The organism is Bacillus sp. BF2-3 (assembly GCF_008368795.1).
In the GTDB taxonomy this organism is placed as follows: domain Bacteria; phylum Bacillota; class Bacilli; order Bacillales; family Bacillaceae_G; genus Bacillus_A; species Bacillus_A cereus.
This window is the reverse complement of the sequence record NZ_QOSA01000027.1, coordinates 57,085-114,755: the sequence shown is the minus strand read 5'-3', so window position 1 is coordinate 114,755 and position 57,671 is coordinate 57,085. Positions and strand designations below refer to the sequence as shown.

Here is a 57,671-nt window from a genome sequence, read left to right as displayed (position 1 = left end):
CGCCTCTTTTTTTGTATGAAAACAAAATAAAATTTTAATCGGTAGAGATTTTTGTCTATCTTAATTAGCTATTAATCCATATCCGTTGAGATACATGATATTACTCATTAAGTACAATATTCGTACTGCCAAAGGATTCGGAATCGTATGTGACGATTATTTTGCCTTTACTAATAGGTTCGTAAGGCAATTCTTCTTCGTAATTACCATTATTTTCATTGTGGATAGAAAGTGTAATTTCATCGATTTTTTTATTTGTATACTGATCTTTAATCGTTTCAGCAATTTGGAGTAACGCCTCGGAACTAGAAGCTTTCGTAATAAGCATTCCTTTTATAACTTTTTTTTCATTATTTGTTGCATTGGAATAAGGGATGTTGCTTTGTTTTGTATACAAAAGTTTGTATGGAACAGTTTTTCTCTCTGCTTTTGATATAGTGGAATATTTTAGAGTTAAAAAAAATCCTACACAGAAAATAATGCATACCATAAGAGCAAACCAAATGCGTATTAGTGACATAACTCTCATTTTCATCCCTCTTTCATATCTTTGACTTCATTATTTATCATACAAAATGAGGATTAAGATAGAGTAAATTTGAGGTAAAGAAACGTAAAGAAGGAGCACTTATCCTCCCAAACAAGTGCACCTTTTTATTAAAAGAGAGATTTAATAGTCAATCAAAATCACATCTATTACTTATAAATGTGCTTAGTCCTCCCAAAATATTTTCGGAAATTGTGGTTAGTAAATTCGGAAGACAGATAGTGTCGCAGTTGTATCGCCCGCAGGTCCTTGTTGAGGCCCTTGAGCACCAGTAGTCCCCGTAGTTCCTCCGCCTAGGCAACCAGATCCATATTGAACTAGAATAGCTTGGCCAAGAGCTTGAAGAAGTCTAACGAATTCTGTAAGTTCGGACTTAGAGATGTTAATGTGACTGCAAGTTCTGACTTCACAACAATCATTACCATAAAATACTTTTCCTTTATTTTTATTGTTCATCTTTTCATTCTTTTCTTTCATAGAATCAATAGTCATTACTATATATTAAAATGAAATTTCTACTAAATCCGTGCTGGACAAACTACCATTTCTAAAAAAATAAGAAATCGGCCCAGCTAGCAAAAAATAAGTAAAATATAGAGAAGGTTTTATATAATGTAAAGAAGAAAAGTTCAACATAAAAACTGCATGTCAATTGTTGAAGGATGTAACAATTGACATGCAGTTCGTGGATTGGATTTTATTTGTATTGATTTAATCTTTCAAGGGCTGTTTTAGGTAAGATTGGAATTGAAATAGTAAAAGTAGTACCATCTTCATTACTAGTCATTTTTAATGTACCGTTATGATTTTGAATAATTTTTTTCGTTACTGACAAGCCCAAACCTGTGCCGGAATCTTTTGTTGAGAAGAATGGATCAAAGATATAGTCTTGAATCGCTGGTGGAATACCAGTCCCATTATCAGTGAAAGTAATACGAACAAAATTATCTAGGCGGTAACTAGTGATTTGGATAGAAAGTTTTTTTTCTCCTTGAGCATCGACAGCGTTCTGGAATAAGTTTAAAAAAACTTGCACAAGTTCATGACGATCAATATGAACTAATATATCATCTAATTCGGTAGAAAAATTATAATCAATTGAAATGTTATGTAAAAAGACTTCGCTAGCTAGTAACTGTTGAATATACTCACGTAAAAATGTATTAATGGGAAAGGGTTCTCTTTTAAATTCACGTGTTTTTGAAAGAGATAAAAATTTTGTAATGATACTATTTGCTCGATCTAATTCAGGAATAAGTAAATTTTTAAATAGTTCTTTATTGGATGGAGAAACACTTTCTTGTAAAAATTGTAAGTATCCTCGTACTGTTGTAAGAGGATTTCGTACTTCGTGTGCAATTCCAGCTGCGATTCGCCCTGCTAACGAAAACTTCTCTGCATCACGTTCTGTATTTAAATAATGAAAGACACTAATAACTCTAAAAATCTCCCCGTTATAATCACGAATAATTCGGTTATTTATAATGCCATAGTTTTTGTCTAAAACTTCTTCATTATATATTTCTGTTCCCGTTTTTAATGTTTCAATCGCTTTAATTTTTTCTTCCGGCAAGTTTAGTAATTGTTGAATCGGTTTTCCGATAATATCATTTCGTATTACACCGAAATCATCTGCAGCAACTTGATTACATAAAGTAATATTCCCTTTATTATCGATAAAGGTTACATGATGTGAAAAGGCATCAAAAATATGTACAAAGTGTTTTTCGAGTTGTTCAAATAAAAATAATGAATCACAAGTAAGTTGAAAATGAGCCTCTTTATTCTCTTTTGGTATTTCTTGAATGGAATGGGTTGTTCTAGTTTTCTTTATTCGTAAACCAATATGTGGATTTTTGTATGTGAAATGATGTGGTAATTGATTCACAAGTTCTTCATAAAAACGTACTTTATTTTCTAGTTCTTCAATTCGTTTTTCATGAGATACAGTAGCATCGTTTGGAAGCATAAATAAATAACCCCTCATTTTAAAAATTCTTCCATATAGTATATCATATTTTTATAAGGATACTCTTAAAGAAAAGGCTACATGATGCAAAGTGTTTGGAAAGTGAATAGAAGATGAAGTTAAAAAGGGAGGGGTATATGTGCTGTTTATTGGATTGACAGGATGGGGAGATCATGATTCTTTATACATAAATCCCTATGAAAATAGAAATAAATTACGAACATACAGCGAGTATTTTCCTATAGTAGAAGTGGATAGCTCATTTTATGCGATGCAACCTGCACGAAACTATACAAAATGGGCAATGGAAACACCGAAAGATTTTTCTTTTATCGTAAAAGCATATCAAGGAATGACAGGACATATGAAAGGTGAAATTCCTTTTTCTACGTTCGATGAGATGTTTGATGTATATAAACAATCTATTCTTCCCTTAATTGAAGCTGGTAAATTAAAAACGATTTTATTTCAATATCCACCATGGTTTGATTGTAAAAAGAAAAATGTAGATTTTCTTCGATATACGAAAGAAAAAATGGAAGGTTTACCATGTGCAATAGAATTTCGAAATCAAACATGGTTTTATCCAGAAATGAGAGATAGGACGTTACAGTTTCTAGAACAAGAGAAATGGATTCATACAATTTGTGATGAACCACAGGCTGGGATAGGTTCTGTGCCACTCGTGTTAGAGGTTACGAATTCAGACATGGCATTAATACGTTTTCACGGTCGAAATGTTCATGGTTGGCTTGATAAAGGGGAAAACTGGAGAGCGGTTCGCTGTTTATATCGCTACAACAATAAAGAACTGGAAGAATGGGTTGAACGATTAGAGCAATTAAAAAAGAAAACAAAGGATATATACGTACTGTTTAACAACAATTCAGGTGGGGATGCAGCAGATAATGCGAAACAGCTTATGAAAATGATGAACATTACATATGGTGAGCCGAAGCCGGAGCAATTAAATTTTTTTGAATGATAATAAACAAGAAAGGCACTGTACAAACAGGGGGAATGTACAGTGCCTTTCTATATGAAAAAGAGGGGTAACAATGTTACTGAGCGTTTGGTTGATTCATCAATTGTTGGCTTCATAATGAATGATAATGGTTATCATTATCATTGTCAATGGTTTTTCTAAAAATATATAAAAAACTTTGTATATTTTAAATAGAGATAAAAAAAGAACAGCATTAATGCTGTTCTTTTCCGTTGACGAATTGTTGTAAATCAAAAGGAGTTATCGCCTGGATAAATTCTTTTGAGATAAGTGTTTGAACGAGAGTGCTCTCAGAGATAGAAGCACCTGTTTTCTTTTCATAAGCTTGTTTTAATAAATCAAGTTTTTCAGCCGTTTCTTTTGGTAATTCAATTGTAAGTGTGTTCATAATTTCTCCCCCTTATTATTAGAGTACCACTACAGTATAGGAGAGACAAGAAAAGAGAATATGAAATATAAAAAAGGTTACCAAATTTTCAAATGGTAACCTTTTTTATGTATAAGAGTTATTAAGCAATACCGATATACTTTAAAGTTTTTGATGGAGTACTGTGATCAAAGAAGTGTTGTAAAAATGCAATATCAACACCTGATTTGTATGCACAATAACCCCAAGTTTTTCGAAGTGTATGTGAGCTAATCCCTTCTAATCCAACTTCTTTTGCAGCTTTGTTTAAAATGTACCATGCATGTTGTCTCGTAATAGATTTTGTTCCTTTTTGAGATTTTAACAATGGTTCATTACGTTTCCAAGTTTTACGTTCTTTCATGTAGTCTTCGATTGCGTGCTGTAAGTCTTCATTTACAGCAAACCATTTATGTTTCTTTACTTTTTCATTGTAAAATAAAATGGAATGGCGAACATTTTCATTTTCATCGATTACATCACTAACTTTTAATTGTAAGATTTCACTTACTTTTAAGCCAGAATTTACAGCTAATACGAATAATAAGCCATCACGTTTCGAAGATTGTAAAAGTATATTTTTGATAGTTTCTAATTGTTTTTCATTTTGAATAGGTTGTCCTGCTTGTTTCATTTCACGCACTCTCCTCTTTTATATGTGTAAAGGAAAGGATTAACTTGTTTCTTACTATAAAGGGAGAGTGTGAATTTCATGTGAACTCCTAGTGAAATTAAGACAAATTATTTGACTTCTTTTACTTTTTGTAAATTGAAATAGAATACAACACTGTTAGTCGTATTATACACACCGTATTCGGCATGATGGAGGTCTAAAATATTTTTTACAATAGATAATCCGAGACCGGTACCTCCAGTGTGACGGCTACGTGATGCATCTAGACGATAGAAGCGATCCCAAATTTTTTCAAGACTTTCTTCAGGGATAGGGTTTCCTGTATTCTCGATTTCGACTTTTACGGTATCTTCTGCTTCTATAATGGAGACTTGTATTTTTTCTCCCTCTGGCGTATAACGGATTGCATTACTTAGTAAGTTCACAACTACTTGCTCAATGCGACTGCGATTTGCTTTAACAAGTATAGAAGGGTCTGCATCGATGTTCACTTGTAAATGTTTTTCTTCCATGCTAAATAATAATTTTGTGTAGACTTGTTGCGTTAATTCACCGATTGAGAACGTCGTCATATCTAGTTTGTAAGTACCAGATTCCAACTTTGCTAATTCTAACATTTCAACAATCAGCCTGTTCATATTTTCTGTTTCTTCTAAAATAACATCAGTATAATACGAAGTATCCTTACTAACACCATCTTTAATTCCTTCTGCAAAACTTCTAATTACACTTAGCGGTGTTTTTAATTCGTGTGATACGCCAGAAATGAATTCTTTTCTTGTTTTTTCTAATTGACGTTCACGTTCAATATCTTGTTGTAACTTTGTATTAGCAACATTTAATCGATCGATTCGATCTTTTAAATTTACAGATAATGTATTGATACTGCCAGAAAGCCCGCCAATTTCATCGTCAGCTGTAACAGGTAATTTCTCGCTGAAATCAAAATTAGCCATTTTTTTTGTAACACGATTTATTTTAATTAATGGCTTAACAATGATTTTTGAGTAGTAGAAGGATAACAAAATAATTACGAGAAACACGATGATTAAGGCATAGACATAATAATCTTTTAAAACGAGCATCGCTTCATTAACAGGCTGCAAAGATGCTATCGCAAAAGCGTATTCTGTAATCCTTCCATTTTCTATAATCGGTTTTACAAAGATACTATTTTTTATATTTTCTCCGCCATCTAATATGAAAGTACTTAATTGGTTCGAGTTAGAAGTTCCCTCTCTAATCATATCTGCAAAATATTGAACGGCTTGTAATGTTTCAATATCATTTGCAAGACGAACCTCCGCTTTGGATGGGAGCTGTAACTTAGTTATAACACCTGTAAAGACGATTCGAGTTGTAGATTTGTATCGGCTTGCAAGTCTGTTCTTAGAAGGGTTACCATTAATTGACTGAAAATCCGAATAGAAATGTTCGTTCTGCCATTGATTATAATTCGTTCCTAATTTTTGTGGTGTGATTATATTATTCTCTTGTACGACTCCATCAACATTGATTATTACATCTTTTTTTAAGCCTAAATTTTCGAATTTATTATATTCTTCTGGTGTTAAAAGATTATTGAGTGGTATGGAATACTGTTTTTCATTTTTGGGATTAATGACATCGATATAGTAATTATTATCACTTTTAATAATGCCGTTGGAATCCAAAAACTGCATATCTGCATTTGTTTTATCATGAAATTCTTGTTTTAGTTTTCTAACCTGCTCATAACTTTTATCACTTTTATCGTAATTATCTACGAATTTTTCAAAAGCAGTTTGGACTGTTTTTACTTTCTTGTTAATATAAAATTTTTCTAAAAATAGAGATTGTCCTAGGAAAAAAAGTAGGAATATGATTGTAAATAAAGTGGATGTTAATAAAAATAGTTTAAAGACGATACTTCTGTTTTTCACTGCGTCACCTCTTATGAGAAATACTGTAAATGATTTCTTTATCCCGTTAAATCCGATTGGTTCAACTAATAATCAGTGGGGGATGGAAAAACCCTCCACTGATTAAAGTTTCACTTCATTATAACAAACGTTACAAGAAAGTAGAGGGGAGAAATCTGTCTCTTTATAAAGTAGTTATTTATAAAAAGTCACATAAAAAGAACTCGCCAGACGTATGACAAGTTCTTTAGTGTATTATTGTTGAATTGCTGCATCTAAAGCGATTTCAATCATTTCGTTAAATGTAGTTTGACGCTCTTCAGATGTTGTTTCTTCGCCAGTGAAGATGTGATCGCTAACTGTTAATACAGATAATGCATTTACACCGTATTTCGCTGCTAATGTGTAAAGAGCAGTTGTTTCCATTTCTACTGCTAATACACCGTAATCTCCAAGTTTTTTAACTATGTCCATGCTTTCACGATAAAACACATCTGCTGTTAAAACGTTACCGACACGAACGTGTAATCCTTTTTCAGTTCCAGCATCATAAGCTTTCTTTAAAAGGTCAAAGTTTGCAGCTGGTGCAAAATCAAATCCTGGGAATGTTAAACGGTTCATATTAGAATCAGTACAAGCCGTCATTGCGATAATAACATCACGAACTTTTACATCTTTTTGAATTGCACCGCAAGTTCCAACGCGAATTAAATTTTTAACTCCGTAGCTTTGGATTAATTCGTTTACATAAATAGAAATAGAAGGAACACCCATACCTGTACCTTGAACAGATACACGTTTTCCTTTATAAGTTCCAGTGAAACCTAACATACCACGCACATTATTATAGCAAGTAACGTCCTCTAGAAATGTTTCAGCGATATATTTTGCACGTAATGGATCACCAGGTAATAGAATAGATTCAGCGATTTCGCCTTGTTTTGCTTCGATATGTACACTCATAAAAAAGTCCTCCTTATAATGTATTGATAGAAATCAATATCATTTGCATTATACACTACGAATCCTTTCAATTAAAATCTTTTTATTATTTGTAATATGTGCAAAATAGGAGGATTTCATAAATCATAATCTAGAATATATATCTTAAGAAGTTTTGTATGAATAGAGACAATAAAAATGGTAGGTGATGTTTTGAAAAATCTTGTCATTGGGCTTATTGCGTTAGTACTTATTGTGGCAGGAGGATTTTACATAAAAAAATATCAAGAAAACGAAGAGACTGTAGGAGATGTTCAGGAAGTAAAGTGGGATGTTTCAAATGGAAAGGGAAATGAGAAAGTAGATATTGTATTTCAGTTGTTAAACAACAAGAATAATGAAATTCGTGGTGTAAATGATCAAATGCGGGCAGTGATTGTAGATGGACAGTTAAAAAACATACAACAAATTAAACCCACATTTGCAGGGAACGGGTCATATAAGTTATCTTCCAAAATAGCAAAAGACGAAGAATATACAATATTTTTATACGAAGACAAAAATAAGTCCGTAGAGTCATTCGCTAGGAAGAATTTTGGTAGAACGAAAGAGGAGAACAATAAGAAAAAAGTGAAATTTCCAATCGACAGTGTACTTACAAAAAAAATAGGAGAGTATGAAGTTTCTCTTTTATTTGGCGCATTACATCCGAATGAACCAGTTACGTTAACATTTCAGTTTCAAGCGAAAAAGGGTGAAAAATTGAAATTGCATTCAGAGAGAGGAGAAGTAGAGTCACTCTATATAGTGGATGAAACGAAGGAGAATTTTTTATACGCTATGCCTGTAGATACGGATGAGCAATTACAATACCGAATTACATTTCCTGCCGAGGGCACGTATAAAATGTGGGGGAATTTCTATATAAATGGTAAGAAGTATGAAAAAGAATTTATTGTACAAGTTCAAAAAAGAAAAAACAGCTAAGAATTTAGCTGTTTTTTCTTTTTCCTATTAATTTTGTTACAGAGAGCATTGTAATTGGTAAAGAATGATTCTTCCTAAATGCTAAATATTTACCGCTCCATGCTGGTTTATATTTTTCTTTAAAATGTCGTAATCCGCTGAAACTATACGTATAACGAACGTTATTAAAGATTGCAGCAGCCACTCGTTCAGACCAGAAAGACTGTGTGGATAAACCAACATTTGAAAGTGGTGCCATACCGATATTAAAGGAGTGGTATTCATTTTCTTTTGCCCACTGGAATAAGTGGATGAAAATTGCGTCCATAATGCCGCTAGGCGCATCTGGATAATATCGCATTAAATCGACAGATAATGATCCGTTTTGATATACAGGCATGAATGTTGTGAATGCAATAATTTTTCCATCCGCATCAGATAATGTTGCGATAGGAGCGCGACTAATATATTCACGATCGAAGTATCCGAGTGAAAAACCTTTCTCTTTTTTTCCACCAAGCCATGCATCTGAAACTTTTCTTAACTCTTCATATAATTCGTCGGAGAAAGATGGCTCATGAATAGAGAATGTATAGCCTTCTCTTTCAAAACGGTTGAAAGTAGCTCGCATGCCAGCGCGTTTCTTTCCTGTTATTGTAAAGGTATTTAAATCAACAACAGCTTCTTCACCAAGCTTAAAGAAGTTATAACCAAAATCGTGGTATAAACTCATCCATTTACTTTCAATTTGATAGAATACACAAATGTATCCAAATCGATCAGCCTCAGCTAAAAACTCTTGCAATACAGTACGATAGGAGGAAGGGTCCCCAATTGGATCACCCAGTACAATAAGTCGTTTTCCAGTTATTGAGAAGAGAATGAGTGCTTTTCCATCACTACTGAAAAAGAACTGTTTATCTCCTAAAAAACCTAAATGACTAAGTACATTTCCACCATGTTCATCTAAGAAGTTTTGTAATCGTTTATCATTAGCTGGTTGCCCGGGAAATTCATTTCGATAACGATTTGCAATGAGTGAACCAATTAGTAAAAAAGTAGGAACAAAAAAGGCAGCTGCTAATGCACTTCGTTTTACTTGTGTAATATTACGAACGACAAAATCAGGTTTGAAAGCTTCTTTTGCACCTGCAAATAAAATACCTAAGTTTTTATATAAATATAACGTTACAAGTAGGAATATAAAAACTTTTACGATATCGGAAAGTGAGACTTCCATTTTCTCACGTACAAACCTTTTACGAAGCATATACAATACAGCGAGTACGATTAATAAAATAAAAGTTTCTTCAACATCAATTCCTTTTAGTGTGTTAAAAATAGCCGCTCCAATTAAAGATACAATCGTCATATAATAAGAACGTTTTGTTCCGTAATATATCCCCCGCGAAAGAATGAGGAGGAGAATACCGAATGTTAGCGATAAGCTAAAAGAAAATTGAATAAGATGTTTTGGAGCTAGAATATGTAAGGCGTGTGCCCGATTTATACTTGTCGGTAGAATGGTTGATAAAATAACCATTAAGCCAGCAAATACTGTTAAAGCAGCAGATGCCCAAGAACCTAACTTTCCTAGAAAGTCACGCTGCAAAGTCCATATAACACCAGTTGTCTCTAATGCAGGCGCAATAAAAGGTTTATCTTCAAACTTTTTAATGGCTACTCCTGTCATTTCAAAAGCTGCAAAAATGAGACCAAGGCAGAAGGGCAAGATGTAATAGACGAGACGATATAATAACATAGCAGGGAGTAAAACACCTGTATCGATGCCGTATTGCCCAAGCCCAGTTAAGAAGACAAGATCAAATGATCCAAGGCCACCAGGAACAAGACTAACGACACCAGCTAAAGCAGCAATAACATATACGCCTAAAAACTTTTGGAATTCGATTTCAATGCCAAATAATAGTAATATGACGTACATAACAATACCAGCAGATACCCATTCGACTAATGAAACTAATGAGTATAAAACAGTTGGGTTTCTCTCCTCTTCTTCTTGTTCCTCTGTTTGCGTCGCTTTTCTATTTTTTAATTTAGAAAATCCGATATATATAGGGACGAAAAGAGCGAAGAAGATAAGAACAGGCCATAGCCATGGTTTTTCATGCAAAATAAATCTCGTGTCTAATATTCCGATAAGACCAAGAAATGAAAGAATGGCTAATCCATTAATAAAGGCAGTTGTCATCCAAGCGATACTTTTAATAAGTTTTCCATTTTCTTTTATATATGGACGATAAAGCATTGTGCGTACGCCGGCTCCAACAAGACCACCAAACCCGATAAATCCATTTAAAGTATTAGCAATCCACGAGATACGGAAAATCTTTTGGACAGGAATGTCAGCTTTTAAGTAACGAAGCATAACATAGTCATAAAAGAACATTGTTGATACAGCGAATGCACCAAGTGTAATTGCTAAAAAGACTCCTCCAGTTGGAATGTTTTTAATTGTATCAATCGCTTCTAAAAAAGAAATGCCCGCTAATTCTTTTTTTGCTTGAAAGAATACAATTGTTAATACAACAAATGGGAAGATAATTTTCCCGATTTGTAAGAAACGTTTCCATGAAAACGACATAAATACAACTCTCCTTGTATAAGAAAACTGAGACAATAATATTATTATGACAAACTTCAAGAAAAATAAAAAGGTAATTTCCTGTATAGGGGAGCTATTTTTTATATAGGTATATTTAAAAGAATGTTTTGTTTATCAGAAAATTAAGTTAGAATAAGGTGAAAGAAGGGTGAGGGGGAGTATATGATTATAAAAGGTTACGTAGGATATGAGTTAGAAAAAGAGAAACCTAATACATCAGAAGATTTTTTTAACAGATCTGAAGTGACATATATATTAAATGGTAAAGAGAAAACTTTTTCGGTTTTATACGTTCGATATTTTGAAGAAGTTTTACAAGAAATTACTCCTTTTGAAGGAAATCCAGTGTATAAAGTAGAAGAACAAAACATATATTTGCGCGATATTGTAGCGATATGTTGTTTAATGAAAGATAAGGAGCTTCGTGCGCAAAAACGTTTGTATTTAAATAATATGGAAGAATTTCAACAATATTTTGATGAGGGAACGGTGTCGAAAGTACAAGAAATATTGGCTGAATTACATAAAAATAAAAGGGTAGAAATAGCGTGAAATGGCAAAGGAGAGAGAAAAAATGTCTAATTTTATGGTTGAAAATCAAACAGAACAAGTTTCTATATTTTTAGAAGATGCTATTAATTTGATAACCAATTATGTAAATTATCATACGTTACCTTCTTTATTAGAGGAAACACCAGCAGGGAATGAGCGATATTATAAAGGGTTATTAGCATCAATGAGACGACTTCTCGTTTTTTGCGAAGAAGGACAGGATGCATGTTTTGTTTTGTTGAATAGCCAGCCATTTCGAAAAACAGCAGCTGAAAAAATTTTATATAAGATTTACCATCAAGTAATTGCAGAGTTTTTTTCACCGAAGAGTGATCATTGGTATGAAAATAGTCGGTCTGCATATACAGGGAAAAATTCTATCGTTTTTCAACAAACACCACCTGCATCTTTAGAGCAAGTGATGAAGAGTTTAGAAGGTAAATTTCAATTGATGCGTGAAGAACTAGAATATTATGAGACGGATTATCAGACAAAGATGTTACACAAATATTGATTGAGGAAAAGAAGCTAAGGTGACTTAGCTTCTTTTCCTTTTGTACAGTTATATAAGGGATTTTCATTGAATATAGTTAAGTGGATAGCATTAGGGAGGTGCAACATGAATCAGCAAGGTGTATTTACAGATTACTTTCATGAAGTAGAAAATTGGTGTGAAAGTGTTCTTCACGTATTAGATAGTCGCGCAATGGAAGTGTATGATGTCCATATGCTTGCTTATAAAATTCAGACGTTATTAGAGCGTATGAAAGAGCATGAGTATGAAACAGATGCAGAGTTTATGTATGAAATAAGCGATGATGTAGAACATATTCAGCATCACTTGCAGGAAGTATTTATGCAAGAAGAAGAGGAATATGAATTATATGAAAGAGGGGATAGTGAACGAGCTGTCCCAATTGGAGGACATACACTCCCGCCATTACCTTATCCATATAATGCGTTAGAACCGTATATTTCTAAAGAAATTATGATGTTACATCATGATAAACATCATCGGAGTTACGTGGAAGGATTAAATAAAGCAGAGAAGATGATGGAAGAAGCGAGAAAAACAAATAAATTTGATTTAATTAAGCATTGGGAAAGGGAAGCGGCTTTTCATGGGTCAGGTCATTACTTACACACGATATTTTGGAATAACATGAAAAAAGACGGTGGTGGAAGTCCAAGAGGAACTTTTTCACAACAAATTGAACAAGATTTTGGGAGCTTTTTACGTTTCCAAAAACATTTTACAGAAGCAGCCTCTAAAGTAGAAGGTTCAGGCTGGGCAATTCTCGTTTGGGTACCCCGGTCTGGAAGGTTAGAAATTTTGCAAAGTACACTTCATCAATTATTTACACAATGGGATACGATACCGCTCCTTGTACTAGATGTCTGGGAACATGCGTATTATTTACAATACCAAAATCGAAAAGATGAATATATTAAAAACTGGTGGAATGTTGTAAATTGGCCTGATGTAGAAAAAAGGTTTGAAACTGCGAAACAAATTGAATGGACACCATATTAGACGCAAATTCTCTGCGTCTTTTTTAATGGAAGTAGAAGGAAGATTTCGTTCATATTTTAAAAGGCCAAGCATACACTTGTACAAAAAGTGCCAAAAGGACGTGGGGGGGAAATATGAGACGAATTTGTGTAATCATTACGCTTCTTATGATGTATGCAAGCGTTATGCCGATTCCTACATATGCAAAGATGAACAGCAATGTTAGTGCTCGAAATGCTGTATTAATGGAGCAACAGTCTGGTCGTGTATTATACGGAAAGGCAGAACATGAGCCTCAAAAAATTGCTAGTATAACAAAAATTATGACCGCCTTATTAGCTGCTGAATCAGGGAAGATGAAAGAAATGGTATCAGTTAGTAATGAAGCGGTGAGGGTGGAAGGATCGGCAATCTATTTAAAGCCTGGACAAAAAGTGAAGTTAGAAGATTTAGTATACGGACTCATGCTTAGATCTGGTAATGACGCAGCGCAAGTAATTGCTGAAAGTGTGGGTGGGAGTATAGATGGATTCGTATATTTAATGAATCAAAAAGCGAAAGAAATTGGAATGAAAGATACGCACTTCTCAAACCCTCATGGCTTAGATGGAGATGGATCACATTATTCGTCGGCTTACGATATGGCATTATTAACGAAATATGCAATGGGAAACGAGACATTTAAGAAAATCTTTGGAACCAAAACATATAAATCAGATTCTTGGGATTACCCGTGGAAAAATAAACATAAGCTGGTAACGTCTTATTATGAATTTGCAACAGGGGGAAAAACAGGCTTTACGAAGAAAGCTGGGCGAACGCTTGTTACAACGGCATCAAAAGGTGGACTAGATTTAATTGTCGTAACTTTGAGTGCCTCTAGTGATTGGGATGATCATATGAATTTGTTTGATAAAGGTTTTGACCGTTTCAAACAAACGAAAGTTTTAGGACAAGGAGCAATTGCTGAAATAAATGAAAAGAAGTATGCCAACCATGTTTATACGAAAAATAGTTTTTCGGTACCGTTAACTGAAGAAGAAAAAAAGAACGTAGTATTAAAAGTTGAACTCGATAAAAGTACAAAACTTACGGATGGAGTAAAGGTTGGGAAGACAGACATTTATGTTGGTAATGAAAAAGTTGGAGAACGGAATTTATTTTATAGTAAACGAAAGTTAGTAGCTACAACGGGACTTTACTGGAATAATGTGAAAGAAATTTTTTCTTACATGATAGGTGTTGGGAACGATGGTTAATCTCGTATGGGTAGCGATGGCTGTCATTGGGATTGTATACGCCATGATAAATGGAACGATGGAAGAAGTGAATAAAGCTGTATTTGACGGAGCAAAAGATGCGGTAACGATTTGTATAGGACTTATTAGTGTTTTAGTATTTTGGCTCGGTTTAATGAAAATTGCAGAGGAAGCCGGATTGTTAAAAAAATTAGTTACACTTTTTATGCCGATAGTAAAAAGGTTGTTTCCAGAAATACCAAAGGATCATCCGTCTATGGGATTTATTCTATCAAATATGATGGCAAACTTTTTTGGTCTAGGTAATGCAGCGACCCCTCTTGGTATTAAAGCGATGGAACAACTGAAAGAGTTAAATGGAGGAAAGGATTCGGCGAGCCGTTCTATGGTGACGTTTCTAGCATTAAATACATCAGCTATTACATTAATTCCTACGACAGTCATTTCCATTCGAATGACGTATGAATCAGCGAATCCTACTGAAATTGTTGGGGTAACATTTATTGCACAAGTACTTTCTATGATTGGGGCAATTTGGATTGACCGCTATTTTTACCGAAGAAGGAGTAGAAAGGGGCGGAAAAAATGAGCATTGTAAATACAATTTCCTTATGGGTAATCCCTTGTGTAATTGGTTTTATCCTTTTATATGGCACAATAAAGAAAGTGCCGACGTATGAATCGTTCGTTGAGGGAGGAAAAGAAGGGATTCAAATTGCAATTTCCATCTTACCGTTTATGGTTGGAATGCTTGTGTCTATTTCTATATTCCGGTCTTCAGGTGCGTTAGATGCAATGATATCGGTAATGAAGCCAATGTTAGATTTGATCCATGTTCCAGCAGAAATTGTACCCTTAGCACTTATACGCCCTATTTCAGGCTCTGCTGGTTTAAGTATTACGACCGATTTAATTGCAACATATGGGCCAGATTCGTTTATTGGGAGATTGGCTTCTACGATGCAAGGGAGCACAGATACGACTTTCTATATTTTAACTGTATATTTTGGAGCGGTTGGGATTAGAAAAATGGGGGATGCACTAAAAGTAGGACTTTTTGCAGATTTAATCGGGATTATATGCTCAATTGTGTTCGTTTCTTTATTGTTTCAGTAATACTATTCATTTTTTACGCTATTTCGCTTATAATACGTATACGACCACTATTAAGGTGTAGCTTAATAGTGGTTTTTTTATGTGGTATTTTTGACAAAATGATGAACTTTTATTGTGAGAAATATGAAAAATATGGACAATAATAAAGGGTAAAAACATGATTTGACCTTTATATGTTTATTATCATCGCTATGTTGTTTAAGTAAGATGAAGCGAATAGCCGTAAAGCGTATGCGGTTGCCAAGTCTTTCTAATGTAAGGTAAGATAAATTCGAGGTGAAAAAAAGAAATGGAACGATTACAAAAAGTGATTGCGCAAGCAGGTATTGCATCGAGAAGAAAGGCTGAGGAATTAATTCAGCAAGGAAAAGTGAAAGTTAATGGAAAAATAGTGAAAGAGTTAGGGACAAAAGTAACTCCTCAAGATAAAGTAGAAGTAAATAATATCCCTCTTGAAAAAGAAGAACCTGTTTATTTTTTACTATATAAACCAACTGGCGTAATTTCAAGTGTATCAGACGATAAAGGAAGAAGTGTTGTAACGGACTTTTTCCCGGAAATTACACAACGTTTATTCCCAATCGGACGCTTAGATTATGATACGTCTGGCGTATTATTAATGACAAACGATGGGGACTTCGCAAACGTATTAATGCATCCTAGATATAAAGTTGAAAAAACATATGTTGCAAAAATAAAAGGGCCATTAACAGGTGAGAAAATTCGCATGTTAGAACGCGGTGTTACGTTAGAAGACGGTAAAACAGCACCAGCACGTGTGAAAATTATTTCTTGGGACAAGCGTAAAGAAATGGCTATTGTACAATTAACAATTCATGAAGGACGTAATCGTCAAGTACGTCGTATGTTTGAAGCGTTAGACTGTAAAGTAGTGAAATTAAAACGTGAACGTTATGCTTTCTTAGAAGTAGGAAGCCTGCGACCTGGTGATGCGAGAGAATTGACACCACATGAGGTGAAACAATTACGCGCGCTTGCTTCTACAAAGCCAAGATAAGCTATAGAGTTAAAAATTCACCAGTGGAGTGCTCTGCTGGTGATTTATTCAATACAACATTTACAGAAGATAATACATAACATTTACAGAAGATAATACATAACATTTACCGAGGAGAGGAGAGGTAATATGAAGAAAAATCGCTTATTATTTCGCGTTATTATTCTACTCATTTTATGTGGTGCTGTAGGATTTACCCTTTATCAAGGATTCTTTGCTAATAAAGAGAAAATGCAAATCGGAAAAGAAGCACCTAACTTTATTGTGACGGATTTAGAAGGAAAGAAAATTGAACTAAAAGATTTAAAGGGAAAAGGTGTATTTTTAAACTTTTGGGGCACGTGGTGTAAACCTTGTGAAAAAGAAATGCCTTATATGAATGAATTATATCCAAAGTATAAAGAAAAAGGCGTTGAAATCATAGCGTTAGATGCAGATGAAACGGATATTGCAGTAAAGAACTTTGTGAACCAATATGGTTTGAAATTCCCAGTTGCCATTGATAAAGGACAAAAGATTATAGGAACATATGGAGTAGGTCCTTTACCGACAAGCTTTTTGATTGATAAAGATGGAAAAGTAGTGGAGCAAATTATAGGGGAACAAACGAAAGAACAGTTAGAAGGGTATTTAAAGAAAATTACTCCGTAATAAAGAAAGCCTTTACATAAGGGGTGCGTGTTTATAGTGCCTCTGGTTTAAAAATTCTGAGTATTGCGGTAACTCAAGGTTAGAATATACAATAGTACATATAGATACAGGGGCGGTGAGAGTGTTGAAAGAAATTAAATGTGAATGTGGACATGTTAATCCGATAGGAACCGTTTTTTGTGAAGCTTGCGGGAAACCATTTGAAAGCAATGAAAATGCAAAACTATTGGATATGCGCTATGAGGGGAGTGCACGGAGATCTCTCACGCAGACAAAAACGATAGTCGATAAAATTTGGAGCTTTTTCTCTTCTGTAAAAGTAGGTGTATGGCTAATCGTAATAACTTTAGCTGCATCAGCGATAGGAACTATATTTCCGCAAGAAATGTACATAACTCCAGGTATTGCACCAGCTGAATATTATAAACAAGAATATGGATTTTTAGGACAATTATACTATCAATTAGGGTTTAATAATTTATACGGTTCATGGTGGTATATGATTTTGATTGCTTCTATCGGTATTTCACTTGTGATATGTAGTTTAGACCGCGTTATTCCACTTTATAAAGCTTTAAAAAAGCAAGGCGTAAAAAGACATCCTAGTTTTTTAAAGAGACAGAGATTATATGGGACTGGTACACCGCAAGAAGGTGACCTGGAAAGAGTGCAAGAGAATTTAAAGAAAAGAAACTATAACGTGAAAGTGGAAGACGGAAACGTTTTAGCAGAAAAGGGACGCTTCTCGCGTTGGGGTCCATATGTAAATCATATCGGTCTTATTATCTTTTTATTCGGTGCGATGCTTCGTTTTTTACCGAGTATGTACGTAGACGAAGCACTTTGGTTACGTGACGGTGAAACGAAAGAAATACCAGGGACGGATGGACAATACTACTTAAAAAACGAGAAATTTATAAAAGAAGTTTATGATAAAAGTAAGGACAAGGAAGTTTTTGATGAAGCGATTGATCGTGTAGGCGATAAAATGATTGCGAAAAACTTCCAAACGAATGCCGTATTATATAAAGCAGTAGGAGAAAATATAGCAGGACAAAAACCGAAATTAGAAAAAGTAAAAGAAGCGGAAATTCGAGTGAATGAACCACTGAAATTTGATCAATTTGCAGTGTATCAAGTGGATTATAAAGAAAGTGAATTTAAAAGTATGTCCTTTAACTTGCAAAATAAAGAAAATAATCAAAAGTGGGGACCAATTAAAGTAGATTTAACGAATCCTAAGGAAAAATATGATTTAGGAAATGGTTATTCTCTAGAACTATTAAGCTATTTCCCTGATTTTTATTTTGATGAGAATGGAAAACCAAATACAAAAACGAAATTACCAAACAATCCTGCATTTGTATTTAAAATGTTTACACCTGAAACACCAGATGGTGAAGTGAGTTTTGTTGGTATTCAGCAAAATATAGAACCAGATGGAAACAACAAATATAAAATGTCGTTTGCAGGTGTTGAAATGCAAAATGCAACAGCACTTACTGTAAGAAAAGATTTAACGCTTTGGATTCTCGGCATTGGAGGATTTATATTTATGGTTGGTGTCATTCAAGGTATGTATTGGAATCATCGCCGTATTTGGATACAACGTGTTAATGATGAATGGTGGATTGCAGGGCATACAAATAAAAATTGGTTCGGTTTAAAGAAAGATATTGAAAGAGTACTAGAAGGTACAGCAATTCCACAGCCAAATGATAAAGTAATTGATAAAAAAATTAGTTAAGGTGGGGAAACGATATGGTGCAAATAAGTAGTAACTTTCTCTTTACCGCATTTATTTTATATTTAATTGCCACTCTATTTTTCGGGGGAGCAATTAAAGAAAAGGGTCATAAATGGGCAAATGTAGGAATAACGATTACAATTTTAGGGTTTATTGCACAAACAGTATATTTTGTTACAAGGTGGATTGCATCAGGACATGCGCCAGTGAGTAACTTTTTTGAATTCGGTACATTTTTCGGCATGATGCTTGTAGGAGCATTTATTGTCATGTATTTTATGTACCGTGTAAGCATAATCGGACTATTTGCATTACCAGTTGCGCTTTTATTAATTGCCTATGCAAGTATGTTTCCGAGGGAAATATCTCCGCTTATTCCATCTTTAAAAAGTAATTGGTTACATATTCACGTGACGACGGCAGCAGCAGGACAAGCCATTTTAGCGATTAGTTTTATTACAGGTGTTATGTATTTATTGAAAAATGTAGATCAATCGACGAGAAGTAAACGTACATTTTGGCTAGAGACGGTAGTATTTACACTTGTTTGTACAGTTGGATTTATTGGAGTAACAACGGTATTTTCTAGTATGAAATATGAAGCGAAGTTTCAATGGATTGATAAAAATGAACAACAAGTGGAAATGAAATACAATCTTCCGGCTTTAGTTGGACCGCACGAAGGGAAGTTACTGACAGAAAATAAATTAGAACCGGCAGTTGAAGTTCCAGCGATTGTAAATGCGAAAAAATTAAATACTGTTATTTGGTCAGTGTTAGTTGGAACATTACTGTATATTGTATTAAGACTTGTTTTACGGAAGCGAGTATCGGCGGCACTTCAGCCGTTAGTAAAGAATACGAATAGTGATTTACTAGATGAAATCGGATATCGATCTATTGCAATTGGATTCCCAGTGTTCACATTAGGTGCATTAATTTTTGCGATGATTTGGGCACAAATAGCGTGGACACGTTTTTGGGGCTGGGATCCAAAAGAGGTTTGGGCACTTATCACTTGGCTCTTTTATGCGGCAGTATTACATTTACGCCTATCAAAAGGATGGCATGGAGAGAAGTCAGCTTGGCTTGCAGTAATTGGTTTTGCAATCATTATGTTTAACTTTATTGTAGTAAACTTAATTATTGCCGGTTTACATTCATATGCATAGAGAAATAAAATAGGGGAGTGCATGTCACTTTCCTATTTTATTTTTGTCAACTTTTCTTCTTTTTTGAGAAAAACATGACAAAGTAGCGGTTGATTTTGTAAAATGATGTCGAGGACATTATATGCTGTTCAAAAAAAATACATAGTTTTGGAAAAAAATTGAACAAAATTTATTATTCTTGTGAAGCATAATATGGGAAGTGAAACATTTAGAAGATTGCTTAAATAAACGAGAATAGCGCAACATAATAGTTAAAGAAGGGTAGGTGTGAACCGCTGAGGTGAGAGTACGCAGCGGGTAGAGATGGAAAATGAATCAAGAATTTTAATTGTAGATGATGAGGATCGTATTCGTCGTTTATTGAAAATGTACTTAGAAAGAGAACAATATACGATTGAAGAAGCAGATAATGGTGATACAGCTTTAGAAATGGCGTTGCAAAATGATTACGATTTAATCTTATTAGATCTTATGATGCCTGGTAAAGATGGCATTGAAGTATGTAAAGGGGTTCGTGAGAAGAAAGCGACACCAATTATTATGCTGACAGCAAAAGGTGAAGAAGTAAATAGAGTACAAGGATTTGAAGTTGGAACAGATGATTATATTGTAAAGCCATTTAGTCCACGTGAGGTCGTACTACGTGTGAAAGCGGTATTACGTCGTGCTGTACCAACAACATTCTTTACACAAGATACAACGACAAAAGATGTTACTGTATTCCCGCACTTAACAATTGATAACGATGCACACCGTGTTACTGCAGATGGTAATGAAGTAAACTTAACGCCGAAAGAATATGAGTTACTATTATTTTTAGCGAAAGCTCCTGATAAAGTATTCGATCGTGAGCAACTGTTAAAAGAAGTATGGCAATATGAATTCTTCGGAGATTTACGTACAGTTGATACACATGTAAAGCGTTTACGTGAGAAGTTAAGCAAAAAATCACCAGATGCAGCGAAAATGATCGTTACTGTTTGGGGTGTAGGTTACAAATTTGAGGTTGTGAACGACTGATGCTTTGGAGAAGTGTAGTAGGGAAGTTATGGATGACCATATTACTTCTCGTTTCGTTTGTTCTTGGATTTGTTGCGATTTTACTTTCACAGTTTTTTAGAACGTATTATGTTGATATGAGTGAAGCTAGGCTTCAAAAAGTTGCAACAAGTGTTTCAGAGTTAATTGAAGAAGGTGCCGATGTAAAAACGATTGAGAATATCGCTTACAAATTCTCTGACCCACTTTCAAGGATTATTATTGTAGAAGATGGTAAAGAAATCTCTTCTTCACCGAAACAAGAAGGGTTAGTCACTCTTACAATGGATGACTTAAAAGAAGATAAAGAATTAGCGGCTGTGTTTACAGACAAAAAAGAAATTAAGAATAATATTAGAAAAGCGTCTAATAGTAGGAAGAATAAAAACACCGAAAATGATATTATGATCGTCGGAAAACCAGTGCAATCAAAAAATCAAAGTGCAGTGTTCGTATATGAATCTTTACAAGTACCGATACAAGGTATGGAAAGAACAACTGATTTTATTTTCTTATCGGCTGGAATTGCGATTATATTAACAACTTTCTTTGCGTTCTTCTTATCTACTCGGATTACAGCACCGCTTCGTAAAATGCGTGAGGTTGCTTTTGAAGTGTCACGTGGGAAGTTTGATGCAAAGGCTCCTATGGTATCTCAGGATGAGATTGGTGAGCTTGCAACGGCCTTAAATCAAATGGGAAAACAGTTGAAGTTTAATATGAACGCCTTGCAACAAGAAAAAGAGCAGTTAGCAAGTATTTTGAGTAGTATGGCAGATGGGGTTATTACGTTAAATCAAGAAGGTGAAGTCGTTGTAATCAATCCGCCGGCCGAACATTTCTTACAAGTTTGGCAAGAAGAAAAAGAGATAGAGCTCAGTAAAAAACTACCTTCTGAACTTGTGGAATTATTCCATCTCGTTGTAGAAAGCGAACAACAACAAGTTGTTGAAATTAATTTACAAAAAGGAAACTATGTAGTTCTTATGACGCCGCTTTACAATCAAACGAAAATTCGTGGAGCTGTAGCAGTGCTGCGAGATATGACGGAAGAACGTCGTCTTGAAAAGATGCGTCAAGATTTTATTGCGAATGTATCACATGAACTTCGTACACCAATGGTCATGCTGCAAGGGTATAGTGAAGCGATTTTAGATGATATTGTGCAAACGAAAGAGGAAATAGATGAGTTTGTTCAAATTATTTATGATGAATCTGTTCGTTTAGGTAAACTTGTAAATGAATTGTTAGATTTAGCTCGTATGGAAAGCGGTCATGTAGAGTTACATATTGGTGAAGTGGATATACATCCGTTTGTTGAAAAAATTGGTCGTAAATTCCAAGGGATTGCAAAGGATAAAGAGGTCGCGTTAACGGTTGATTTCAAAGGTCCAATTGAACAATACCCGTTTGATGCAGATCGTATGGAACAAGTATTGACGAATTTAATTGATAACGCAATACGTCATACGAATGCAGGCGGACATGTAATGCTTGTAATTGATACGAAAAATAACGGTCTTATTTTTGAAGTACAAGATTCGGGTGCAGGCATTCCAGAAGAAGATATTCCATTTTTATTTGATCGTTTCTATAAAGCTGATAAAGCAAGAACACGTGGGAAAAAGGGTGGAACAGGACTCGGGCTTGCGATTGCGAAAAATATTGTTCAAGGCCATGATGGTAAAATTTCTGTATCAAGTGTTGTTGGAGAAGGAACTACATTCTCTGTATATTTACCGCATCGTATAATTTAGATATGCGTTTTTAAAGTTGATAATGAATAAAGTTCTGCTGTTTTTTATTTTTTTGTAAACTCAATTAAATAAAGAATGGTAGAACTTTTTTCTATGTTGCTCGAATAAAGAATAACAAGAGAGGTGCTGTGAAGAAATGAAATTATATACAAAAACAGGAGATAAAGGAACGACAAGTGTAATAGGTGGCAGGGTTGATAAAGATGATATCCGTGTGGAAGCGTATGGAACAATAGACGAGGCAAATTCTCATATTGGATATGCAATGACTAAGCTTCAAGGCGGGGCTTTTATAGATATTTACAATGAGCTCGAAAATATTCAACATGAACTATTTGATTGCGGAGGAGACTTGGCAATAGTGGAACAAAAAATTCCTTATAAAGTGACAATTGTGATGGTTGAAAGTTTAGAAAGAAAGATTGATTTATATATAGAAGAAGCCCCGCCACTAGAACGCTTTATTTTGCCAGGTGGTAGCGAGGCAGCGGCTACTATTCATATTGCACGTACTGTTGTAAGGAGAGCAGAACGCTCTATAGTATCATTGCAAAAAGAAGTGAAAATAAATGAAGTTGTATTAAAGTATGTAAATAGATTATCTGATTATTTGTTTGCGATAGCTCGAGTAATAAATGCCCGATTACAAGTGAAAGATGTGGAGTATAACCGTAGTGCATTAGTTTTTCGTGATAAGAAAGAGAAGGAAGTGGAGTAATTCACTTTCTTTTTTTGTATACTTTTTTCTGTAATATACCAAAATAGAGAAGGTATGGTGGTAATTAGAAAACGGAGGATGTATATGAAAGTTTTAAAATGCGGTGTCATGTTATTGAGTATACTGTTTGTATCTCAATTACATGTTTATGCAGAAGAAAATCGATGGACATGGCCTGTTGAAGGTCAGATAAGTGATTATTTTGGGACAAGGCATGGAAAACACTATGGTATTGATGTAGCTGCGCCGATTGGAACGCCTGTGGCAGCTATCCAAGATGGTAAGGTAACGAGGTCTTATTATTCAAGTAGTTATGGAAATGTTGTATTTATTAAACACGGAGAATATGAGGCTGTATATGCACATTTAAATAAGAGATATGTGGATCAAGGAGATTATATTTCCAAAGGAGAAAAAATTGGAGAAGTAGGGAACACGGGAGAATCGCGAGGTGCGCACTTACATCTAGAACTTCATCAAGGAAGATGGACGATGGCGAAAAAGAATGCGATGAACCCATTGCTTGTTTTAAGTGAACAAAGAAATGAAGTTGTTTCTTCGTCATTATATGTCGTACAAAAAGGGGATACTTTAGTTAGTATTGCACGGAAATTTAGTATGACACTTAAGGAAATTAAAGAAAAAAATGGATTGCAGCAAGAGCTAATTTATCCTAATCAACAATTATATGTTAAGTAAAGGAAACGCTTCAAAAATTAAACTTTGAACAAATTTATGTTCTTCTTAAATAAGATTCAATGTAAATGAAATTATATGGGCGCTTTTGCTAGAACTATTGAGTGAATCAGAGCATCTATATCTAAAAGAAAACCGTCCCAAAATTTATTTTGGGACGGCTTCTTTTACCAAAAAATAAAGACACATATAAATCCAGAAATAGCTAAATAGCTATATAAGTAAAAAACTTTTGTTCTTGTTTTCTCTTTTGTTCGAAACAGTACGATAGTCGGTTCAATTAAACCGATTGTCAAACAAAGTAGGCCAAGAAGCATACAACCAATCGAGATAGAATACAGGGCGATTTGTGGTGCTTGAAATGGAATCATCCATTTTAATAAAAATGCAATAAGTGCAGTGTAACAAATACTACCGATGTATTTATTCAGTGGTGTATTAGAACGAAAACCAGGAAGTTTTTTTAAGAAAGAGCGGGAAACAACTTCTGTTTGTAAAGATGTATGCTCTTCAATAATTTTTTGAGCTTCTTTTCCTTTTTGAAAAAGAGATAAGATCCAATTTCGCTCACCCTGAAAAATAAATTGAGAAGTTGTCAAATAGTGATCAATCTTCACTTTATTCCAACTCTTCCACGGATGACGCTCACACAATTTTAATTTACTTTCTGTTTTTTTATCATACTGATAAATACTGATGCCATCTTCATCGAAAGTAGCATAGTATGTCTCGTTTGAGAATGTGCCTAAATCAATTGGGCAGTAGAAAAGTAATTCTTTTTTTAAGTAAAAGTATTCTTTTCTTAAGTTTTTTTTCATTGCTTCTCGAATAGAATGTCTCTTGTCTTTTTTCATGACATTTCCTCCATAACTCAGAAAATGTTCTTATCTTAACAATTCAATATCTTATCACTTTTAATTATATATGACTAGGTAATTCAAAAGAGAAATGCCGAATAATAAAAAATATGGATTGTATTGTAAAATATCTCGCAATTTATTTGTTGTTACGAAAAATAAATAACTAATTTTAAATAAGTTACAATTTTTTAGTTCACAATGTTATGAGGTTGTTGTATAATGAAGGGGAAAATAGAATATCGGTCTATCTTCGGGGCAGGGTGAAAATCCCGACCGGCGGTGATGAACTATTTATGATTTTGTTCTAAGCCCGCGAGCCGTTAAGGCAGGATTTGGTGTGATTCCAAAGCCGACAGTATAGTCTGGATGGGAGAAGATGGAGGTTCAAGCGTTCAAAAAAGATATGGATTTGAACGTCTGTTTGATGTGCCTTAAATTCTCCCTTTGTGTAAAACACAAAGGGTTTTTTCGTTCTATGAAAAAATAGGCATAGCAGAACCTTTCCACTTTCCATGAGATGATCGATGGAAAAGGAGAGAGAAAGATGAAACAAAAAAACAGTGTAGTGCAGATGGTGAGTGTAGCGATGCTAAGTAGTATTGCATATTTACTAATGATGTTGGATTTCCCGTTCCCAGGGCTTCCGCCATTTTTGAAAATTGATTTTAGTGATGTACCAGCTCTAATTGCGGCAATTATCTTTGGACCAGTAGCAGGAGTGATTGTAGAGGCGATAAAGAACATTTTACATTACGGGATTCAAGGAAGTTTAACGGGAGTACCAGTTGGAGAAATTGCAAACTTTATTGCAGGATGTTTATTTATTGGGCCAGCAGCTTTCTTATTTAGAAAGTATCGTACTGTGAAGAGTTTAACTACAGGATTAATGCTAGGGACAATTACAATGGCACTTATTATGAGTGTATTAAACTACATCATCATATTCCCGGCGTACACTTGGTTTTTAAATTCACCAGCTATGTCTAGCGAAGCTATAAAAACAACGGTTGTAACGGCAATCTTACCATTTAATTTAATTAAAGGGATTGTTGTAACAATTGTATTTGTAGCATTATTTTCACGCCTGAAAGTATGGGTGTTTGCAAAAATGAAAAATGCATAATATATACTAAAACCATTAGTAGTGTGAAACTACTAATGGTTTTTTATTAAGGAAAATAAAATTTAGATACAAAAAACGCCCCTCATCAATAGGAGGGGCGTTTTTTGAAGTTAATAAAAGACTATTCGAATTTTAAAGCGTCTCCGTCGAATGATTCGTCAGCAACTTTAATTGAGTCAGTTGGACAGCCTTCGAATGCATCCATCATATCTTCAATTAATACATCTGGAATTTCAACGATACCTTGGTTATCATCTAATGTTACAAATGCAATACCTTCATCATCATAGTCATAAATGTCTGGTGCAGCAGCGCCACAAGCACCACATGCAATACAAGTATCTTTATCAACGATTGTATATTTTGCCATCTTTTTTCCCTCCTGATAATATGTATGTGAAAAGCTCGCCATAAAAATTATAACCTTATTGTAAAACGGTTTGTAAAACTTTTCAACATAAAATTATAATGATAATGCTTATCAATTAGAGTGTCAACTTATTTTTGAATTATGTCATAAGATTTTCAAAATACGTAAATATGATTTCGTTTGATACAATAGAATATATACAAGTATATAGTTCTTATATGATAAGTTTAATGAGCGACAGTAGATAGTGTAATTGTACTGAAAAGAATGAAGTTAAGATTGGAAGGTGGAAGCGGTCATGCAAATACAATATACTTTGTTGCATTGTTTAAAACAATTGAATGGTGAAAGAACCGTTTCTTCTATTTATTATTTACTAAAGGGCAAACGTTCTTCGCAAACTTTACAAGATGGAAATATGTTCCGAATTTCTTTTTTGTTCGGAATATATAAATCATTAAATAGAAATGACTATGATGGTGAAGTTGCAAAGTTGTTGCAAGCGGATTTTATTCAAGAAATACATGAAAATACATATGTGTTAACACCTACGGGTAAAATGCAGTTACATAAATGGGAGGAAGTTTATGCTTTTCCGGCGCATTTGCATGGTTTACAATATGGTGAATTAGGTGAAACATTTTGGAAAAGATTATCATTAATTATTCAAACCATATCAAATTTACAACAGAATAATACGAGATTTATTCCAATTCAGCAAGATACAGAAATAATGATGTGGGTGAAACGTTTTCTAACAGGAAGGCCATATAAGAGAAGTGAGTTGGCGAGAAAACTATGGACGGAAGTACATAATCTTTTAGAAAAGAGTAATGCGATAGAAGCGACGATTGTAACATATCGATTAACGGGTTATGAACGCATTGGTTGTACATTGCAACAATTAGCAGAAATTACGAAACAAGATATATTCAGGGTGTATTTTTTATTTTGGGGTACAATACATTTCTTTATACAAGAAGTTCGTGATAAAGAAAATGAATTTCCACTATTAGCTGAAATTATATCTTATCCAAATGAGAGAGCTGAATTATTTAGTTTATCCACGAAAAAAACATATAATTTTTGGAGACAAGGACGTTCTTTAGAAGAAATAGCGACGATTCGGAATTTAAAGGTTGCAACGATAGAAGATCATTTTGTTGAAATTGCTTTGCGAGAAAAAGATTTTTCTATTGAAATGTTTATGGAAAAAGAAAAGATAGACAAAGTAATAAAAGTAATTGAAGCATTGCAAACGCGGAAGTTACGTGTTTTGAAACAAGCGGTTGGAGAAGATATCTCTTATTTTGAAGTTCGTCTTGTATTAGCGCGGATGGAGGGTGTAAATGAAACTTGAAGAATATTTATATAAGTGGTTTGGATATTCTGAATTTCGTCCAGGTCAAAAAGGAGTAATTACAGATTTATTAGAAGGAAAAGATGTGATAGCAATGCTTCCGACTGGAAGAGGGAAATCTATGTGCTATCAGTTTCCGGGGCTTATGCGAGAAGGAACAGTGCTTGTTGTATCACCGTTATTATCTTTAATGGAAGATCAAGTGACACAATTAAAGTATGTTGTGAAAAACCGAGTGATAGCATTTAATAGTTTTCGGACATTAAATGAAAAAAGAGAAGCGATGAAAAAATTATCTTCATATAAATTTATTTTTGTTTCACCAGAGATGTTGCAGTCGGAGTTATTAATTAGGGAATTGAAGAAAATTCATATTTCATTATTTGTTGTTGATGAGGCTCATTGTATTTCTCAATGGGGTTATGATTTTAGACCGGACTATAAAAAACTAAATGTAGTTATTGAAAATATTGGTTCTCCTACAGTATTAGCATTGACAGCCACAGCGACAAAAGGGGTACTGCAGGATATCGCAGATAGTTTAAATTTAAAGGGTGCCGCGGAACATGTATACTCTATTGATCGTCCTAATATTGCAATGGATGTGCAATTTGTAGAGACGATAGAAGAAAAGAAAGAGGCGCTTTTAGAGCAGGTGATGTATTTACAAGGGCCGGGGATTGTATATTGCTCAAGTAGAGCGTGGACAGAAAGGTTAACGGAATACTTGAGAGGGAAAGGTGTTACTGGTGTAGCTTTTTATCATGGTGGTATGGAACATGAAGAGCGTATGTTAATTCAACAGCAGTTTATGAACGATCAATTGCAACTTGTAATATGCACAAGTGCATTTGGTATGGGGGTAAATAAGGCGAATACGCGATATATTATTCATTTTCATTATCCAACTAATATAGCCTCTTACTTACAAGAAATCGGAAGAGCTGGAAGAGATGGCGAACCGAGTATAGCTATTTTATTATGTAGTCCGTTGGATCATGATTTACCAATTTCAATCATTGAGGATGAATTGCCAAGTAAGTCACAAATAAAATTTTTATTTTCTTTACTACAAGAAAGAATATTTCAAACGAAGGAATTACCAATAGAAGATGTAGAAGAAATTTGTTATAATGCAGCAAGATTTAATGAGCAATATTGGCGTTTCGTTCGTTATCATCTCGAACAGGTTGAAATTATACAACAACGAAGATTATTGTTAGAAGGTTTGTCAGATGAAATCATGAACCGATTAATAGCTGAAGTAGAAATAAGGTTGCGTAATAAATATAGTGAGCTAGAAAATATGAAGTCATGGATACAAGTTAAAGGGTGTAGACGTGAATATGTGCTGCAACAGTTCGGTTATAGGAAAGAGCAAGAGTTAATTAATTGCTGCGATTATTGCGGTATTACCAAAGAAGATTATAAAAAAAGACGAGCGCAACAATCGGATTTCGACTATAATTGGGAAACAGAGTTACAAAAGCTTTTCGGCCTAGAAAAGATGGAGGAATGATGAACATTCAAAGGCATAATGTTGAAGATATGAGTCCGCAGGAAATAAGGCTGAATCTATATATAACACAGTTAATTATTATCGGTATTGGCTGTTTACTGGCATATATATTATTTCAAGATGTAAAAGAAGTCTTTAATTTATGGAAATGGGAACCAGTATCTATACTTATTATAGGTGGTTTGTTAGCGATTGGTATTGTGTTATTAGATTATGTTGCAATGCGAGTGTTTCCGGAGTCATGGTTTGATGATGGTGGTATTAACGATAAGATGTTTCGAGGAATGTCCGTTCTACACTTACTCGTTATTACGTTCTTGATTGGTTTTGCAGAAGAATTTTTATTTAGAGGTGTAGTACAGACTCATTTTGGAATTGTAATTGCGAGCTTCGTATTTGCAGTGTTACATATTCGTTATATAACAAAGCCATTTTTATTTTGTTTCGTCTGTTTCATTAGTTTTGTCTTTGGTTATGTATTTGAATGGACAGGAAATTTGTTTATAACAATCTTTGCACACTTTCTTGTTGATTTTATAATGGGACTCCAATTAAGAAAATAAATGGAAGGTGGTGGTGAACAACATGAGGAAACGAATTCCTGATTTTGAAGAGGAATTAGAAGTTGAGCGAGTGGAAGAAAAAGAAAGTTTACCGCCGCGTAGTGAAATTCATAGAAATAAAGAGAAAAAACAAAAGTTTAAAATAAATCACATTTTCGTCCGGGTTTTAACATTTCTATTCATTCTTCTGCCGATTAGTATTTTGTGGTACACGGATAAATATATTCAGGTGAAGGGTGATAGTAATAATGCTGGAAAAAGTGCGTTTGAAGTAATCTTCTTTGATTCAGCTAAATCTGAGTCGCAGAAACATTCTGAAAAAGTAATAACGCATACTGTGAAAGAGGGAGAAACTTTAGAAAGTATAGCGAAGCAATATTTTTCAGATGGAAATGGAATTGAAGTAATTAAAAAGTATAATAACTTGCAGGAAGATGAAGTGAGTGCAGGTCAAGAATTAAAAATTCCGATAAAAGATAAGTCCACAAAGCAAGAAAGCTAGCGAGTTAAGCGATCATAGTTTGTTATAAAAGCCTAGGATTATCTTTATGAGGAGGGAGTCAAAAATATGATATGGATTATATTATTCAGTACTCTCATAGGCATGGGGATTTTATTACTTTTTGTGATGTATAAAGAAGCGATGCGTAATACGGTGTTGGAACATACTTTAGTATTTAAAGAATTTCCGAAAAGTTTTCAAAAAGTAAATGTGTTTTTTATTTCTGATATTCATAGAAGGGTCATTTCGAATTTGTTAATTGAACAAGTAAAAGGAAAAGTAGATCTCGTAATTATCGGAGGAGATTTAGCAGAGAAAGGTGTCTCTTTATCAAAAATCTCTGCGAATATTCAAAAGTTAAGAGAGATAGGTCCTGTATATTTTGTGTGGGGAAACAATGATTATGAGATAGAATATCATGAATTAGATGCGTTATTATTAGAAAATAACGTAAAAGTTTTAGATAATACAAGAGTGGTATTTGAGTCTGAATTAGGAGAGAAAATTTGTTTGCTCGGTATAGATGATGTTGGATTGCACCGTGATCGTCTAGATTTGGCATTGGCGGATTGTAAAGAAGAGGGTTTTCGTATCCTAGTTAGTCACAACCCTGATATAATAAAAAAAATGTCTGGAAATGAACAGATTTCACTTGTGTTAAGTGGACATACGCATGGAGGACAAATCCGATTATTCCCATCTAAAAAATATTTAAAAGGTGGCGTATATAACCATTTGAATACGATTCTCTTTGTTAGTAATGGGTATGGAACAACATTGATACCACTTCGTTTCCGAGCACCTGCTCAAACACATATCATTACATTGTGCGGAGGGAAATGATGCCAACTCTTAGTGGGAAATATAATATAAAAGCCGTTTCGAATATAATAGGAGTTCAGCCGAGTACGCTTCGTGCATGGGAAAGACGATATCAAATTATTGCCCCAAAGCGGAATCAAGCTGGGCATCGCTTATATACAGAAGAGCATATTCAAATTTTAAAATGGTTAATGGAAAAAGTTTCTTCCGGTATGATGATTGGACAAGCAGTTCAGTTATTAGAAGAGAATCGTTTGCAGAGTACAGTTCAAAAAGAGATACATTTCGATAAAGAAGTTGTTTTAGTGGACGATTTGCTACAAGCTTTGTTAAAATTTGATGAAATTACAATTGCTGCATTATTAAACGAAGCTTTTAGTATATATTCAACAGAAAAGGTTGTTGCTAGTATCGTTCTTCGAGTGACAGACAAATTATTAACGTCAAAAAATAATAATGAGATTTCAATGGTGCAATTTCAATATGCACTATCATTTTTACAAACGCGTCTAGGGATGGTGTATCACAATGCCTCAATGTTTTCCTCTTTATACAAAGTTATTGTGTTAGAAAAGGATGCATTGAAAGGATTTATTTTTTCAACTTATTTACGCTTAAAAGGATATGAGGCGATATATATTAGGACAAGCTTAGCTGAAGATGGTATGTTATCAGCGGTAGAGGAAATACAGCCGAAATATGTATTTATATCTTTTGCTGACGAACAAGAAATGAAAAAGACGATGAACTTTATAAATTTATTACAAGAAAAAAGGGAATCTCTTTCTGTTGGATTTATCGGAAAGCTAGGCGTTCTAAACCAGTTGGACATTGAAACAATCTTAATTGGTGATACGAAAGAAGAATGGGATGGATGGTTAAAAATGTCGGAATAGTTGTTCGAAAAGAACCATCTATTTTCTATTTCATATAATAAAAATTAGATGCATTGGTTACGTAGGGAGGGTATGAGATGAGGCTGGAACGATTAAATTACAATAAGATAAAAATTTTTCTAACATTTGATGATTTATCTGAACGAGGATTAACGAAAGAAGATTTATGGAGAAATGCACCGAAAGTACAGCAATTATTTCGTGATATGATGCAAGAAGCAAATAAGGAATTAGGGTTTGAAGCAGATGGTCCGATTGCAGTTGAAGTGTTTTCTCTACAAGCACAAGGGATGGTTGTAATTGTAACGAAAGAAAATCAAGAAATGGATACAGATGATGAGTTCCGTGACGAGTTTATTGAAATGCAAGTGACTCTAGATGAAAGTGAGCATATATTATATGAGTTTGCTACGCTAGATGACGTAATTAACCTGTCGAATCGCTTATATAACCTTGGTGTAACTGGCGGAAAGCTATATACGTGGGATGAGCGCTTCTATCTTTGGGTGGAAGAAGAGGAACAAATTCAATTGTTAAAGGCGGATTTTATAGCTATTTTAGCGGAATACGGTAATCCGTCTACAGCAACCATTTATCGCATCATGGAGTACGGTAAAGAATTAATGGATGTTAACGCGATAGAACAAATACACAATTACTTTGTGAAAAAACAAAACCTCAGCTAATACAACATAGCTGAGGTTTTGTTTTTATTTGGAGAAGGGAAGGGATGATTGTAAATACTCGAACATACTTTTTGAAAATAAAATATGCAGTTTTATGGGAGTGTGGTTGATGAAAATAAAAAATATTTAAATATTTAAGTATTTTACTTTTCTAAAAGTAATAAAAGGACTATAATAATAGTGAAAACGCTTGCAACAGAAAATAGTTTGTATATATTTGTTAGCGTTTTCTATTGCATTCCAAATTTAAGGGTGTATACTAGGCAATGAAGGTTTACTAAACAAGTGAAATTACAGGGGGTTTACTTACTATGGTAGCCGAAAAGGGAACTCAAACAAAAACACAACAACAAAGGGAACAACATTTTGAACTATTGAATTCAACACAAATTGTTATTAGTGAAGCGTTAGAAAAATTGGGTTATCCAAACGAAGTATATGAATTATTAAAAGAACCAATTCGTATGATGACAGTGAAAATACCAGTTCGTATGGATGACGGGACTGTTAAAATATTTACAGGATATCGTGCGCAACATAATGATGCTGTTGGTCCAACGAAAGGTGGAATTCGCTTCCATCCGAATGTAACAGAAAATGAAGTGAAAGCACTTTCAATCTGGATGAGTTTAAAATGTGGTATTGTTGATTTACCATATGGTGGAGGTAAGGGTGGAATTATCTGTGATCCACGTGAAATGTCATTCCGTGAGTTAGAAAGATTAAGCCGCGGTTATGTACGAGCAATTAGCCAAATCGTAGGTCCGACGAAAGATATTCCAGCTCCAGATGTATTCACAAACTCTCAAATTATGGCGTGGATGATGGATGAGTATAGCCGTATTGATGAATTTAATTCACCAGGATTTATTACAGGTAAACCGCTTGTATTAGGTGGATCACATGGACGTGAAACAGCAACAGCGAAAGGTGTAACAATTTGTATTCGCGAAGCTGCTAAAAAACGTGGTATTGATATTAAGGGTGCACGCGTTGTTGTTCAAGGATTCGGTAATGCTGGTAGCTTCTTAGCTAAATTTATGCATGATGCAGGTGCGAAAGTTATTGCAATCTCAGATGCTTACGGCGCGTTACATGATCCAAACGGATTAGATATTGATTATTTATTAGACCGTCGTGATAGCTTCGGTACAGTAACAAAGCTATTTAACAATACAATTTCAAACAAAGAATTGTTAGAACTTGATTGCGATATTTTAGTACCAGCTGCAATTGAGAACCAAATTACAGAAGAAAATGCTAATGATATTAAAGCAAAAATCGTTGTTGAAGCTGCAAATGGTCCAACAACATTAGAAGCGACTAAAATTTTAACAGATCGCGGAATTTTGCTTGTTCCAGACGTGTTAGCAAGTGCTGGTGGTGTAACAGTATCTTACTTTGAGTGGGTACAAAACAACCAAGGTTACTACTGGACTGAAGAAGAAGTAGAACAACGTTTAGAAAAAGTAATGGTAAGATCATTTGATTCTATTTATGAAACAGCACAAGTTCGTAAAGTGAACATGCGCTTAGCGGCGTACATGGTTGGTGTTCGTAAAATGGCTGAAGCAAGCCGCTTCAGAGGTTGGGTATAAAATATTATATCTTGAGAAAACGTGATTTCCTTTCGAGGGAATCACGTTTTTTTGTTGAAGTATTAAATGAGGTGTTGTATATGGAGAATGAAATGCTGGAACGAGTAGAACAATTAGAAGAGAAGGTTAAGAGGTTAGAGGGAGAACTTGCAAGAACGATGAAAGCTCGAAAAATAAGTACCGTTCGGATGTTCGGGGAAGGGCTACTGTTTTTGGTATTTGGTGTGGTTGTAGTAGGGCCGATTATTGCCGTTGTAATCTCGATTTTTACTTGGCTTGCTGAAAAATAAAATAAAATAAAAATAAAAAGAACGCTTGTTCTATACGAACAAACGTGCTATACTCTCCTTAGATAAACAAAACGGAAATGATTTTAAGGAGAGATAAATGATGAAAATGACAGTAGACCAAAGATTTATGATGCCAGCAGATGTTGTAGAGCGAGTGGAAGTATTACGAAACAAACAAAGCAAGCGTGGCACATTATTACAATCGGTAAATAAATTTTTCGGTTTAGATACGAAAGAAGATTGTGTTTGGTTTTACGGTTTTTATGGAGTGGCTGTAAGTATCTTGTTGTTTATGGTGTTCACTTCAAATATTTTCGATTTTCTCTTCGCGTAAGAAATATGCGATAAGGACATTGCTACCGAATACATATATAAGGAAGTAAGGTAATCTTCTAGAGCGGGAGTTGGTAGCAATGGCGATGTTTCCTATAGAGCGCAACTATATTGGATATGGAAGTTCACGACCGGGGATTCCTCTGACTAAAGTGAGATTTATTGTAAGCCATGATACGGGGAATCCTGGAAGCAATGCGATAGGGAATCGAGATTACTTTAATGAATTACAACCGAAAGCTTCGGCGCATACATTTATAGATGATAAAACAATATTGGAGATTATTCCTATAAATGAAGTTGCGTATCATGTTCGATATGGTGTGCCGACGGATAATGACTTATATGGCTATGACGCGAATAAGGCGGCCATTGGAGTGGAACTTTGTTATGGTGGTGATGTTAACTTTTGGGAAGCATATAATCGTTTTACATGGTATCATGCGTATTTATGCCAAAACTTTGGCTTAAATCCGAAAAAAGATATCGTGTCACATAAAACGCTTGATCCAGCTAGAAAGATTGATCCTGAGAATGTATTAGGGAAACAAGGTATTAAATTTCAGCAGTTTTTAGCAGATGTCTATCGGATGTACGTTTCGTTTAGATGACAAATATATGAAAAATGAATACAATAAAGATAGGTGCCTACTGCTGTAAGTAGGTTTTTTCTTGTTTTTATAAATAGTGTATTGGTAGAAGACTAGGAGTGGACGAGTATGCAGAAAGAAACAGTTATTATAATCGGAGGCGGTCCGTGCGGATTAGCGGCTGCAATTTCGTTGCAAAAGGTAGGGATAAATCCGTTAGTAATTGAAAAAGGAAACATTGTAAATGCCATTTATAATTATCCAACTCATCAAACATTTTTCTCTTCTAGTGAAAAATTAGAAATTGGTGATGTAGCTTTTATTACAGAAAATCGTAAGCCAGTTCGAAATCAAGCGCTTGCGTATTATCGTGAAGTAGTAAGACGTAAATCTGTACGTGTAAATGCTTTTGAGCGAGTGGAGAAAGTTCAAAAAGATGGAGAAGCTTTTCAGGTTGAGACGACAAAGCGTGACGGAAGTAAGGAAATATATATAGCGAAATATATTGTTGTAGCAACTGGATATTATGATAATCCAAATTATATGAATGTTCCAGGTGAGGAATTGAAGAAAGTAGCTCACTATTTTAAAGAGGGGCATCCTTATTTTGATCGAGATGTAGTAGTTATAGGTGGGAAAAACTCGAGTGTAGATGCCGCGTTAGAACTTGTTAAATCTGGTGCACGTGTAACGGTACTGTATCGTGGAAGTGAGTATTCACCAAGCGTAAAGCCTTGGATTTTGCCGGAATTTGAGGCGTTAGTACGAAATGGTACAATTCAAATGCATTTTGGGGCTCATGTGAAAGAAATTACTGAGCATACATTAACGTTTACAGTTGATGGTGAAGCTCTTACAATCAAAAACGATTTTGTATTTGCGATGACTGGTTATCATCCTGATCATAGCTTCTTAACGAAGATGGGTGTTCAGATTGATGAAGAAACAGGACGTCCAATTTATACAGAGGATAGAATGGAAACGAATGCTGAAAATATTTTCATTGCAGGTGTCATTGCTGCTGGAAATAATGCAAATGAAATATTTATCGAGAACGGAAGATTTCATGGAGATGCGATTGCGCAAACCATTGCATCAAGAGAAAAATAAAAAGGAGCTGTCGGGAAAACCTCGACAGCTCCTTTTTATTCGTGCATAAACATATTTTGAATGGATTCATGAGAATTTGTATTCTCTAATGCAACAAGTAATTTAATGCGTGCTTTTTGTGCATTTAAGCCGTATGTGAATACAATGCCCATATCTTTTAAGTGTTTACCGCCACCTTCATACGAATATACGTCTTGAACGATACCGTTGAAACAGCGAGAAACTAATACGACAGGAATACCTCTATTTAATAATCTTTCTAGACTAGGTAGTGTTCTTGGAGGGAGATTACCTTGTCCAAGAGCTTCGATAACAATGCCGTCTACAGGAAGATTTTCGATTGCTGCTAATAATGTATCATCCATGCCAGCATATGCTTTTAGAACAACTACATTTTTAGACACTTTGTTTATCGTATATGTTTCGTGATGTACTAAAGCGTGATGGAAGACAACGCCGCGTTTTGTTACCATTCCAATTGGTCCGTATTGTGGGCTTTGGAATGTTGCAACATTACTTGTATGTGTTTTCGTTACATTTGTAGCGCAATGAATTTCGTCGTTTAATACGACTAAAACACCTTTTTCTGCAGCTTCATCACAACTAGCAACTTTTACAGCTGATAAGAAGTTATATAGACCATCAGCACCTAACTCATTGCTAGAGCGCATTGCACCTGTCACTACGATCGGAATAGTTGCTTGTACTGTTAAATCTAAGAAATAAGCTGTTTCTTCTAATGTATCCGTGCCATGCGTAATGACTACGCCATGAATGTTGTCTTGTTTTACTCTTTCATCAATGATGACTTGTAATTGTAACATTTCGCTCGGTGTCATATGAGGAGATGGTAGGTGGAACACATCTTCAACGATTAAATCAACATCGCCTTCTAAATCAGGAATGAATTTTAAAAGAGGATTTTTTTCACCTGGTTGTACGACCCCAGTTTCTTTATCTTCCTCCATTGCAATTGTTCCACCTGTGTGTAAAACTAGGATTCTTTTCAATGCTTATACCCCTTTCAAGTAAAAAAATACATTTAGAACATAACATGTTTTGAGTAAATTCGACAATGGAAATGTATAAAAGTATGCCTCGAAAATGACAATAAAATTAACTGCTATATGTACGATGTATAAAATCATGAAACGAAATGTGCAAATATAGTATAGGAGGGAAGAATTCCGGTGAAAAAGATGGAAAGAATTTTTATTCGTATATTAATAATACAATTCATTTGTCTTTCTGTTGTGCAATTGTTATTTATACATAAGTCATCAGTGAAATATTTATCTAAAATTGTTTATTATGAGGGTGTCATGGTAAAAAACAAAGTGGAAATCTTGCAGGTGAATAGGTAGTTTTCATTTTCTTCTATGAAGGATTATGCTACAATAATTGAGGATTTAATGACGTGAAGCAAATGAGAAGAAGCAGGGTGAACACCTGCTTTTCGTTTTGTTTTATAAGTGAAAAAATGAGGTGTTACAATGGATAAACGAATTTCAATTGCTATAGATGGTCCAGCAGCTGCTGGGAAAAGTACAGTGGCAAAAGTTGTTGCGAAGGAACTTTCTTACGTTTATATTGATACAGGCGCAATGTACCGTACGCTTACATATGCAGCCCTTGAACAAAAAGTAGACATTGAAAATGAAGAGCAGTTAATGGAAGTTGTAAAGAATGTAAATATTGAGTTTCAGCAAGGAGAAAATACACAGCTTGTATTTTTAAATGGACAAGATGTTTCTGAAGTAATTCGTACACCTGATGTGACGAATCGAGTATCTATTGTAGCGAAACATCGCCTTGTTCGTGAAGAAATGGTACGTCGTCAGCAAGAGTTAGCGAAAAAAGGCGGCGTTGTAATGGACGGCCGTGATATTGGTACACATGTATTACCGGATGCTGAAGTGAAAATCTTTATGCTTGCTTCTGTTGAAGAAAGAGCGGAAAGAAGACATTTAGAAAATTTAAATAAAGGTTTCGATTCTAATTTAGAGCAGCTAAAAGAAGAAATTGCTCAGCGTGATAAATTAGATTCAGAACGCGAAGTTTCTCCACTAAAAAAGGCTGATGATGCATTGGAATTAGATACGACTTCTTTATCAATTGAAGAAGTTGTCCAAAAAATTATGAGCATTGTTTCTGGAGTGTTTGCGAAATAAAGAAAGGGGATAGTCCTCTTTCTTTTTTTGTTTAAATAGAAATGTAAAGGATACGTGAATTGTGAGTCTCTTTCCTTGACAAATGAGCTGATTTGTAAGAAGTTAGTTAAAGAGGAATAAAACTGTCAGAATATATTCGCTATTATATTTCAAAACATACTTTTTTCAAGCTGGTTTTGCTGTATACTATTTATATAGGTTTAATATATTTTCTTGTGAATGTTATTGAAAAAGAGTATGTGATGAGAAATTCTTAAACATGCAAATGAAAACTTTGTTTTCATTTCGTATATACATAAAAAATGCTTTGTCAATTCTGTAGGGAGGTATTTCCATGGTAGAGAAAATGAATGAAGAAGTTATGGATTCAAAAGAATTACAAGTTGGTGACGTTGTTACAGGTTCTGTAACGAAGGTTGAAGAGAAACAAGTGCTTGTAAATGTTGGATACAAAACAGATGGCGTAATTCCAATTAGTGAATTAGCTAACGTTCATATTGAAAAAGCAAGCGATGTTGTAGAATTAGATCAAACACTAGAGTTGAAAATTATTAAATTAGAAGAAGATGATCTTGTCTTATCTAAACGTGCTGTTGATGCAGAAAAAGCATGGGTAGAACTACAAGAGAAATTTACTTCTGGTCATGTATTTGATGTTACTGTAAAAGATATTGTGAATGGCGGATTAGTTGTGGACCTTGGTGTTCGCGGTTTTATTCCAGCTTCACTTGTAGAAGTACATTATGTAGAAGACTTTACTGACTATAAAGGTAAAACATTAGCGGTGAAAATTGTTGAATTAGACCGTGAAAAAAATCGTGTAATCCTTTCGCATAAAGCGGTAGTAGAATTAGAACTAGATTCTAAGAAAAAAGAAGCAATTTCTTCATTAAAAGAAGGGGACGTTGTTGAAGGAACAGTACAACGATTAACTGACTTTGGCGCATTCGTTAACGTTGGTGGAGTGGACGGTTTAGTTCACATTTCACAAATTTCACACGAACGTGTAGAGCAACCTTCTGAAGTGTTAGAGCAAGGTCAAAAGGTTAAGGTAAAGGTGTTATCTGTTGATGCTGATACACAACGTATTTCTTTATCAATTAAAGCAGCTCAACCAGGACCTTGGGAAAACGTTGCTGGCGAAATAAAAGCTGGAGATATTCGTGAGGGAGTAGTAAAACGCCTTGTTACATTTGGTGCATTCGTTGAGATTTTACCGGGCGTTGAAGGGCTTGTACACGTATCTCAAATTGCAAATCGTCACGTGAAAAATCCGAATGAAGTATTGGAAATGGGACAAGAAGTAAAAGTGAAAGTACTTGAAGTTCACGTAGCAGAGAAACGTATTTCTTTAAGTATAAAAGAAGCGCTTGAGGAAAATAATGTAACTGAAGATTATAGTCAGTATGAGCCAAATGCTGATTCTGCTACTTTCCAATTAAGTGATATTATTGGTGAACAACTGAAAAAATTAAAGAAATAATGAGGGGTACAAGTGGTAAGGGCAAAACGTAAATTAGATCATATTGAATACGCTCTTTCTACTGGTCAGTCTCGTACGCATGGCTTTCATGATATTGATTTTGTGCATCAAAGCTTGCCAAATTCAAATTATGACACAATAACATGTGAAACAAAAATCGGCGAACTTTCACTAAGTTCGCCGATTTTTATCAATGCGATGACTGGTGGTGGAGGAGAGAAAACGTTACATATTAATGAGCAATTAGCATATGTAGCGAAACATCATAACCTTGCTATGGCTGTAGGTTCGCAAATGGCGGCGTTAAAAGATGAAAGTGAAGCTGCTTCTTATAAGGTGATTAGAAAGGTAAACCCAAATGGTATTTTCTTTGCTAATTTAGGTAGTGAGGCAACTATCGAGCAGGCAGAGCGCGCCGTTGATATGATTGAAGCGAATGCATTACAAATTCATTTAAATGTCATACAAGAGTTAACGATGCCAGAAGGAGACCGTGATTTTACTGGAGTACTTCAGCGCATTGAGAAAATTGTTTTAAATAGTAAAGTTCCTATCATTGTAAAAGAAGTTGGATTTGGGATGAGTAAGGAAACAATGCAACAGTTAGTGAACGTAGGTGTAACAGCAATTGATATTGGTGGGCAAGGTGGTACGAATTTTGCTGCTGTTGAAAACGAAAGAAGACAGCGAATGCTTTCTTATTTTAATAACTGGGGCATACAAACAGCAACCTCGATTATTGAAGCAACCTCTACAAATAATAACCTCTCTTTTATTGCATCTGGGGGTATACAAACAGCGCTTGACGTAGCGAAAGCAATCGCATTAGGGGCGAATACAACTGCGTTTGCTGGTTATTTTTTACGTATTTTAATGCAAGATGGTATCGAGAAGTTAGTAGATGAAATTGAGCTTCTACATACAGATTTGAAATTTATAATGACAGCTCTTGGTGCGAAGACGATAGAAGAGTTGCAATCTGTACCTCTTGTTGTAAAGGGTGAAACATATCATTGGTTAATGCAGCGTGGTATTGATACTGCGCATTATAGTAGGAGATAAAAAATCAACCATTCGGTTGATTTTTTTTGTTCTATTCTTTTTCGTAATATAAAGTGGAGAATGGAATTAGTATTATATAAAAATATCATTTCGTAAAAATTGTAATTGAAAAAGGGTTGAAAAATGTAGATGGTGTGTTGTCGAATTACTGGAGAGAACTTAATTTTTAATGGGAATAGGTGAAGGTAAAAAGAAGTAATGGGAAGATATAGTATGCGAAATATTATTTCGATATAAATAGAAATCATTAAACTGATTATGTAAAAGACGGTTTCGTACAATATAGAAACCGTCTTTTTGTATTAATTAGTGCTGGTTTTGTTTTCGAGCCTGTTCTGGTGTATCAAGTCCAGTTGCACCTGGATATTGTAGTGATTGATCACGATCGGATTCAACGCGGCGTGATTCTCGTAGTTTTCGTTCTTGGCGATCTTTACCCATAATGAATAACACCTCCTTGTTAAAAGTGTTGCTGTTATAAGAAAAAACTATGCGTAAATAAAGTGGATTAACTTTCATAAAAAGTTCCCATAATGGAAAACATAGGAGGTGAAGTTGATGGATGGAAGTACTTTTTATTTTGTAGCTTGGATAGGGTGGATCATTGTAACCTTTTTTATGAAAAAGGACCCTATCCGGTGGAAGTTAGGCGCTTGTATACTGATTTTTATAATTTGCTCTCCGTTACATGTAACGATTGCCTCATTCGTGGTATCAGTAAATGCTCTTTTACTTTGTATTATTTCTTTTATAGGGATCACGCTATATTCCGTCTGGAAAAAATTGTATAGCTTACTTTCGGCACTTATTATTGCAATGTTATATACAAGTTTTCATCTGTTAGAAATATATGATCCGATTTGGATTGTGGTGGATAGAGTGTTTCTGCTAAGTAGTGCTCTTGTGTATGCATCGGTGTTATTGCATGGGGATCGCATATTACGATTATGTTCTCTATATGTAGGGATGTTACAAGGAGAGCTGCTAGTGACATTTATTTTTAGGAAATTGAATTTTCCATATGATTACGGTAGTTTAGCATTTTTTGATATCGTCGCCATTTCTACATTATTCATGGCAATATTGTTTTGGATTGCAAAAGCATCAGTATACATGGAACGGTTTAAGAGAAAAACACGTAAAAGAAAGGCGAGGGTAATACATGACTGAATATACACCAGCCATTTTATGCGGCGTAATAGCGGGGACAGTTACAAGGGTGCTAATGCTTCGGACGGATACGCGGCAATATCCGACGAGGCTACATGGGAAAATTATTCATATTGCAATGGGGTTAATTGCAGCTGCTTTAGGAGCGATTGCAATCCCGTCTATTTTGAAAAAAGATTTTTCTGCCATTACATTTCTTACATTAGCAGCGACACAATTTCGTGATGTACGTAATATGGAAAGAAATACGCTTCAACAATTAGATGGGTATGAGCTCGTACCGCGTGGAAATACATACATTGAAGGAATTGCATTGGTTTTTGAAAGTCGCAACTATTTGGCAATGTTAACGTCGTTTGCAACGACGTTTGCGTATATAGGATTCCGTTCATGGATTGCAGGAGTAATTATGGCTATAATCGCATTTTTTATCGCGAAAAAATTAATGTCTGGTAAAAGGCTACATGATCTTGTTGAAATTGAGCACGTTCCGCTTCGTTTTGAAGGAGCAGGGCTTTATATTGACAATATTTACATTATGAATATTGGATTGCCAGCAAGACAAGAAGAAATTATGAAATATGGTATGGGTTTTATTTTAAAGCCGAAATCAATTGATGCGATGGTTACAATCTCAAATTTAGGGCAACGACAAGCTATTTTACACGATGTTTCAGTAGCGTTAGGGATTTATAGAGATTCTGGTACACCAGCGCTTGTACCGTTAGCAAAGCGTGATTTAGAGGATGGCAGGGTTGGGATTTTTGTCCTGCCGCAAGATCAAGATGCAGAGAAAGCGATAGGTGTCATAGGAAATGTACCAACGTTAGAAAGTGCTGTCCATATGTCATCGGAAGCCCCAAAAGGAAGGGGAGATAAGAGATGATGTTAGAAAGTGTTATTCTGGCAGTTATAACAACGACTCCAGAAAAATTTGCAGGTGGTGCTCCTTTATTCGTTTGCGAATCGACGGAGGAACTAGAATTTGTTGCAAATAATTTAGAAGCAATTTTAGATGGTATAGCACATCGCTTACAAGAGAATGTATATATTATTGTGAAACATTAGCAACGTGTGTTATAATGTGAGGTGTTTTGATACGTTGAGAAATATTCTGGAATGCAAATCCCTTCTTGCACAAAGAAGGGTTTTTTACATAATAAACAGAAGCAAGTTGAAAGGATGAAAGTATATGCCGAAACCAGTAATAGCGATAGTAGGTCGCCCGAACGTAGGGAAATCTACTATTTTCAATAGAATTGTTGGAGAAAGAGTTTCAATCGTAGAAGATATTCCAGGTGTAACGCGCGATCGTATTTATAGCGCTGGAGAATGGTTAAATCATGAATTTAACATTATTGATACGGGCGGAATTGATATTGGAGACGAGCCGTTTTTGACACAAATTCGTCAACAAGCTGAAGTAGCAATTGATGAAGCGGATGTTATCATTTTTATGACAAACGGTCGTGACGGTGTAACAGCAGCTGATGAAGAAGTTGCAAAAATTTTATATCGTTCAAATAAACCGGTTGTACTTGCAGTAAATAAAGTAGACAATCCGGAAATGCGCAGTGACATTTATGACTTTTATGCATTAGGATTTGGCGAACCATTCCCAATTTCAGGTACACACGGATTAGGGTTAGGTGACTTACTAGACGAAGCTGCACAACATTTTCCAAAGATTGAAGAAGACGGATATGATGAAGACACAATTCGTTTCTCTTTAATTGGACGTCCAAACGTAGGGAAATCATCACTTGTAAATGCTCTTCTTGGTCAAGAGCGTGTAATTGTTAGTAATGTAGCAGGAACAACTCGTGATGCTGTCGATACACCATATAGTAAAGATGGAAAAGATTATGTAATTATTGATACAGCTGGTATGCGTAAAAAAGGAAAAGTGTATGAAAGTACAGAAAAATATAGTGTACTTCGTGCGCTAAGAGCGATTGAACGTTCTGACGTTGTTTTAGTCGTTTTAGATGGTGAAGAAGGAATTATTGAGCAAGATAAAAAAATCGCTGGATATGCTCATGATTCAGGGCGAGCTGTTGTTATCGTTGTAAATAAATGGGATGCAGTGAAAAAAGACGAAAAAACAATGAAAGCATTTGAAGAAAATATCCGTGCTCATTTCCAATTCTTAGAATACGCACCAATTGTTTTCTTATCTGCAAAAACGAGAAAACGTACACAAACATTAATACCGGTTATCGATGAGGTAAATGAAAGTCATAGTATCCGTATTCAAACGAACGTATTAAACGATGTAATTATGGATGCGGTAGCGATGAATCCGACGCCAACTCATAATGGTAGCCGTCTGAAAATTTTCTATGCAACACAAGTTGCGGTAAAACCACCGACATTTGTTGTGTTTGTAAACGATCCAGAATTATTGCACTTCTCATATGAGCGTTTCTTAAAGAATCGCTTACGTGAATCATTTGGCTTCGTAGGAACGCCGATTCACATTATCGCTAGAGCAAGAGACTAATGGAGAGGATGTGATTTTATGACAAAAATCACAGTAGTAGGAGCAGGTAGCTGGGGAACAGCGTTAGCGATGGTATTAGCTGACAATGGACATGATGTACGTATTTGGGGAAATCGCCCAGAACTTATGGATGAAATTAATACGAAACATGAGAATAGTCGATATCTCCCAGGCATTACATTGCCAAGCACAATCGTAGCCTACTCTTCTTTAGAAGAAGCATTAGTAGATGTAAATACAGTACTGCTAGTAGTACCAACGAAAGCGTACAGAGATGTATTACAAGAGATGAAAGAAATTGTTACTGAACCAATTACTTGGATTCATGCGAGCAAAGGAATTGAACCTGGTACGTCAAAACGTATTTCGGAAGTGATTGAGGAAGAAATTCCAGAGCACTTAATTAAAGATGTTGTTGTACTGTCTGGACCGAGTCATGCTGAAGAAGTCGGTTTACGACAAGCGACAACAGTTACGTCTGCAGCAAAGCGTATGGAAGCGGCTGAGGAAGTACAAGATTTATTTATGAATAGTTATTTTCGTGTATACACAAATCCAGATATCGTTGGAGTTGAACTTGGTGGTGCGTTAAAAAATATTATCGCATTAGCTGCTGGTATAACTGATGGTCTTGGATTAGGTGATAATGCAAAGGCGGCATTGATGACACGTGGTTTAACAGAGATTGCTCGTTTAGGAAGAAAAATGGGCGGGAATCCGTTAACGTTTGCTGGTCTAACTGGTATGGGAGACTTAATTGTAACTTGTACAAGTGTTCATAGCCGAAATTGGCGCGCTGGAAATATGCTTGGAAAAGGACACTCTTTAGAAGAAGTGTTAGAAAGCATGGGTATGGTTGTGGAAGGTGTAAGAACAACGAAAGCTGCTCATGAATTGGCAGAGAAAATGGAAGTTGAAATGCCGATTACAGCTGCTTTATATGACGTGCTGTTCAATGGGAATAACGTAAAAGATGCAGTAGGCTCATTGATGGGACGTGTTCGAAAACATGAAGTGGAAGCTATACCTGATTTACTGTAAAGAAAAGCGACAGAAGTACATTTGTACTTCTGTCGCTTTTTTATTTTTTGGGTCTTTTCACCATTTTTTCATTTTTGCATAGGATGAAGAGTAACTTGAGGAGAGGGTGAAAAGAATGGATAATAATATTTTTAATAATATTGAGAAGGAAGCGAAAGTAAATAAAGAGGATATTTTTAAATTAGCATCATCCGTGCAAAATGCGAATTTACGTGATGAAACTGTACTTCGTCAATTAATTCATCAAGTGGCTCTTATGGCGGGACGTGAAGTGCCGAAAGAGCAAGAGGATCAAATTGTAAAAGCGATTATTAATAATAATATGCCAACAGATTTTGGTTCGTTAAGCAAAATGTTTAAAAAATAAATTATGAGAAACAAAGAGTTTGGAGATTGCATATGATAGCCATGAAAGAATGGGAATAGAGCTGTTTTTGGGCATATTTGGTCAACCGAAGCGAGAGATACAATCGCTTCGGTTTTATTTTTGCCTAGATTGGTGAGAAATGCTGGAAAACCTATTGATTAAAGTTACATACTCGCGATTTGTAGTAAAATGTTCTTTTTGTATTTGTTTAAAGATTTTAATTTGTTAAAATAGTATAAAAATAGATTAATAAAAAGGGGTGTGTATATGTCAGAAGGGCTTATGAAAATGTGGCTGGCTTTAGGGGCAATTGGATTTATGTTTTTTGCAGTAAGTTTTATTTTATTAAGTAGACATAGAATAAAGAATAAATTTTTGAAAGGGATTACAGCGTTAGTAGCGTACACCCTTATGATTGTGTCAGGAATTGTTATTTTTCTTGTTGTATTTAGTGGACCTGTACAGCAGTAAATGGAATGGTCTCGAAAATACTACATACGGAGCAAATTAGATTAGTATGAAAAGGTGATGCTAGTGAAAAAATTCCATATTATTTTAATATTTTGTTGTATGAGCCTTTTAACGGGGTGTCTGTATCCGAAAGAAAATATGAAGCAAAATGCGGTTCCTTATGAAGATCAGCTACAGGTTGTTCAAAAAGCTGTTGTGACATTTAAGGAGCAAAATGATGGGATATTGCCAATTAAGACGAGGGATATGAGTACACCTATTTATCAAAAGTATCCAATCGATTTTCAACAGATTGCCCCGCGTTACATACAAGAAGCGCCAGGGAATGCGTATGAAAGTGGAGGAGTATATCAATACGTATTAATAGACGTTGAAACAAATCCGACAGTAAAGTTAATTGATGTTAGGATGGCTGAACAAATTCAGGAACTATCTTTAAAGCTTAGGATGTATCGTGATGAACATCAATATCCACCTTTTAAAAAAGTAATTTCAGATGGTGTATATGAATTGGATTTCAAAAAACTAGGATATAAAGATGTGCCACAAGTGACAAGTCCATATTCTGGTAAAGGACTTCCTTTTGTAATTAATGAAAAAGGAGAAGTTTTTGTTGATTATAGAATCGACCTATATGACGCTTTGAAAAAAAATGAAGGGCAGTTTACAGAGGGAGAAGATATTCGAAATATACTTTCGAAAGGTTCCCCGTTTGTACCAGCTTATTCTTTACCGTACACAGTAAAGGACGGAGAACCAATTTTTTTAAAATGATAAGTCATGAACCTTTCTTTTAGTGAATAAGTTCTAGAAGAAAGGTTTTTTATGTTATACAACTTACGATGAAAACAAAAGATATTTTTTAATAGTCATATGAAATTGGACAAAATTATATGATATATTGTCCGAACTTCTAGAATACCATTATATTATATCAGATATTATAGGCAACGTTAGAGAAGGTATTAGTTGACTATAAACGCGGAATTATTCCCAAAAATTTTGAGGGAGGGAATCACTTGGAAAAGGTAGATATTTTTAAAGATATTGCAGAACGAACAGGCGGTGATATTTATTTTGGAGTTGTAGGAGCTGTTCGAACAGGGAAATCAACATTCATTAAAAAATTTATGGAACTTGTAGTTATTCCAAATATTGAGAATGAGTCTGACCGTCAAAGAGCGCAGGATGAATTGCCTCAAAGTGCTGCTGGTCGTACAATTATGACGACGGAACCGAAGTTTGTTCCAAACCAAGCGGTTTCTATCGAAGTAGATGAAGGACTTGAAGTGAATATTCGATTAGTAGATTGTGTTGGATATACGGTTCCTGGAGCGAAGGGCTATGAAGATGAGAATGGCCCGCGTATGATTAATACCCCTTGGTATGAAGAACCTATTCCATTCCATGAAGCTGCAGAAATCGGCACGCGTAAAGTAATTCAAGAACATTCAACAATTGGTGTTGTAATTACAACAGATGGAACAATTGGTGAAATTCCAAGAAGAGATTATATAGAGGCAGAAGAACGCGTTGTAAATGAGTTGAAAGAAGTAGGAAAACCTTTCATTATGATAATTAATACGGTACAGCCGTATCATCCAGATACAGAGCAATTACGCCAAAGTTTATCAGAAGAATATGATATCCCGGTTATTGCAATGAGTGTGGAGAGTTTAAGAGAAACAGATGTATATAATGTACTTCGTGAAGCGCTATTTGAATTCCCTGTATTAGAAGTGAATGTGAACCTTCCGAGTTGGGTAATGGTGCTAAATGAAGGGCATTGGTTGCGTCAAAGTTATCAAGAAGCAGTTCAAGAAACTGTGAAGGATATAAAACGTCTTCGTGATGTGGATCGCGTTGTTTGGCAGTTTAGTCAATATGAATTTATTGATCGAGCGAGCCTAGCTGGCATTGATATGGGGCAAGGTGTGGCGGAGATTGATTTATATGCGCCAGATGAATTATATGATCAGATTTTAAAAGAAGTAGTAGGAGTAGAAATTCGAGGGAAAGATCATTTGTTAAAGCTTATGCTCGATTTATCTCATGCGAAAATAGAGTACGATCAAGTGGCGGATGCACTGCGTATGGTTAAGCAAACAGGATATGGTGTAGCAGCACCTGCATTAGCGGATATGAGCTTAGATGAGCCAGAAATTATTCGTCACGGTTCAAGGTTTGGTGTGAAGTTAAAAGCGGTAGCGCCATCTATTCATATGATTAAAGTAGATGTAGAGTCAACGTTTGAGCCGATTATTGGTACTGAAAAGCAAAGTGAAGAATTAGTTCGTTATTTAATGCAAGATTTTGAAGATGACCCGTTATCAATTTGGAATTCTGATATATTTGGACGTTCACTTAGCTCGATTGTTCGAGAAGGAATTCAGGCGAAATTATCTTTAATGCCAGAAAATGCTAGATATAAATTAAAAGAAACGCTAGAAAGAATTATTAATGAAGGATCTGGCGGATTAATTGCGATTATACTATAAGAAAAAATCCCTCTCATTGTAGAGGGATTTTTTGTTTTTTTTGATTATAAAATAGAAAAATAAACAGTCATTATCTAATACATTGTTGTAAATTGTCAAGTTTCATCAGATTTTCACATTTTAAGAGTAACAATTTCCTTAAAAATATTGAATTATAAAGGAGAATCGTATAATATAGGCGTTGATAATGATTTATCTACATCTTTGTAGTATAGAATTTGCAAAAATTGCCTACAAATGAAAGTAAGACTCATTTTATGATCATTATACAGTCTTATCTTTGGGAGGAGGTGAATGGCATGAACAAGACAGATTTAATCAATGCTGTTGCAGAAGCAAGTTCCCTTTCTAAAAAGGACGCAACAAAAGCAGTAGACGCTGTTTTTGATTCTATCTTAGAAGCTTTAAAACAAGGTGATAAAGTACAACTGATCGGATTCGGTAACTTCGAAGTTCGTGAGCGTGCGGCTCGTAAAGGTCGTAACCCACAAACAGGTGAGGAGATTGAAATCGCTGCAAGTAAAGTACCTGCATTCAAACCTGGTAAAGCGTTAAAAGATGCGGTTAAATAATCCTTACATATTAACAGGGAAGAAGAGTTTCCTTTTTGGGAACTCTTCTTTTTGCTTTTAAAAACATAAATATGCTAGAATGTGTTCGTATCACTTTTAGGTTTTCGGGAGGGCTAGCGGATGGCAAAAGTTAATTTAGAACAAATTGAACATGCAGTACGCCTTATTTTAGAGGCGATTGGGGATGACCCAAATCGTGAGGGAGTACTTGATACACCAAAGCGTGTTGCAAAAATGTACGCAGAAGTGTTCTCAGGTATGCATGAAGATCCGAAAGAGCATTTGCATAAAGTATTCGGAGAAGATCACGAAGAGCTTGTACTAGTAAAAGATATACCATTTTATTCGATGTGTGAGCATCATTTAGTACCATTCTATGGAGTTGCTCACGTTGCATATATTCCGCAAGGTGGAAAGGTAACAGGGTTAAGTAAATTAGCTCGTACCGTAGATACAATTGCACGTCGCCCACAACTGCAAGAACGTATTACATCAACAGTAGCGAACTCTATTATGGAAGTACTAGAGCCTCATGGTGTAATGGTAGTAGTAGAAGCAGAACATATGTGTATGACGATGCGTGGTGTGAAAAAACCAGGTGCGAAAACAGTAACGACAGCAGTGCGTGGTGTGCTTGAAAATGATGCTGCAGCGCGCAGTGAAATTTTATCGTTTATTAAAACGAAGTAAAGAAAAGCGGGAAACTGCTTTTCTTTTTTTTTTTTAGTAAATAAATGATATAGTTTTAACTAGACAGAGTGAGATTAGAAAGATTGCTTACATGAATGGTAGGTGTAGCCAAGTTTTGGTTATAGAAAATAGAGTGTATGTGTTATAATAAGTTTTATGAATTAGAAAACAAGGGTGATTTTTTGTGTGTGACATCTACGGAGGGTATGCGGGTATAAAAGAAAAATTGATGGAGAAATTACGCCATCCTTATTTTATAAACTATATTGAAGAACCATTTATTGATGAAGAAAAGATAGCATTGTTATATGGTGCTTTAAAGAGTGCAAACTTACATATAGAACAAATTGAGCATTACGTAGTAACAATTATGCTTGTACAAATTGCGCTTGATACGCATGAAAGGGTATCAAATAAAGCAGGCGAGGAAGAGATTGAATTCCATAAATGTCGTCAATTAACAGTACTTGCAGGCGATTACTATAGTGGACTATATTATTATTTATTGTCTATGAATCGTGATATTGTTTTAATTCGTGCACTTGCTGAAGGAATTAAAGAGATAAATGAACACAAAATTATGTTATACCAAAAAGCGCATGAAACGACGGATGACATAATGAAAAGCATAGTAACGATTGAGTCTGCGCTCCTTCAAAAAACATGTGATCATTTTCAGTTATCACATTGGAAGCCATTTATCACATACGTATTAGGTGGAAATCGCCTTCAAAAAGAAATTCAATTGTATGCTGATAAGCAACATTCACCTGTTTTTCAAGCTATGCAAGATGCTTTAGGGGATAAAGCAGAAGTAGTGATTAATGGTTGGATGAAGGAATTGAGAAAGAAAGAAAAACAATTTTTAGAAAATCACACAGACATAAATGAAATAAATTCTGTGTTAAGGAATGAATAGAAGACATAAGCAATTTTACATTGGAAGAAGGTACGAGCATGCAACAATCAAAAGAAGAAAGAGTACATGACGTATTTGAAAAGATTTCTGATAAATACGATGTGATGAATTCTGTAATTAGTTTTCAAAGACATAAAGCGTGGCGGAAAGAAACGATGCGAATTATGGATGTACAACCAGGCAGTCAAGCGCTTGATGTATGCTGTGGAACCGCAGATTGGACAATTGCGCTAGCTGGAGCCGTAGGTGAGCAAGGAAAGGTTGTTGGCTTAGACTTCAGTGAAAATATGTTATCTGTTGGTAAGCAAAAGGTAGAGGCGTTACAATTAAAACAAGTAGAACTTCTACATGGGAATGCAATGGAACTTCCGTTTGAAGATAATACGTTTGATTATGTGACGATTGGGTTTGGTTTACGTAACGTACCGGATTATATGCACGTATTAAAAGAAATGACGCGTGTAGTAAAACCAGGTGGAAAAGTAATCTGTTTAGAAACATCTCAACCAACAATGATTGGTTTTCGACAAGGGTATATTTTATACTTTAAATATATCATGCCGTTATTTGGAAAGATGTTTGCGAAAAGTTATAAAGAATATTCATGGCTTCAAGAATCTGCTAGTACGTTCCCAGGGATGAAAGAATTGGCTCAAATGTTTGAGCAAGCTGGACTTGAACGTGTGCAAGTGAAACCATTTACTTTTGGGGTAGCAGCAATGCATTTAGGAATTAAACCAGAATCAAAATAGAAAAAAGAAGTTTTAGGTTAAGGTGAACAATATGAAGTTACAACTTATGTACTCTTTTTTACGATCGGATATTAATGTGATAGAAAAAGAATTAAAAAAGACAGTCGCTTCTGAACAGCCATTAGTAGAAGAGGCAGCATTACAGCTTATTGAAGCTGGTGGGAAACGAATTCGTCCTGTATTTGTGTTGCTTGCAGGGAAATTTGGAGATTATAAGTTAGATGCGATTAAGCATGTTGCTGTTGCGTTAGAACTTATTCATATGGCTTCTCTTGTTCACGATGATGTTATTGATGCTGCATTTTTACGACGCGGCAGTGCGACTGTGAATGCGAAATGGGGAGATCGTATTGCGATGTATACAGGGGACTATCTGTTCGCTAAGTCTCTTGAATGTATAACCAATATCGAAATTCCAGAGGCACATCAAGCGTTATCACATACTATTTTAGAAGTCTGTAAAGGTGAAATTGAACAAATTAAAGATAAATACAATTATGACCAAAATTTAAGAACGTATTTAAGAAGAATAAAGCGAAAAACAGCATTATTAATTGCCGCGAGTTGTCAATTGGGAGCGATTGCTGCTGGTGCTAATCGTGATACGGTAAATCGTCTATTTTGGTATGGGTATTTTGTAGGAATGTCTTATCAAATTATTGATGACATTTTAGACTTCGTTTCTACAGAAGAGAAACTTGGAAAACCTGCTGGTGGGGATTTACTACAAGGGAATATTACACTTCCTGCTTTATATGCGATGGAAGATCCCGTACTTCGTCAGAAAATCACATCTGTACATGAAAATTCAACAGCAAGTGAAATGCAAGAAATTATTGATGCTGTAAAAAATAGTACAGCAATTGATCAAGCATTTGCGTTTAGTGAACGTTATTTACATAAAGCTTTAGAAATAATAAAACCACTCCCACGTGGAAAAGCAAAGTACGCATTACAAAATGTTGCAAAGTATATTGGAAAACGAAAATTTTAAGGTTTATTCTAAAAAATAAAATAATCTCTCTATTTCAAAACTATTGCACAATTGTGATAAGGGTGATAATATGTGTGTGGGGATATACAATTACATACATAATTCAGAAGTGGAGAGATTTTTTATGGAAAAAACATTTCTAATGGTAAAACCAGACGGTGTACAACGTGCCTTCATTGGGGAAATTGTAGCTCGTTTTGAGAAAAAAGGCTTTCAATTAGTTGGTGCAAAATTAATGCAAGTCACTCCAGAAATTGCTGGACAACACTACGCTGAGCATAAGGAAAAACCTTTCTTTGGTGAGTTAGTAGACTTTATTACATCTGGACCTGTATTCGCAATGGTATGGCAAGGTGAAGGTGTAGTAGATACAGCTCGTAACATGATGGGGAAAACAAGACCACATGAAGCAGCTCCTGGAACAATTCGTGGAGATTTCGGTGTAACTGTTGCGAAAAACATTATCCATGGTTCTGATTCTTTAGAAAGCGCAGAGCGCGAGATTGCTATTTTCTTTAAAGAAGAAGAATTAGTTGACTACTCAAAAATAATGAATGAATGGATTTACTAATTATTTTGAAATAATTTGTAAACGCTTTAATCACTGTGATAATAGTAAAAAGTGCAAGGAGAATAGGGGTATTCTTCTTGCACTTTTTTTATTTTCAGTTAGTTACGAAGTTTGAACTGTTATGATATGTTGATATTTAAATTAGGACTATCGGAAATATAGAATAAGAAAATGGTCGATTTATGATATAATTTCTTTAATATTTTTAGAATGATAAAAGTTAATATAGTGAGATAAATACATATACGAAAAGAGGAATAACGTATGCGATATATTACAGCTGGTGAATCTCATGGTCCACAACTTACAACGATTATAGAAGGTGTTCCGGCAGGATTGTCTTTAGTAGCAGATGATATAAACGAAGAGTTAGCTAGAAGGCAAAAGGGATATGGGCGCGGTAGACGCATGCAAATTGAAACGGATCAAGTGCAAATTTTAAGTGGTGTTAGACATGGAGAAACATTAGGTTCCCCTATTGCACTTGTTGTTGAAAATCGTGATTTTGCACACTGGACAAAAATTATGGGGGCGGAGCCTTTAACTGAGCAAGAAGAAAAAGAGATGAAAAGGAAAGTGACAAAACCAAGGCCTGGGCATGCTGATTTAAATGGTGCGATTAAATATGGTCATAGAGATATGAGGAATGTACTGGAACGTTCGTCAGCGCGCGAAACGACGGTGCGTGTTGCTGCTGGTGCGGTTGCTAAAAAGGTGTTAGCAGAACTTGGTATTAAAGTAGCGGGCCATGTAATTGAAATTGGCGGTGTACAAGCTAAGGAGATTACGTATAGTTCAATTGAAGAATTAAAGAGTATTACCGAAGCATCTCCTGTACGTTGCTTAGATGACGAAGCTGGTAACCAAATGATGAAAGCGATTGATGATGCGAAAGCAAATGGTGATTCAATTGGTGGAATCGTTGAAGTAATTGTGGAAGGGATGCCAATTGGAGTAGGTAGCTACGTGCATTATGATCGAAAACTGGATGCGAAATTAGCAGCTGCAATTATGAGTATTAATGCTTTTAAAGGTGTCGAGATTGGAATTGGTTTTGAAGCAGCGCATAGACCAGGAAGTGAAGTTCATGATGAAATTCTGTGGAATGAGGAGCATGGATATACACGAAGAACAAATAATGCAGGTGGATTAGAAGGCGGTATGACGACTGGAATGCCAATTGTTGTGCGCGGTGTGATGAAACCGATACCTACACTTTATAAACCTCTTCAAAGTGTAGATATTGATACGAAAGAGCCTTTTACAGCGAGCATTGAACGTTCAGATAGTTGTGCAGTGCCAGCAGCTAGTGTCGTTGCAGAAGCGGTTGTGGCTTGGGAATTAGCGACAGCTTTAATAGAACAATTCGGATTAGATCGTATGGAACTAATTCGTGAAAATATTGAGAAACATAATGAATATGCGAGGGGATTTTAATGGGAAACATACATATTCAAACGAAATCAAAAGAATATGATGTACATGTTGGTAAAGAAGTGTTGTCAAACTTAACAACGATCGTTCAAAATATGCAGCCAGCGGTATCTAACGTAATGATTATTTCAGATGAAGCTGTTGCATCACTACATTTACAGACAGTTATCGATGCATTACAAGTAGAGCAGCACGTGTTTTCGTTTGTTGTACCAAGTGGCGAAAAAGAGAAGTCTTTCGAAAATTTCTATGCGGCTCATACGTCAGCTCTTGAAAATAAATTAGATAGAAATTCTTTAATTCTTGCACTTGGAGGCGGAATGATTGGAGATTTAGCTGGTTTTGTTGCTGCATCGTTTATGCGTGGTATTCGCTTTGTGCAGGTTCCGACAACTTTATTAGCGCACGATAGCGCAGTGGGTGGGAAAGTAGCGATTAACCATCCGTTAGGTAAAAATATGATTGGTGCATTCCATCAGCCAGAAGCAGTTGTATATCATACACCGTTTTTACAGTCTCTTCCTGAAAAAGAGTGGCGTTCAGGTTATGCAGAGGTGATAAAGCATGCTCTTATCGGTGATGTGGAGCTATACCATTGGTTAAAAGAAGAAGTGCAAACATTAGCGGATCTTCATGATGAGAAGTTAATCCATATATTAACGAAGGCGATTCCTGTAAAGGCAAATGTTGTGTCACAAGATGAAACAGAGAAGGGTGTACGTGCTCATTTGAATTTTGGACATACGTTAGGACATGCTCTTGAAAAAGAGCTAGGGTATGGAAATATTACTCACGGTGACGGTGTAGCGGTTGGAATGTTATTCGCCATATTTTTAAGTGAGCAAGTGTACAAGGTTGATCTTGCTTATGAAGATATGAAGCAGTGGTTCTTGAAATACGGCTATCCAAAAATGCCAGGAGATTTGAATGTAGAGCGCCTCGTTCAATTGATGAAACAAGATAAGAAAGCAAATGCAGGAGCAATTCATATGGTGCTTATGCAGGAATATGGGGTAGTGAATGTCGTATCTATTTCAGATGAGACTGTTCATATTGCGTTAGAGGCATTTCAAAAAGATATGGTTTAAAATTGATAGCGAAGTGCTGTGAAGTGCTCATTTAGAGGTATTCTCGTAATAGTGACGGTTATGACAAAAGATTACAGTAAGGGGCTATAACCGTATTGTAATCAAATTGAATGAAATGACTGGGGGAAGAAAAATGAGAGTGAAAGAGCAATTGTTAACTTTGAGAGCGTATGTGCCTGGGAAAAACATTGAAGAAGTAAAACGAGAATATGGTTTGTCAAAAATTGTGAAATTAGCATCCAACGAAAATCCATTCGGTTGCTCAGCACGTGTGACAGAAGCATTAACTTCTTTAGCGAGTCAATATGCCCTTTATCCAGATGGATATGCCTTTGAACTTCGGACAAAAATAGCGGAACATTTAGGTGTAAAAGCAGAACAACTACTATTTGGTAGTGGATTAGATGAAGTCATTCAAATGATTAGCCGAGCGTTACTACATGAAGGAACAAACGTTGTAATGGCGAATCCTACGTTTTCACAATATCATCACCATGCTGTTATTGAAGGAGCAGAAGTTCGTGAAGTATCACTTAAAGATGGTATTCACGATTTAGATGCAATGCTAGAGCAAGTAGATGAGAAAACGAAAATTGTATGGATTTGTAATCCGAATAATCCAACAGGTACATATGTTGAGAAACAAAAATTACTTTCATTTTTAGAATCAGTTCCTAAGTCGGCTCTCGTTATTATGGACGAAGCATATTATGAATACGCGGAAGCAGAAGACTATCCGCAAACATTACCACTTCTTGAAAAGTATGAAAATCTTATGGTTTTACGCACGTTTTCAAAAGCATATGGTTTAGCTGCTTTTCGTATCGGATATGCGATTGGGGATGCGAAGTTAATCGGACAGCTAGAAGTAGCTAGGTTACCATTCAATACATCAACTGTAGCCCAATCTGTAGCACTCGCTGCATTAGAAGATCAAGCTTTTTTACAAGATTGTGTGCAAAAGAATGCTGAAGGTTTAAATCAGTATTATGCATTTTGTAAAGAATATAACGTATTCTATTATCCATC

63 protein-coding genes and 1 riboswitch (1 of these 64 running past the window's edge) are annotated in these 57,671 nt (G+C 35.2%); of the genes, 51 read left to right on the top strand and 12 right to left on the bottom strand.

What is annotated here, in order from left to right; genetic code table 11:
• Positions 1 to 100 precede the first annotated feature (100 nt).
• From DN401_RS20700 to DN401_RS20690, 3 genes are all read right to left on the bottom strand, one after another.
• A complete protein-coding gene (locus DN401_RS20700) occupies positions 101 to 529 on the bottom strand; it encodes a hypothetical protein (protein ID WP_001265547.1) in 429 nt (142 codons plus the stop codon).
• Between the two features lie 216 nt (positions 530 to 745).
• The gene (locus DN401_RS20695; RefSeq protein WP_033689285.1) at positions 746 to 1,024 is read right to left on the bottom strand and encodes a hypothetical protein; all 279 of its coding nucleotides are present in this window, start codon (positions 1,022 to 1,024) and stop codon (positions 746 to 748) included.
• Between the two features lie 220 nt (positions 1,025 to 1,244).
• The gene (locus tag DN401_RS20690; protein WP_000937237.1) at positions 1,245 to 2,516 is read right to left on the bottom strand and encodes an ATP-binding protein; all 1,272 of its coding nucleotides are present in this window, start codon (positions 2,514 to 2,516) and stop codon (positions 1,245 to 1,247) included.
• 139 nt (positions 2,517 to 2,655) lie between these two features.
• Here DN401_RS20690 and DN401_RS20685 point away from each other — a divergent pair, with 139 nt between their 5' ends.
• Entirely contained in the window at positions 2,656 to 3,501 is an 846-nt protein-coding gene (locus tag DN401_RS20685; protein ID WP_000897329.1) for a DUF72 domain-containing protein, read from the top strand.
• Between the two features lie 214 nt (positions 3,502 to 3,715).
• Here DN401_RS20685 and DN401_RS20680 read toward each other — a convergent pair whose 3' ends face one another.
• From DN401_RS20680 to deoD, 4 genes are all read right to left on the bottom strand, one after another.
• Positions 3,716 to 3,910 (bottom strand): DUF3924 domain-containing protein, encoded by a 195-nt coding sequence (locus tag DN401_RS20680; RefSeq protein WP_001094860.1) that lies wholly within the window; start codon positions 3,908 to 3,910, stop codon positions 3,716 to 3,718.
• A gap of 121 nt (positions 3,911 to 4,031) precedes the next feature.
• Positions 4,032 to 4,562 carry a tyrosine-type recombinase/integrase gene (locus DN401_RS20675; RefSeq protein ID WP_000806236.1) on the bottom strand — a complete coding sequence of 177 codons (531 nt, stop codon included), beginning with the start codon at positions 4,560 to 4,562 and terminating at the stop codon, positions 4,032 to 4,034.
• A 107-nt stretch (positions 4,563 to 4,669) separates the two neighbouring features.
• Positions 4,670 to 6,484: a sensor histidine kinase gene (locus DN401_RS20670; RefSeq protein WP_000797520.1), complete on the bottom strand. Its 1,815-nt coding sequence runs from the start codon at positions 6,482 to 6,484 to the stop codon at positions 4,670 to 4,672.
• A gap of 234 nt (positions 6,485 to 6,718) precedes the next feature.
• On the bottom strand, positions 6,719 to 7,426 hold the full coding sequence (gene deoD / locus DN401_RS20665; RefSeq protein ID WP_000110703.1) for a purine-nucleoside phosphorylase: 708 nt from the start codon (positions 7,424 to 7,426) through the stop codon (positions 6,719 to 6,721).
• Positions 7,427 to 7,603: 177 nt separating this feature from the next.
• Here deoD and DN401_RS20660 point away from each other — a divergent pair, with 177 nt between their 5' ends.
• On the top strand, positions 7,604 to 8,392 hold the full coding sequence (locus DN401_RS20660) for a hypothetical protein (RefSeq protein WP_000232610.1): 789 nt from the start codon (positions 7,604 to 7,606) through the stop codon (positions 8,390 to 8,392).
• Positions 8,393 to 8,396: 4 nt separating this feature from the next.
• Here DN401_RS20660 and mprF read toward each other — a convergent pair whose 3' ends face one another.
• Positions 8,397 to 10,976 carry a bifunctional lysylphosphatidylglycerol flippase/synthetase MprF gene (gene mprF / locus DN401_RS20655; protein WP_071741184.1) on the bottom strand — a complete coding sequence of 860 codons (2,580 nt, stop codon included), beginning with the start codon at positions 10,974 to 10,976 and terminating at the stop codon, positions 8,397 to 8,399.
• A 183-nt stretch (positions 10,977 to 11,159) separates the two neighbouring features.
• Between mprF and DN401_RS20650 the strand changes: the two genes are divergently transcribed.
• The 14 genes from DN401_RS20650 (at position 11,160) to DN401_RS20585 (ending at position 24,237) form a co-directional block, all read left to right on the top strand.
• Positions 11,160 to 11,549: a hypothetical protein gene (locus DN401_RS20650; protein WP_000584367.1), complete on the top strand. Its 390-nt coding sequence runs from the start codon at positions 11,160 to 11,162 to the stop codon at positions 11,547 to 11,549.
• A 22-nt stretch (positions 11,550 to 11,571) separates the two neighbouring features.
• On the top strand, positions 11,572 to 12,063 hold the full coding sequence (locus DN401_RS20645; RefSeq protein WP_000064519.1) for a YpuI family protein: 492 nt from the start codon (positions 11,572 to 11,574) through the stop codon (positions 12,061 to 12,063).
• A gap of 105 nt (positions 12,064 to 12,168) precedes the next feature.
• Positions 12,169 to 13,083 carry a superoxide dismutase gene (locus DN401_RS20640; protein ID WP_001075741.1) on the top strand — a complete coding sequence of 305 codons (915 nt, stop codon included), beginning with the start codon at positions 12,169 to 12,171 and terminating at the stop codon, positions 13,081 to 13,083.
• 113 nt (positions 13,084 to 13,196) lie between these two features.
• Complete coding sequence (gene dacB, locus DN401_RS20635) at positions 13,197 to 14,321, top strand: D-alanyl-D-alanine carboxypeptidase DacB (protein WP_001252638.1); 1,125 nt, start codon at positions 13,197 to 13,199, stop codon at positions 14,319 to 14,321.
• A complete protein-coding gene (gene spmA / locus DN401_RS20630) occupies positions 14,314 to 14,910 on the top strand; it encodes a spore maturation protein SpmA (protein ID WP_000247811.1) in 597 nt (198 codons plus the stop codon). Before dacB ends, spmA begins: the two co-directional genes overlap by 8 nt.
• Positions 14,907 to 15,437: a spore maturation protein SpmB gene (spmB, locus tag DN401_RS20625; RefSeq protein ID WP_000029514.1), complete on the top strand. Its 531-nt coding sequence runs from the start codon at positions 14,907 to 14,909 to the stop codon at positions 15,435 to 15,437. The genes spmA and spmB overlap by 4 nt, the downstream gene beginning before the upstream one ends.
• Before the next feature lie 289 nt (positions 15,438 to 15,726).
• On the top strand, positions 15,727 to 16,455 hold the full coding sequence (gene rluB / locus DN401_RS20620; RefSeq protein WP_000440556.1) for a 23S rRNA pseudouridine(2605) synthase RluB: 729 nt from the start codon (positions 15,727 to 15,729) through the stop codon (positions 16,453 to 16,455).
• A gap of 129 nt (positions 16,456 to 16,584) precedes the next feature.
• Complete coding sequence (resA, locus tag DN401_RS20615) at positions 16,585 to 17,106, top strand: thiol-disulfide oxidoreductase ResA (protein WP_000742192.1); 522 nt, start codon at positions 16,585 to 16,587, stop codon at positions 17,104 to 17,106.
• Positions 17,107 to 17,227: 121 nt separating this feature from the next.
• Positions 17,228 to 18,853, top strand: a complete 1,626-nt coding sequence (gene resB, locus DN401_RS20610) for a cytochrome c biogenesis protein ResB (protein WP_000910522.1) — start codon at positions 17,228 to 17,230, stop codon at positions 18,851 to 18,853.
• A gap of 14 nt (positions 18,854 to 18,867) precedes the next feature.
• Positions 18,868 to 20,025, top strand: a complete 1,158-nt coding sequence (resC, locus tag DN401_RS20605; protein ID WP_000250083.1) for a cytochrome c biogenesis protein ResC — start codon at positions 18,868 to 18,870, stop codon at positions 20,023 to 20,025.
• Between the two features lie 303 nt (positions 20,026 to 20,328).
• Positions 20,329 to 21,045 (top strand): DNA-binding response regulator ResD, encoded by a 717-nt coding sequence (gene resD / locus DN401_RS20600; protein WP_000426861.1) that lies wholly within the window; start codon positions 20,329 to 20,331, stop codon positions 21,043 to 21,045.
• A complete protein-coding gene (gene resE / locus DN401_RS20595) occupies positions 21,045 to 22,820 on the top strand; it encodes a sensor histidine kinase ResE (protein ID WP_000964674.1) in 1,776 nt (591 codons plus the stop codon). Before resD ends, resE begins: the two co-directional genes overlap by 1 nt.
• A 136-nt stretch (positions 22,821 to 22,956) precedes the next feature.
• Entirely contained in the window at positions 22,957 to 23,538 is a 582-nt protein-coding gene (locus tag DN401_RS20590) for a cob(I)yrinic acid a,c-diamide adenosyltransferase (protein WP_000781268.1), read from the top strand.
• A gap of 84 nt (positions 23,539 to 23,622) precedes the next feature.
• A complete protein-coding gene (locus tag DN401_RS20585) occupies positions 23,623 to 24,237 on the top strand; it encodes a peptidoglycan DD-metalloendopeptidase family protein (RefSeq protein WP_000866117.1) in 615 nt (204 codons plus the stop codon).
• 164 nt (positions 24,238 to 24,401) lie between these two features.
• Here DN401_RS20585 and DN401_RS20580 read toward each other — a convergent pair whose 3' ends face one another.
• Positions 24,402 to 25,088, bottom strand: coding sequence for a hypothetical protein (locus DN401_RS20580; RefSeq protein WP_000710837.1), 687 nt, complete (start codon positions 25,086 to 25,088; stop codon positions 24,402 to 24,404).
• A 248-nt stretch (positions 25,089 to 25,336) separates the two neighbouring features.
• Positions 25,337 to 25,476, top strand: a riboswitch (FMN riboswitch).
• Positions 25,477 to 25,638: 162 nt separating this feature from the next.
• Between DN401_RS20580 and DN401_RS20575 the strand changes: the two genes are divergently transcribed.
• Positions 25,639 to 26,217, top strand: a complete 579-nt coding sequence (locus DN401_RS20575) for an ECF transporter S component (protein ID WP_000810855.1) — start codon at positions 25,639 to 25,641, stop codon at positions 26,215 to 26,217.
• 121 nt (positions 26,218 to 26,338) lie between these two features.
• Here DN401_RS20575 and DN401_RS20570 read toward each other — a convergent pair whose 3' ends face one another.
• Positions 26,339 to 26,587, bottom strand: a complete 249-nt coding sequence (locus DN401_RS20570) for a ferredoxin (RefSeq protein WP_001151993.1) — start codon at positions 26,585 to 26,587, stop codon at positions 26,339 to 26,341.
• A gap of 298 nt (positions 26,588 to 26,885) precedes the next feature.
• Here DN401_RS20570 and DN401_RS20565 point away from each other — a divergent pair, with 298 nt between their 5' ends.
• From DN401_RS20565 to DN401_RS20510, 12 genes are all read left to right on the top strand, one after another.
• Positions 26,886 to 27,947 (top strand): YpbB family protein, encoded by a 1,062-nt coding sequence (locus tag DN401_RS20565; RefSeq protein WP_098212751.1) that lies wholly within the window; start codon positions 26,886 to 26,888, stop codon positions 27,945 to 27,947.
• Positions 27,937 to 29,466 (top strand): ATP-dependent DNA helicase RecQ, encoded by a 1,530-nt coding sequence (gene recQ / locus DN401_RS20560; RefSeq protein ID WP_098212750.1) that lies wholly within the window; start codon positions 27,937 to 27,939, stop codon positions 29,464 to 29,466. Before DN401_RS20565 ends, recQ begins: the two co-directional genes overlap by 11 nt.
• On the top strand, positions 29,466 to 30,029 hold the full coding sequence (locus tag DN401_RS20555; RefSeq protein ID WP_001025780.1) for a CPBP family intramembrane glutamic endopeptidase: 564 nt from the start codon (positions 29,466 to 29,468) through the stop codon (positions 30,027 to 30,029). Before recQ ends, DN401_RS20555 begins: the two co-directional genes overlap by 1 nt.
• Before the next feature lie 22 nt (positions 30,030 to 30,051).
• Positions 30,052 to 30,531 carry a LysM peptidoglycan-binding domain-containing protein gene (locus DN401_RS20550; protein WP_001231553.1) on the top strand — a complete coding sequence of 160 codons (480 nt, stop codon included), beginning with the start codon at positions 30,052 to 30,054 and terminating at the stop codon, positions 30,529 to 30,531.
• 66 nt (positions 30,532 to 30,597) lie between these two features.
• Positions 30,598 to 31,374 carry a metallophosphoesterase gene (locus tag DN401_RS20545; protein WP_000637793.1) on the top strand — a complete coding sequence of 259 codons (777 nt, stop codon included), beginning with the start codon at positions 30,598 to 30,600 and terminating at the stop codon, positions 31,372 to 31,374.
• Positions 31,374 to 32,249: a MerR family transcriptional regulator gene (locus DN401_RS20540; protein WP_001142720.1), complete on the top strand. Its 876-nt coding sequence runs from the start codon at positions 31,374 to 31,376 to the stop codon at positions 32,247 to 32,249. The genes DN401_RS20545 and DN401_RS20540 overlap by 1 nt, the downstream gene beginning before the upstream one ends.
• A 77-nt stretch (positions 32,250 to 32,326) precedes the next feature.
• The gene (locus DN401_RS20535; protein ID WP_001235402.1) at positions 32,327 to 32,935 is read left to right on the top strand and encodes a genetic competence negative regulator; all 609 of its coding nucleotides are present in this window, start codon (positions 32,327 to 32,329) and stop codon (positions 32,933 to 32,935) included.
• A 311-nt stretch (positions 32,936 to 33,246) separates the two neighbouring features.
• The gene (gene gudB / locus DN401_RS20530; protein WP_000225173.1) at positions 33,247 to 34,533 is read left to right on the top strand and encodes an NAD-specific glutamate dehydrogenase; all 1,287 of its coding nucleotides are present in this window, start codon (positions 33,247 to 33,249) and stop codon (positions 34,531 to 34,533) included.
• Positions 34,534 to 34,613: 80 nt separating this feature from the next.
• Positions 34,614 to 34,823, top strand: coding sequence for a hypothetical protein (locus tag DN401_RS20525; RefSeq protein ID WP_000426763.1), 210 nt, complete (start codon positions 34,614 to 34,616; stop codon positions 34,821 to 34,823).
• 97 nt (positions 34,824 to 34,920) lie between these two features.
• Positions 34,921 to 35,157, top strand: a complete 237-nt coding sequence (locus tag DN401_RS20520; RefSeq protein ID WP_001983018.1) for a DUF3961 domain-containing protein — start codon at positions 34,921 to 34,923, stop codon at positions 35,155 to 35,157.
• A gap of 79 nt (positions 35,158 to 35,236) precedes the next feature.
• Entirely contained in the window at positions 35,237 to 35,767 is a 531-nt protein-coding gene (locus DN401_RS20515; RefSeq protein WP_001240655.1) for a peptidoglycan recognition protein family protein, read from the top strand.
• Between the two features lie 108 nt (positions 35,768 to 35,875).
• Positions 35,876 to 36,856: a YpdA family putative bacillithiol disulfide reductase gene (locus DN401_RS20510; protein WP_071740351.1), complete on the top strand. Its 981-nt coding sequence runs from the start codon at positions 35,876 to 35,878 to the stop codon at positions 36,854 to 36,856.
• 35 nt (positions 36,857 to 36,891) lie between these two features.
• Here DN401_RS20510 and ansA read toward each other — a convergent pair whose 3' ends face one another.
• Positions 36,892 to 37,866, bottom strand: coding sequence for an asparaginase (gene ansA / locus DN401_RS20505; protein ID WP_000822010.1), 975 nt, complete (start codon positions 37,864 to 37,866; stop codon positions 36,892 to 36,894).
• A gap of 180 nt (positions 37,867 to 38,046) precedes the next feature.
• Between ansA and DN401_RS29920 the strand changes: the two genes are divergently transcribed.
• From DN401_RS29920 to DN401_RS20490, 4 genes are all read left to right on the top strand, one after another.
• Entirely contained in the window at positions 38,047 to 38,220 is a 174-nt protein-coding gene (locus DN401_RS29920; protein ID WP_000738057.1) for a YpfB family protein, read from the top strand.
• A gap of 129 nt (positions 38,221 to 38,349) precedes the next feature.
• A complete protein-coding gene (gene cmk, locus DN401_RS20500) occupies positions 38,350 to 39,027 on the top strand; it encodes a (d)CMP kinase (RefSeq protein ID WP_000361252.1) in 678 nt (225 codons plus the stop codon).
• 334 nt (positions 39,028 to 39,361) lie between these two features.
• Complete coding sequence (gene rpsA, locus DN401_RS20495) at positions 39,362 to 40,510, top strand: 30S ribosomal protein S1 (RefSeq protein WP_000229559.1); 1,149 nt, start codon at positions 39,362 to 39,364, stop codon at positions 40,508 to 40,510.
• A 12-nt stretch (positions 40,511 to 40,522) separates the two neighbouring features.
• Positions 40,523 to 41,572 carry a type 2 isopentenyl-diphosphate Delta-isomerase gene (locus DN401_RS20490; RefSeq protein ID WP_000251036.1) on the top strand — a complete coding sequence of 350 codons (1,050 nt, stop codon included), beginning with the start codon at positions 40,523 to 40,525 and terminating at the stop codon, positions 41,570 to 41,572.
• Between the two features lie 306 nt (positions 41,573 to 41,878).
• Here DN401_RS20490 and DN401_RS20485 read toward each other — a convergent pair whose 3' ends face one another.
• Positions 41,879 to 42,013: a YpzI family protein gene (locus DN401_RS20485; protein ID WP_000513900.1), complete on the bottom strand. Its 135-nt coding sequence runs from the start codon at positions 42,011 to 42,013 to the stop codon at positions 41,879 to 41,881.
• 117 nt (positions 42,014 to 42,130) lie between these two features.
• Between DN401_RS20485 and DN401_RS20480 the strand changes: the two genes are divergently transcribed.
• From DN401_RS20480 to hisC, 18 genes are all read left to right on the top strand, one after another.
• Entirely contained in the window at positions 42,131 to 42,742 is a 612-nt protein-coding gene (locus DN401_RS20480) for a YphA family membrane protein (protein WP_000349103.1), read from the top strand.
• Positions 42,735 to 43,628, top strand: a complete 894-nt coding sequence (locus DN401_RS20475; RefSeq protein ID WP_000141596.1) for a YIEGIA family protein — start codon at positions 42,735 to 42,737, stop codon at positions 43,626 to 43,628. The genes DN401_RS20480 and DN401_RS20475 overlap by 8 nt, the downstream gene beginning before the upstream one ends.
• Positions 43,625 to 43,810: a capping complex subunit for YIEGIA gene (locus DN401_RS20470; RefSeq protein WP_000979059.1), complete on the top strand. Its 186-nt coding sequence runs from the start codon at positions 43,625 to 43,627 to the stop codon at positions 43,808 to 43,810. Before DN401_RS20475 ends, DN401_RS20470 begins: the two co-directional genes overlap by 4 nt.
• Positions 43,811 to 43,934: 124 nt before the next feature.
• Positions 43,935 to 45,245: a ribosome biogenesis GTPase Der gene (gene der, locus DN401_RS20465; protein ID WP_001125893.1), complete on the top strand. Its 1,311-nt coding sequence runs from the start codon at positions 43,935 to 43,937 to the stop codon at positions 45,243 to 45,245.
• Between the two features lie 18 nt (positions 45,246 to 45,263).
• Positions 45,264 to 46,286, top strand: coding sequence for an NAD(P)H-dependent glycerol-3-phosphate dehydrogenase (locus DN401_RS20460; RefSeq protein WP_000161763.1), 1,023 nt, complete (start codon positions 45,264 to 45,266; stop codon positions 46,284 to 46,286).
• A gap of 115 nt (positions 46,287 to 46,401) precedes the next feature.
• Entirely contained in the window at positions 46,402 to 46,653 is a 252-nt protein-coding gene (locus DN401_RS20455; protein WP_000369754.1) for a stage VI sporulation protein F, read from the top strand.
• A 267-nt stretch (positions 46,654 to 46,920) separates the two neighbouring features.
• Positions 46,921 to 47,124: a DUF2768 domain-containing protein gene (locus DN401_RS20450; protein ID WP_001289008.1), complete on the top strand. Its 204-nt coding sequence runs from the start codon at positions 46,921 to 46,923 to the stop codon at positions 47,122 to 47,124.
• 63 nt (positions 47,125 to 47,187) lie between these two features.
• Complete coding sequence (locus DN401_RS20445) at positions 47,188 to 47,898, top strand: hypothetical protein (RefSeq protein ID WP_000713407.1); 711 nt, start codon at positions 47,188 to 47,190, stop codon at positions 47,896 to 47,898.
• Positions 47,899 to 48,143: 245 nt separating this feature from the next.
• On the top strand, positions 48,144 to 49,622 hold the full coding sequence (gene spoIVA, locus DN401_RS20440; protein ID WP_000416519.1) for a stage IV sporulation protein A: 1,479 nt from the start codon (positions 48,144 to 48,146) through the stop codon (positions 49,620 to 49,622).
• 299 nt (positions 49,623 to 49,921) lie between these two features.
• Complete coding sequence (locus DN401_RS20435) at positions 49,922 to 50,194, top strand: HU family DNA-binding protein (protein WP_001043860.1); 273 nt, start codon at positions 49,922 to 49,924, stop codon at positions 50,192 to 50,194.
• Positions 50,195 to 50,314: 120 nt separating this feature from the next.
• The gene (gene folE / locus DN401_RS20430) at positions 50,315 to 50,884 is read left to right on the top strand and encodes a GTP cyclohydrolase I FolE (RefSeq protein WP_001151482.1); all 570 of its coding nucleotides are present in this window, start codon (positions 50,315 to 50,317) and stop codon (positions 50,882 to 50,884) included.
• Between the two features lie 184 nt (positions 50,885 to 51,068).
• Positions 51,069 to 51,803, top strand: coding sequence for a heptaprenyl diphosphate synthase component 1 (locus DN401_RS20425; protein WP_121868162.1), 735 nt, complete (start codon positions 51,069 to 51,071; stop codon positions 51,801 to 51,803).
• 38 nt (positions 51,804 to 51,841) lie between these two features.
• Positions 51,842 to 52,555 (top strand): 2-heptaprenyl-1,4-naphthoquinone methyltransferase, encoded by a 714-nt coding sequence (gene menG / locus DN401_RS20420; protein WP_001187674.1) that lies wholly within the window; start codon positions 51,842 to 51,844, stop codon positions 52,553 to 52,555.
• A gap of 31 nt (positions 52,556 to 52,586) precedes the next feature.
• Positions 52,587 to 53,549 (top strand): heptaprenyl diphosphate synthase component II, encoded by a 963-nt coding sequence (hepT, locus tag DN401_RS20415; protein WP_000776077.1) that lies wholly within the window; start codon positions 52,587 to 52,589, stop codon positions 53,547 to 53,549.
• A gap of 124 nt (positions 53,550 to 53,673) precedes the next feature.
• A complete protein-coding gene (gene ndk, locus DN401_RS20410) occupies positions 53,674 to 54,120 on the top strand; it encodes a nucleoside-diphosphate kinase (RefSeq protein WP_071740354.1) in 447 nt (148 codons plus the stop codon).
• 264 nt (positions 54,121 to 54,384) lie between these two features.
• Positions 54,385 to 55,557: a chorismate synthase gene (gene aroC / locus DN401_RS20405; protein WP_001269384.1), complete on the top strand. Its 1,173-nt coding sequence runs from the start codon at positions 54,385 to 54,387 to the stop codon at positions 55,555 to 55,557.
• Positions 55,557 to 56,642 carry a 3-dehydroquinate synthase gene (aroB, locus tag DN401_RS20400; protein ID WP_000526819.1) on the top strand — a complete coding sequence of 362 codons (1,086 nt, stop codon included), beginning with the start codon at positions 55,557 to 55,559 and terminating at the stop codon, positions 56,640 to 56,642. The genes aroC and aroB overlap by 1 nt, the downstream gene beginning before the upstream one ends.
• Positions 56,643 to 56,775: 133 nt before the next feature.
• Positions 56,776 to 57,671: the 5' portion of a histidinol-phosphate transaminase gene (hisC, locus tag DN401_RS20395; protein WP_001264019.1), read on the top strand. The gene runs 217 nt beyond the window's last position; only the first 896 of its 1,113 coding nucleotides appear in the window; it begins with the start codon at positions 56,776 to 56,778; its stop codon lies beyond the right edge, outside the window.

What these genes read in the sequence shown, in the direction of transcription:
- DN401_RS20700 (WP_001265547.1), bottom strand. Translation starts at nt 529, where the DNA reads ATGAGAGTTATGTCACTAATACGCATTTGGTTTGCTCTTATGGTATGC.
- DN401_RS20695 (WP_033689285.1), bottom strand. Translation starts at nt 1,024, where the DNA reads ATGAAAGAAAAGAATGAAAAGATGAACAATAAAAATAAAGGAAAAGTA.
- DN401_RS20690 (WP_000937237.1), bottom strand. Translation starts at nt 2,516, where the DNA reads ATGCTTCCAAACGATGCTACTGTATCTCATGAAAAACGAATTGAAGAA.
- DN401_RS20680 (WP_001094860.1), bottom strand. Translation starts at nt 3,910, where the DNA reads ATGAACACACTTACAATTGAATTACCAAAAGAAACGGCTGAAAAACTT.
- DN401_RS20675 (WP_000806236.1), bottom strand. Translation starts at nt 4,562, where the DNA reads ATGAAACAAGCAGGACAACCTATTCAAAATGAAAAACAATTAGAAACT.
- deoD (WP_000110703.1), bottom strand. Translation starts at nt 7,426, where the DNA reads ATGAGTGTACATATCGAAGCAAAACAAGGCGAAATCGCTGAATCTATT.
- DN401_RS20660 (WP_000232610.1), top strand. Translation starts at nt 7,604, where the DNA reads ATGGTAGGTGATGTTTTGAAAAATCTTGTCATTGGGCTTATTGCGTTA.
- mprF (WP_071741184.1), bottom strand. Translation starts at nt 10,976, where the DNA reads ATGTCGTTTTCATGGAAACGTTTCTTACAAATCGGGAAAATTATCTTC.
- DN401_RS20650 (WP_000584367.1), top strand. Translation starts at nt 11,160, where the DNA reads ATGATTATAAAAGGTTACGTAGGATATGAGTTAGAAAAAGAGAAACCT.
- DN401_RS20645 (WP_000064519.1), top strand. Translation starts at nt 11,572, where the DNA reads ATGTCTAATTTTATGGTTGAAAATCAAACAGAACAAGTTTCTATATTT.
- DN401_RS20640 (WP_001075741.1), top strand. Translation starts at nt 12,169, where the DNA reads ATGAATCAGCAAGGTGTATTTACAGATTACTTTCATGAAGTAGAAAAT.
- dacB (WP_001252638.1), top strand. Translation starts at nt 13,197, where the DNA reads ATGAGACGAATTTGTGTAATCATTACGCTTCTTATGATGTATGCAAGC.
- spmA (WP_000247811.1), top strand. Translation starts at nt 14,314, where the DNA reads ATGGTTAATCTCGTATGGGTAGCGATGGCTGTCATTGGGATTGTATAC.
- spmB (WP_000029514.1), top strand. Translation starts at nt 14,907, where the DNA reads ATGAGCATTGTAAATACAATTTCCTTATGGGTAATCCCTTGTGTAATT.
- rluB (WP_000440556.1), top strand. Translation starts at nt 15,727, where the DNA reads ATGGAACGATTACAAAAAGTGATTGCGCAAGCAGGTATTGCATCGAGA.
- resA (WP_000742192.1), top strand. Translation starts at nt 16,585, where the DNA reads ATGAAGAAAAATCGCTTATTATTTCGCGTTATTATTCTACTCATTTTA.
- resC (WP_000250083.1), top strand. Translation starts at nt 18,868, where the DNA reads ATGGTGCAAATAAGTAGTAACTTTCTCTTTACCGCATTTATTTTATAT.
- resD (WP_000426861.1), top strand. Translation starts at nt 20,329, where the DNA reads ATGGAAAATGAATCAAGAATTTTAATTGTAGATGATGAGGATCGTATT.
- resE (WP_000964674.1), top strand. Translation starts at nt 21,045, where the DNA reads ATGCTTTGGAGAAGTGTAGTAGGGAAGTTATGGATGACCATATTACTT.
- DN401_RS20590 (WP_000781268.1), top strand. Translation starts at nt 22,957, where the DNA reads ATGAAATTATATACAAAAACAGGAGATAAAGGAACGACAAGTGTAATA.
- DN401_RS20585 (WP_000866117.1), top strand. Translation starts at nt 23,623, where the DNA reads ATGAAAGTTTTAAAATGCGGTGTCATGTTATTGAGTATACTGTTTGTA.
- DN401_RS20580 (WP_000710837.1), bottom strand. Translation starts at nt 25,088, where the DNA reads ATGAAAAAAGACAAGAGACATTCTATTCGAGAAGCAATGAAAAAAAAC.
- DN401_RS20575 (WP_000810855.1), top strand. Translation starts at nt 25,639, where the DNA reads ATGAAACAAAAAAACAGTGTAGTGCAGATGGTGAGTGTAGCGATGCTA.
- DN401_RS20570 (WP_001151993.1), bottom strand. Translation starts at nt 26,587, where the DNA reads ATGGCAAAATATACAATCGTTGATAAAGATACTTGTATTGCATGTGGT.
- DN401_RS20565 (WP_098212751.1), top strand. Translation starts at nt 26,886, where the DNA reads ATGCAAATACAATATACTTTGTTGCATTGTTTAAAACAATTGAATGGT.
- recQ (WP_098212750.1), top strand. Translation starts at nt 27,937, where the DNA reads ATGAAACTTGAAGAATATTTATATAAGTGGTTTGGATATTCTGAATTT.
- DN401_RS20555 (WP_001025780.1), top strand. Translation starts at nt 29,466, where the DNA reads ATGAACATTCAAAGGCATAATGTTGAAGATATGAGTCCGCAGGAAATA.
- DN401_RS20550 (WP_001231553.1), top strand. Translation starts at nt 30,052, where the DNA reads ATGAGGAAACGAATTCCTGATTTTGAAGAGGAATTAGAAGTTGAGCGA.
- DN401_RS20545 (WP_000637793.1), top strand. Translation starts at nt 30,598, where the DNA reads ATGATATGGATTATATTATTCAGTACTCTCATAGGCATGGGGATTTTA.
- DN401_RS20540 (WP_001142720.1), top strand. Translation starts at nt 31,374, where the DNA reads ATGCCAACTCTTAGTGGGAAATATAATATAAAAGCCGTTTCGAATATA.
- DN401_RS20535 (WP_001235402.1), top strand. Translation starts at nt 32,327, where the DNA reads ATGAGGCTGGAACGATTAAATTACAATAAGATAAAAATTTTTCTAACA.
- gudB (WP_000225173.1), top strand. Translation starts at nt 33,247, where the DNA reads ATGGTAGCCGAAAAGGGAACTCAAACAAAAACACAACAACAAAGGGAA.
- DN401_RS20525 (WP_000426763.1), top strand. Translation starts at nt 34,614, where the DNA reads ATGGAGAATGAAATGCTGGAACGAGTAGAACAATTAGAAGAGAAGGTT.
- DN401_RS20520 (WP_001983018.1), top strand. Translation starts at nt 34,921, where the DNA reads ATGATGAAAATGACAGTAGACCAAAGATTTATGATGCCAGCAGATGTT.
- DN401_RS20515 (WP_001240655.1), top strand. Translation starts at nt 35,237, where the DNA reads ATGGCGATGTTTCCTATAGAGCGCAACTATATTGGATATGGAAGTTCA.
- DN401_RS20510 (WP_071740351.1), top strand. Translation starts at nt 35,876, where the DNA reads ATGCAGAAAGAAACAGTTATTATAATCGGAGGCGGTCCGTGCGGATTA.
- cmk (WP_000361252.1), top strand. Translation starts at nt 38,350, where the DNA reads ATGGATAAACGAATTTCAATTGCTATAGATGGTCCAGCAGCTGCTGGG.
- rpsA (WP_000229559.1), top strand. Translation starts at nt 39,362, where the DNA reads ATGGTAGAGAAAATGAATGAAGAAGTTATGGATTCAAAAGAATTACAA.
- DN401_RS20485 (WP_000513900.1), bottom strand. Translation starts at nt 42,013, where the DNA reads ATGGGTAAAGATCGCCAAGAACGAAAACTACGAGAATCACGCCGCGTT.
- DN401_RS20480 (WP_000349103.1), top strand. Translation starts at nt 42,131, where the DNA reads ATGGATGGAAGTACTTTTTATTTTGTAGCTTGGATAGGGTGGATCATT.
- DN401_RS20475 (WP_000141596.1), top strand. Translation starts at nt 42,735, where the DNA reads ATGACTGAATATACACCAGCCATTTTATGCGGCGTAATAGCGGGGACA.
- DN401_RS20470 (WP_000979059.1), top strand. Translation starts at nt 43,625, where the DNA reads ATGATGTTAGAAAGTGTTATTCTGGCAGTTATAACAACGACTCCAGAA.
- der (WP_001125893.1), top strand. Translation starts at nt 43,935, where the DNA reads ATGCCGAAACCAGTAATAGCGATAGTAGGTCGCCCGAACGTAGGGAAA.
- DN401_RS20460 (WP_000161763.1), top strand. Translation starts at nt 45,264, where the DNA reads ATGACAAAAATCACAGTAGTAGGAGCAGGTAGCTGGGGAACAGCGTTA.
- DN401_RS20455 (WP_000369754.1), top strand. Translation starts at nt 46,402, where the DNA reads ATGGATAATAATATTTTTAATAATATTGAGAAGGAAGCGAAAGTAAAT.
- DN401_RS20450 (WP_001289008.1), top strand. Translation starts at nt 46,921, where the DNA reads ATGTCAGAAGGGCTTATGAAAATGTGGCTGGCTTTAGGGGCAATTGGA.
- DN401_RS20435 (WP_001043860.1), top strand. Translation starts at nt 49,922, where the DNA reads ATGAACAAGACAGATTTAATCAATGCTGTTGCAGAAGCAAGTTCCCTT.
- folE (WP_001151482.1), top strand. Translation starts at nt 50,315, where the DNA reads ATGGCAAAAGTTAATTTAGAACAAATTGAACATGCAGTACGCCTTATT.
- menG (WP_001187674.1), top strand. Translation starts at nt 51,842, where the DNA reads ATGCAACAATCAAAAGAAGAAAGAGTACATGACGTATTTGAAAAGATT.
- hepT (WP_000776077.1), top strand. Translation starts at nt 52,587, where the DNA reads ATGAAGTTACAACTTATGTACTCTTTTTTACGATCGGATATTAATGTG.
- ndk (WP_071740354.1), top strand. Translation starts at nt 53,674, where the DNA reads ATGGAAAAAACATTTCTAATGGTAAAACCAGACGGTGTACAACGTGCC.
- aroC (WP_001269384.1), top strand. Translation starts at nt 54,385, where the DNA reads ATGCGATATATTACAGCTGGTGAATCTCATGGTCCACAACTTACAACG.
- aroB (WP_000526819.1), top strand. Translation starts at nt 55,557, where the DNA reads ATGGGAAACATACATATTCAAACGAAATCAAAAGAATATGATGTACAT.